At 60.3% G+C, this 55,531-nt stretch carries 56 protein-coding genes (1 of these 56 only partly in view); 33 read left to right on the top strand and 23 right to left on the bottom strand.

The features are described from left to right. Positions 1 to 55: 55 nt before the first annotated feature. The gene (locus CFE47_RS21740; RefSeq protein WP_502695495.1) at positions 56 to 970 is read left to right on the top strand and encodes a FecR family protein; all 915 of its coding nucleotides are present in this window, start codon (positions 56 to 58) and stop codon (positions 968 to 970) included. A gap of 3 nt (positions 971 to 973) precedes the next feature. Continuing rightward, the gene (locus tag CFE47_RS21735) at positions 974 to 3,253 is read left to right on the top strand and encodes a CHASE2 domain-containing protein (RefSeq protein WP_286840382.1); all 2,280 of its coding nucleotides are present in this window, start codon (positions 974 to 976) and stop codon (positions 3,251 to 3,253) included. 182 nt (positions 3,254 to 3,435) lie between these two features. Here CFE47_RS21735 and CFE47_RS21730 read toward each other — a convergent pair whose 3' ends face one another. From CFE47_RS21730 to glyQ, 4 genes are all read right to left on the bottom strand, one after another. Continuing rightward, entirely contained in the window at positions 3,436 to 4,206 is a 771-nt protein-coding gene (locus tag CFE47_RS21730) for a lysophospholipid acyltransferase family protein (RefSeq protein WP_286840381.1), read from the bottom strand. 82 nt (positions 4,207 to 4,288) lie between these two features. After that, positions 4,289 to 4,825, bottom strand: coding sequence for a D-glycero-beta-D-manno-heptose 1,7-bisphosphate 7-phosphatase (gmhB, locus tag CFE47_RS21725; protein ID WP_161548523.1), 537 nt, complete (start codon positions 4,823 to 4,825; stop codon positions 4,289 to 4,291). 2 nt (positions 4,826 to 4,827) lie between these two features. Next, a complete protein-coding gene (glyS, locus tag CFE47_RS21720) occupies positions 4,828 to 6,882 on the bottom strand; it encodes a glycine--tRNA ligase subunit beta (protein ID WP_286840379.1) in 2,055 nt (684 codons plus the stop codon). Further along, positions 6,879 to 7,832 carry a glycine--tRNA ligase subunit alpha gene (gene glyQ / locus CFE47_RS21715; protein WP_003213601.1) on the bottom strand — a complete coding sequence of 318 codons (954 nt, stop codon included), beginning with the start codon at positions 7,830 to 7,832 and terminating at the stop codon, positions 6,879 to 6,881. Before glyQ ends, glyS begins: the two co-directional genes overlap by 4 nt. A gap of 81 nt (positions 7,833 to 7,913) precedes the next feature. Here glyQ and CFE47_RS21710 point away from each other — a divergent pair, with 81 nt between their 5' ends. Together CFE47_RS21710 and CFE47_RS21705 are read left to right on the top strand one after the other, a co-directional pair. Then, positions 7,914 to 8,471, top strand: a complete 558-nt coding sequence (locus CFE47_RS21710; RefSeq protein WP_286840378.1) for a DNA-3-methyladenine glycosylase I — start codon at positions 7,914 to 7,916, stop codon at positions 8,469 to 8,471. Between the two features lie 40 nt (positions 8,472 to 8,511). Next, the gene (locus tag CFE47_RS21705) at positions 8,512 to 9,399 is read left to right on the top strand and encodes a lysophospholipid acyltransferase (protein WP_177004954.1); all 888 of its coding nucleotides are present in this window, start codon (positions 8,512 to 8,514) and stop codon (positions 9,397 to 9,399) included. Positions 9,400 to 9,530: 131 nt separating this feature from the next. Here the strand turns inward: CFE47_RS21705 and CFE47_RS21700 are convergent, their stop codons facing one another. From CFE47_RS21700 to def, 5 genes are all read right to left on the bottom strand, one after another. Beyond that, a complete protein-coding gene (locus CFE47_RS21700; protein WP_286840377.1) occupies positions 9,531 to 9,842 on the bottom strand; it encodes a hypothetical protein in 312 nt (103 codons plus the stop codon). An 18-nt stretch (positions 9,843 to 9,860) separates the two neighbouring features. Beyond that, complete coding sequence (gene trkA / locus CFE47_RS21695) at positions 9,861 to 11,234, bottom strand: Trk system potassium transporter TrkA (RefSeq protein WP_286840376.1); 1,374 nt, start codon at positions 11,232 to 11,234, stop codon at positions 9,861 to 9,863. A gap of 22 nt (positions 11,235 to 11,256) precedes the next feature. Further along, on the bottom strand, positions 11,257 to 12,567 hold the full coding sequence (rsmB, locus tag CFE47_RS21690) for a 16S rRNA (cytosine(967)-C(5))-methyltransferase RsmB (protein ID WP_286840375.1): 1,311 nt from the start codon (positions 12,565 to 12,567) through the stop codon (positions 11,257 to 11,259). Continuing rightward, positions 12,564 to 13,517, bottom strand: a complete 954-nt coding sequence (fmt, locus tag CFE47_RS21685) for a methionyl-tRNA formyltransferase (RefSeq protein WP_286840373.1) — start codon at positions 13,515 to 13,517, stop codon at positions 12,564 to 12,566. Before fmt ends, rsmB begins: the two co-directional genes overlap by 4 nt. Before the next feature lie 69 nt (positions 13,518 to 13,586). Beyond that, positions 13,587 to 14,093, bottom strand: a complete 507-nt coding sequence (gene def / locus CFE47_RS21680) for a peptide deformylase (RefSeq protein ID WP_185709629.1) — start codon at positions 14,091 to 14,093, stop codon at positions 13,587 to 13,589. Between the two features lie 135 nt (positions 14,094 to 14,228). Between def and CFE47_RS21675 the strand changes: the two genes are divergently transcribed. From CFE47_RS21675 to tsaC, 3 genes are all read left to right on the top strand, one after another. After that, the gene (locus CFE47_RS21675) at positions 14,229 to 15,005 is read left to right on the top strand and encodes a peptidoglycan-binding protein (protein ID WP_286840371.1); all 777 of its coding nucleotides are present in this window, start codon (positions 14,229 to 14,231) and stop codon (positions 15,003 to 15,005) included. Positions 15,006 to 15,068: 63 nt separating this feature from the next. Next, positions 15,069 to 16,172: a DNA-processing protein DprA gene (gene dprA, locus CFE47_RS21670; RefSeq protein WP_286840369.1), complete on the top strand. Its 1,104-nt coding sequence runs from the start codon at positions 15,069 to 15,071 to the stop codon at positions 16,170 to 16,172. A 58-nt stretch (positions 16,173 to 16,230) separates the two neighbouring features. Beyond that, positions 16,231 to 16,788 (top strand): L-threonylcarbamoyladenylate synthase type 1 TsaC, encoded by a 558-nt coding sequence (tsaC, locus tag CFE47_RS21665; protein ID WP_286840367.1) that lies wholly within the window; start codon positions 16,231 to 16,233, stop codon positions 16,786 to 16,788. Between the two features lie 129 nt (positions 16,789 to 16,917). Here tsaC and CFE47_RS21660 read toward each other — a convergent pair whose 3' ends face one another. Next, a complete protein-coding gene (locus CFE47_RS21660; protein ID WP_185709632.1) occupies positions 16,918 to 17,895 on the bottom strand; it encodes an NADPH:quinone reductase in 978 nt (325 codons plus the stop codon). Between the two features lie 160 nt (positions 17,896 to 18,055). On the opposite strand from CFE47_RS21660, the gene hemF reads away from it, so the two are divergent. Together hemF and aroE are read left to right on the top strand one after the other, a co-directional pair. Next, the gene (gene hemF, locus CFE47_RS21655) at positions 18,056 to 18,988 is read left to right on the top strand and encodes an oxygen-dependent coproporphyrinogen oxidase (RefSeq protein ID WP_286840365.1); all 933 of its coding nucleotides are present in this window, start codon (positions 18,056 to 18,058) and stop codon (positions 18,986 to 18,988) included. Further along, a complete protein-coding gene (gene aroE, locus CFE47_RS21650; protein WP_286840363.1) occupies positions 18,988 to 19,806 on the top strand; it encodes a shikimate dehydrogenase in 819 nt (272 codons plus the stop codon). The genes hemF and aroE overlap by 1 nt, the downstream gene beginning before the upstream one ends. 128 nt (positions 19,807 to 19,934) lie before the next feature. Here aroE and CFE47_RS21645 read toward each other — a convergent pair whose 3' ends face one another. The 3 genes from CFE47_RS21645 to betC all read right to left on the bottom strand — a co-directional run bounded on the left by CFE47_RS21645 (position 19,935) and on the right by betC (position 24,104). Beyond that, positions 19,935 to 21,503, bottom strand: coding sequence for a SulP family inorganic anion transporter (locus CFE47_RS21645; protein ID WP_286840361.1), 1,569 nt, complete (start codon positions 21,501 to 21,503; stop codon positions 19,935 to 19,937). Positions 21,504 to 21,659: 156 nt separating this feature from the next. Beyond that, positions 21,660 to 22,574 (bottom strand): choline ABC transporter substrate-binding protein, encoded by a 915-nt coding sequence (choX, locus tag CFE47_RS21640; protein WP_286840359.1) that lies wholly within the window; start codon positions 22,572 to 22,574, stop codon positions 21,660 to 21,662. Positions 22,575 to 22,589: 15 nt separating this feature from the next. After that, on the bottom strand, positions 22,590 to 24,104 hold the full coding sequence (gene betC / locus CFE47_RS21635; protein ID WP_286840357.1) for a choline-sulfatase: 1,515 nt from the start codon (positions 24,102 to 24,104) through the stop codon (positions 22,590 to 22,592). Positions 24,105 to 24,207: 103 nt separating this feature from the next. On the opposite strand from betC, the gene CFE47_RS21630 reads away from it, so the two are divergent. The 6 genes from CFE47_RS21630 (at position 24,208) to CFE47_RS21605 (ending at position 29,885) form a co-directional block, all read left to right on the top strand. After that, positions 24,208 to 25,158, top strand: coding sequence for a choline sulfate utilization transcriptional regulator (locus CFE47_RS21630; RefSeq protein ID WP_286840355.1), 951 nt, complete (start codon positions 24,208 to 24,210; stop codon positions 25,156 to 25,158). A gap of 31 nt (positions 25,159 to 25,189) precedes the next feature. Next, the gene (locus CFE47_RS21625; protein WP_286840354.1) at positions 25,190 to 25,519 is read left to right on the top strand and encodes a DOPA 4,5-dioxygenase family protein; all 330 of its coding nucleotides are present in this window, start codon (positions 25,190 to 25,192) and stop codon (positions 25,517 to 25,519) included. A gap of 96 nt (positions 25,520 to 25,615) precedes the next feature. Next, positions 25,616 to 26,575: a 2-dehydro-3-deoxygalactonokinase gene (locus CFE47_RS21620; protein ID WP_286840352.1), complete on the top strand. Its 960-nt coding sequence runs from the start codon at positions 25,616 to 25,618 to the stop codon at positions 26,573 to 26,575. A 1-nt stretch (position 26,576) separates the two neighbouring features. Then, complete coding sequence (locus CFE47_RS21615) at positions 26,577 to 27,197, top strand: 2-dehydro-3-deoxy-6-phosphogalactonate aldolase (protein WP_286840350.1); 621 nt, start codon at positions 26,577 to 26,579, stop codon at positions 27,195 to 27,197. 48 nt (positions 27,198 to 27,245) lie between these two features. Then, positions 27,246 to 28,394 carry a galactonate dehydratase gene (gene dgoD / locus CFE47_RS21610; protein ID WP_017734735.1) on the top strand — a complete coding sequence of 383 codons (1,149 nt, stop codon included), beginning with the start codon at positions 27,246 to 27,248 and terminating at the stop codon, positions 28,392 to 28,394. A gap of 183 nt (positions 28,395 to 28,577) precedes the next feature. Beyond that, entirely contained in the window at positions 28,578 to 29,885 is a 1,308-nt protein-coding gene (locus CFE47_RS21605) for an MFS transporter (RefSeq protein WP_286840347.1), read from the top strand. Between the two features lie 56 nt (positions 29,886 to 29,941). On the opposite strand, the gene CFE47_RS21600 is transcribed toward CFE47_RS21605, so the two are convergent. From CFE47_RS21600 to trpB, 3 genes are all read right to left on the bottom strand, one after another. Then, positions 29,942 to 30,385: an anti-virulence regulator CigR family protein gene (locus CFE47_RS21600; protein WP_185709642.1), complete on the bottom strand. Its 444-nt coding sequence runs from the start codon at positions 30,383 to 30,385 to the stop codon at positions 29,942 to 29,944. Positions 30,386 to 30,523: 138 nt separating this feature from the next. After that, a complete protein-coding gene (trpA, locus tag CFE47_RS21595; RefSeq protein WP_286840344.1) occupies positions 30,524 to 31,333 on the bottom strand; it encodes a tryptophan synthase subunit alpha in 810 nt (269 codons plus the stop codon). Then, complete coding sequence (trpB, locus tag CFE47_RS21590) at positions 31,333 to 32,559, bottom strand: tryptophan synthase subunit beta (RefSeq protein ID WP_286840342.1); 1,227 nt, start codon at positions 32,557 to 32,559, stop codon at positions 31,333 to 31,335. The genes trpA and trpB overlap by 1 nt, the downstream gene beginning before the upstream one ends. Before the next feature lie 110 nt (positions 32,560 to 32,669). Here trpB and CFE47_RS21585 point away from each other — a divergent pair, with 110 nt between their 5' ends. Further along, positions 32,670 to 33,566, top strand: coding sequence for a LysR family transcriptional regulator (locus CFE47_RS21585; protein WP_185709645.1), 897 nt, complete (start codon positions 32,670 to 32,672; stop codon positions 33,564 to 33,566). On the opposite strand, the gene CFE47_RS21580 is transcribed toward CFE47_RS21585, so the two are convergent. Further along, positions 33,563 to 33,889 carry an ElaB/YgaM/YqjD family protein gene (locus CFE47_RS21580; RefSeq protein WP_003170746.1) on the bottom strand — a complete coding sequence of 109 codons (327 nt, stop codon included), beginning with the start codon at positions 33,887 to 33,889 and terminating at the stop codon, positions 33,563 to 33,565. The genes CFE47_RS21585 and CFE47_RS21580 overlap by 4 nt on opposite strands. Before the next feature lie 156 nt (positions 33,890 to 34,045). Here CFE47_RS21580 and CFE47_RS21575 point away from each other — a divergent pair, with 156 nt between their 5' ends. Both CFE47_RS21575 and CFE47_RS21570 read left to right on the top strand, forming a co-directional pair. Beyond that, the gene (locus tag CFE47_RS21575) at positions 34,046 to 34,261 is read left to right on the top strand and encodes a dodecin (RefSeq protein ID WP_185709646.1); all 216 of its coding nucleotides are present in this window, start codon (positions 34,046 to 34,048) and stop codon (positions 34,259 to 34,261) included. A 116-nt stretch (positions 34,262 to 34,377) separates the two neighbouring features. After that, positions 34,378 to 34,605, top strand: a complete 228-nt coding sequence (locus CFE47_RS21570; protein WP_286840335.1) for a DUF1161 domain-containing protein — start codon at positions 34,378 to 34,380, stop codon at positions 34,603 to 34,605. Between the two features lie 60 nt (positions 34,606 to 34,665). Here CFE47_RS21570 and CFE47_RS21565 read toward each other — a convergent pair whose 3' ends face one another. After that, on the bottom strand, positions 34,666 to 35,667 hold the full coding sequence (locus CFE47_RS21565; RefSeq protein WP_021491416.1) for an LLM class flavin-dependent oxidoreductase: 1,002 nt from the start codon (positions 35,665 to 35,667) through the stop codon (positions 34,666 to 34,668). 218 nt (positions 35,668 to 35,885) lie between these two features. On the opposite strand from CFE47_RS21565, the gene CFE47_RS21560 reads away from it, so the two are divergent. Beyond that, a complete protein-coding gene (locus CFE47_RS21560) occupies positions 35,886 to 36,317 on the top strand; it encodes an OsmC family protein (protein WP_064450019.1) in 432 nt (143 codons plus the stop codon). Positions 36,318 to 36,523: 206 nt separating this feature from the next. After that, positions 36,524 to 36,763 (top strand): DUF1161 domain-containing protein, encoded by a 240-nt coding sequence (locus CFE47_RS21555; protein WP_185709649.1) that lies wholly within the window; start codon positions 36,524 to 36,526, stop codon positions 36,761 to 36,763. On the opposite strand, the gene CFE47_RS21550 is transcribed toward CFE47_RS21555, so the two are convergent. Continuing rightward, positions 36,764 to 37,186, bottom strand: a complete 423-nt coding sequence (locus tag CFE47_RS21550) for a PA0061/PA0062 family lipoprotein (protein WP_286840331.1) — start codon at positions 37,184 to 37,186, stop codon at positions 36,764 to 36,766. 141 nt (positions 37,187 to 37,327) lie between these two features. Between CFE47_RS21550 and CFE47_RS21545 the strand changes: the two genes are divergently transcribed. After that, on the top strand, positions 37,328 to 38,407 hold the full coding sequence (locus CFE47_RS21545; protein WP_286840329.1) for an aminopeptidase: 1,080 nt from the start codon (positions 37,328 to 37,330) through the stop codon (positions 38,405 to 38,407). A 49-nt stretch (positions 38,408 to 38,456) separates the two neighbouring features. Here the strand turns inward: CFE47_RS21545 and CFE47_RS21540 are convergent, their stop codons facing one another. After that, positions 38,457 to 39,116 carry an HAD family hydrolase gene (locus tag CFE47_RS21540; protein WP_286840327.1) on the bottom strand — a complete coding sequence of 220 codons (660 nt, stop codon included), beginning with the start codon at positions 39,114 to 39,116 and terminating at the stop codon, positions 38,457 to 38,459. After that, positions 39,113 to 39,655 carry a gamma carbonic anhydrase family protein gene (locus CFE47_RS21535; protein ID WP_286840324.1) on the bottom strand — a complete coding sequence of 181 codons (543 nt, stop codon included), beginning with the start codon at positions 39,653 to 39,655 and terminating at the stop codon, positions 39,113 to 39,115. Before CFE47_RS21535 ends, CFE47_RS21540 begins: the two co-directional genes overlap by 4 nt. Positions 39,656 to 39,757: 102 nt before the next feature. Between CFE47_RS21535 and prlC the strand changes: the two genes are divergently transcribed. Together prlC and CFE47_RS21525 are read left to right on the top strand one after the other, a co-directional pair. Further along, complete coding sequence (gene prlC, locus CFE47_RS21530) at positions 39,758 to 41,809, top strand: oligopeptidase A (protein WP_286840321.1); 2,052 nt, start codon at positions 39,758 to 39,760, stop codon at positions 41,807 to 41,809. After that, positions 41,806 to 42,078, top strand: coding sequence for a YheV family putative zinc ribbon protein (locus CFE47_RS21525; protein ID WP_185709655.1), 273 nt, complete (start codon positions 41,806 to 41,808; stop codon positions 42,076 to 42,078). Before prlC ends, CFE47_RS21525 begins: the two co-directional genes overlap by 4 nt. 25 nt (positions 42,079 to 42,103) lie before the next feature. On the opposite strand, the gene CFE47_RS21520 is transcribed toward CFE47_RS21525, so the two are convergent. Further along, a complete protein-coding gene (locus CFE47_RS21520) occupies positions 42,104 to 42,784 on the bottom strand; it encodes a dual specificity protein phosphatase family protein (RefSeq protein ID WP_185709656.1) in 681 nt (226 codons plus the stop codon). Between the two features lie 265 nt (positions 42,785 to 43,049). Here CFE47_RS21520 and CFE47_RS21515 point away from each other — a divergent pair, with 265 nt between their 5' ends. The 6 genes from CFE47_RS21515 (at position 43,050) to CFE47_RS21490 (ending at position 50,603) form a co-directional block, all read left to right on the top strand. Next, on the top strand, positions 43,050 to 43,802 hold the full coding sequence (locus tag CFE47_RS21515; RefSeq protein ID WP_286840317.1) for a gluconate 2-dehydrogenase subunit 3 family protein: 753 nt from the start codon (positions 43,050 to 43,052) through the stop codon (positions 43,800 to 43,802). A gap of 2 nt (positions 43,803 to 43,804) precedes the next feature. Then, positions 43,805 to 45,589 carry a GMC family oxidoreductase gene (locus tag CFE47_RS21510; protein ID WP_286840315.1) on the top strand — a complete coding sequence of 595 codons (1,785 nt, stop codon included), beginning with the start codon at positions 43,805 to 43,807 and terminating at the stop codon, positions 45,587 to 45,589. A gap of 12 nt (positions 45,590 to 45,601) precedes the next feature. Continuing rightward, positions 45,602 to 46,900, top strand: coding sequence for a cytochrome c (locus CFE47_RS21505; RefSeq protein WP_286840313.1), 1,299 nt, complete (start codon positions 45,602 to 45,604; stop codon positions 46,898 to 46,900). 81 nt (positions 46,901 to 46,981) lie between these two features. Further along, positions 46,982 to 48,040, top strand: coding sequence for a PA0069 family radical SAM protein (locus CFE47_RS21500; RefSeq protein WP_286840310.1), 1,059 nt, complete (start codon positions 46,982 to 46,984; stop codon positions 48,038 to 48,040). A 216-nt stretch (positions 48,041 to 48,256) separates the two neighbouring features. Continuing rightward, on the top strand, positions 48,257 to 48,988 hold the full coding sequence (locus tag CFE47_RS21495) for a carbonic anhydrase (protein ID WP_185709661.1): 732 nt from the start codon (positions 48,257 to 48,259) through the stop codon (positions 48,986 to 48,988). 85 nt (positions 48,989 to 49,073) lie between these two features. Beyond that, positions 49,074 to 50,603 (top strand): SulP family inorganic anion transporter, encoded by a 1,530-nt coding sequence (locus tag CFE47_RS21490; protein WP_286840306.1) that lies wholly within the window; start codon positions 49,074 to 49,076, stop codon positions 50,601 to 50,603. Positions 50,604 to 50,732: 129 nt separating this feature from the next. Here CFE47_RS21490 and CFE47_RS21485 read toward each other — a convergent pair whose 3' ends face one another. Beyond that, entirely contained in the window at positions 50,733 to 51,380 is a 648-nt protein-coding gene (locus tag CFE47_RS21485; protein WP_286840303.1) for a hypothetical protein, read from the bottom strand. A 367-nt stretch (positions 51,381 to 51,747) separates the two neighbouring features. On the opposite strand from CFE47_RS21485, the gene coxB reads away from it, so the two are divergent. The 4 genes in view from coxB to CFE47_RS21465 are tightly spaced (at most 58 nt apart) and all read left to right on the top strand, a layout consistent with a single transcriptional unit that may run on beyond the window. After that, positions 51,748 to 52,875, top strand: coding sequence for a cytochrome c oxidase subunit II (gene coxB, locus CFE47_RS21480; protein ID WP_286840300.1), 1,128 nt, complete (start codon positions 51,748 to 51,750; stop codon positions 52,873 to 52,875). A 58-nt stretch (positions 52,876 to 52,933) separates the two neighbouring features. Further along, positions 52,934 to 54,520: a cytochrome c oxidase subunit I gene (gene ctaD, locus CFE47_RS21475; protein ID WP_016969522.1), complete on the top strand. Its 1,587-nt coding sequence runs from the start codon at positions 52,934 to 52,936 to the stop codon at positions 54,518 to 54,520. Between the two features lie 42 nt (positions 54,521 to 54,562). Continuing rightward, the gene (locus tag CFE47_RS21470) at positions 54,563 to 55,114 is read left to right on the top strand and encodes a cytochrome c oxidase assembly protein (protein WP_185709665.1); all 552 of its coding nucleotides are present in this window, start codon (positions 54,563 to 54,565) and stop codon (positions 55,112 to 55,114) included. A gap of 35 nt (positions 55,115 to 55,149) precedes the next feature. Beyond that, positions 55,150 to 55,531 carry the 5' end (the start) of a cytochrome c oxidase subunit 3 gene (locus CFE47_RS21465; protein WP_286840297.1) on the top strand. Its footprint extends 506 nt past the window's final position, so the window shows 382 of its 888 coding nt (coding positions 1–382); it begins with the start codon at positions 55,150 to 55,152; its stop codon lies beyond the right edge, outside the window.

Genomic DNA, 55,531 nt, shown 5'->3' with positions numbered 1-55,531 from the left:
ATCTCCTGCACACTGATGTCAGATGCCCTCTGGAACCCCAACCTTGATGAGCACCATGATCCTTTCCCCCAATCGATTGCGCTGCGCCCTCCCCTCGTTGTTGATGCTGGCAGCCGGCGTTTCTGCCAAGGCTCGACCGCCTTACATCGATGATCATTTATTGTGCCGCCCGCAGCCATTGCCTGCGGTGGTCCAGCATCTGACCGGGGAAGCGTGGAAACTTGATGTCCGAGGCAAGACCAGCCCTTTGGTGGAAGGTATGACCATTGATGAGCAGGAAGGTGTGAAAACATCGGCATCTGCATTTGTTAGCCTGCTGCTGCGGGATGGCTCGCGGGTCGTGCTGCCCTCTGAGTCACAGGTGCGATTGCACTTGGAAACGAAGTTATCTATCCCTCAGGTCGTGCTCGAACAAGGCCAAGCCGAGGCTTATGTGATCAAGCGCGCCACGGGTGTGGACCGTTTTCAGATCGTGACGCCGGTGGGTGTGCTGGGCGTGCGCGGCACGCATTTCCGCGTACGTAATGACGATGAGCAATCGGTACTTGAAGTACTGGATGGTGAGGTGGCGGCGAACCGCGAACCTGGAAAACCCACGACGGAAGGTGAAGTTAAAGTCGATGCCAGGCATGGCTTATTGCTCAAGAAACAGGGTGACCTGAAACCCGTGGAGCTTCTCGCCGCGCCCCAGCTTATCGGTCAGGACGGTCAGAAAGGCGATGCGCCGGTCTGGAGTCTGTACGTACGGCCTGTGCCTGGCGCCCAGCGTTATCGCGCCCAGGTCGCCACCGACAAGGCCTTTATGAACATCAAGCAGCAAAACTTTTCCAGTGCGCCAAAAATGAGCTTCACTGGGCTCAAAGCATCGTTCTATCACGTGCGTTTATCGGCCTACGACGAACAGGGCCTTGAAGGAGAAACCGGGGTTTATGACATCTTCTACTACCCGCCCACCACGCAGGTGCGTTGATCGATGATGCTTTGGGGCAAGGCCGAGAAACGTCAACCCACCCATGCCCAGCGCCTGTTTCACGGCTTGGTGCGCGAGTGGTTGTGGATCGGTTTATTGCTGTTGCCCATTACGGCGTACCTGTCCCTAAGCCCTGGCCTGGCATTGAATAACCCGCTGTACGACAGCCTTCGCCGGCTGACACCACTGCCGGTCGACCCGCGAATCCTGCTGGTGACCATCGACGATCCCAGCCTTAAAAAACTTGGCCAGTGGCCCTGGCCCCGCAGCCTGCATGCTGACCTGATTGATCGCCTGAGCGCTGCGCAGCCGGCCGGTATTCTGTTTGACGTCATCTTCAGTGAGCCGGGCAACCCTGCGAACGACAAGCGCCTGGCCGACGCGGTGTGCAACGCTGGTAACGTTTTGCTGCCTCTGGTACGTGAAGGCCTGGCGAGCTACAGCCAACCCGGTGCACAAATGCAGCCTTTGCTTAAATGTGCCAAGGGGGTTGGCCATATCAATGTAGAAGCGGACAACGATGGCGTTGTGCGCAGTCTGTATTTACGCGAAGGACCACCCGATAGCACTGCGCCGCAACTGGCATGGTTGGCCTACGAGATGAGTGGTGAGCAGCTACAGATGCCTGGGGAGCCATTGGAACCGATGACTCAACACTGGCACCGGGAACATGCGATTCGTATCCCGTTCATTTCAGCGCATGCCCATTTTCCCAGTGTGTCCTACGCCAGCGTTCTGCATGGCGAAGTACCGCCCCAGTTGCTGCGTGACCGCCTGATTCTGGTCGGCGCAACGGCTTCGGGAATGGGCGACCGTTATGTCACGCCGCTTTCCTCTACCGTTGGCAACACGGCGGGTGTAGAGATCCAGGCCAATGTGCTCAATGGCTTGCTGCAAGGCCGCAGTATTGTTGATCTGCCGCAATGGCTCGCTGCCGTGATGGCAACGTCCTTGGTGGCGTTACTGTTGGGATCGCTGCTCTATCGCCCGCGCTATGCGCTGTGGATGACCCTAGGCTGTATGGGGGTGGCATTGCTCGTCTCATTGACCCTGTTGCGGTTGGGTCACTGGTGGTCGCCTGCGGCGTGCTTGATTGGTTTGCTGCTCAGCTACCTGATCTGGAACTGGCGTCGCCTCAGTGTGATCCTGGCCTACTTCGGCTGGGAACTGGCACGCCTGGATAACGAACCGAAAGTGTTGCCCGAGCGCCGCCGTGCACCTGCTAACAAAGGCGATGTGCTGCAGGCTCGTATCTTTGCGTTGGAGCAGGCGGTCAGCCGCACCCGCGATACCCGGCGCTTTATGGCTGATGGCCTGGAGTGCCTGCCGGTTGCCACGTTGATCACCGACCCCAAGGGCAATATCCTGCTGGCCAATCGCATTGCCCGCGAAGTGTTCGTCAATGACCTGGTCAGTGAAAACCTGTTGGAACAACTTGCGGACCTGGGTTATCCGCCGCTGCACAACGGCGTGCGCCCTGCCCTCTCGGCGCTGGAGTTGATTGAGTTTCGAGATATCCACCAGCGCAGCCTGCGTATGGAGTTGGCGCCCTTGCTGCCCGCGGAAGGTGACGTTGCGCTTGGCTGGCTGCTTAGCCTGACGGACCTGAGCAAAGAGCGCGATGCCCAGCAGCACCGAGAGACGATGTTGCGCTTCCTGTCTCATGACCTGCGGGCGCCGCACTCGGCGATCCTCGCGCTGTTGGATGTGCACAACGGCGAGTCCCCCGTTTTTGCTCAGATAGAGCAACAAGTACGTCGCGCCCTGAGCCTCACCGAATCCTTTGTGCAGTTGGCAAAAGCCGAGGCCGACGGTTATCAATTCCAACCCACCTTGTTCGCCATGTTGGTGATGGATGCTTTTGATCAAGTGGCGGTGATCGCTCAGCTCAAGGGTATTCATTTGGTCCACGACCTGGATGAGGCCGACGAGGGCATGGTGTCGGCCGATCAGTCACTGCTTACCCGCGCACTGTTTAACGTGCTCGAGAACGCCATCAAGTATTCACCTTCTGGTACCACCGTCAGGCTTAGTCATGACACTGCGCAAGGTCTGTTGGTCTGCCGTATCAGCGACCAAGGACCGGGGATTGCTGAGCAGGATCTGCCGGAACTGTTTAGCCAATACCGGCGCTTTGATTCGGCCCAAGGCAGTGATGGGCTGGGATTGGGTCTGACGATGGTCAAAGCAGTGATAGAACGTCACGGTGGCGAAATCCGTTGCGAAAGCGTAGTGGGCAAAGGCACCACGTTCAGCATGCACTTACCGTTGTTGGAGGACTGAACACAGCCGCTTTTATGCTGTGCATAAAAAACCGGCCGCGAGGGCCGGTTTTTTAATGCGGGAAAAACTTATGCACCTTTTCCGCAATTTTATGAGCTTGAGAAATATGTAAGAAAATCAGCTTCTTATGAATCAAAAAAGGCGATTCGCCAACAAACCGTACACAGGTTATCCACAGAAGCTCAGACCGCCGGTGTCTCGACTACAACCGGCTCCGGCGGCAGCGATCCCATGGCCCGTTGTTGCGCTTCGTTCCATGCGGCAGCGCGGTCATTCAGCGCGGCAATGGCACGCGGCCCTTCACCTTCGGCGTACATCGGTTCGCCTATGACGACGGTGATGGTGCCCTCGCGTTTTGCCCAACCGGTCTTCGGCCAGAACTTGCCAGCGTTGTGGGCAATCGGCAGTACCGGCAGGTTGGCATTGACTGCCAATGCAGTACCACCGCGAGAGAACTTGCCTACGGTGCCGTAGGGCACGCGAGTACCTTCCGGGAAGATCAGCACCCAAACGCCATCCTTGAGCAGCTCATCGCCCTTCTTGGCCACGTGTTTGAGGGCGGCCTTGGGGTTGTCACGGTCGATGGCGATCGGACGCAGCATGGCCATGGCCCAGCCGAAGAACGGCACGTACAGCAACTCACGCTTGAGCACTTGGCTCAACGGCGAGAAATACGCCGACAGGAAGAACGTCTCCCAGGTGCTTTGGTGGTTCGACAGAATCACGCAGGGCTGGTCTGGGACATTTTCAGCGCCTTTGATCTCGAAGCGGATGCCAAGGAATACCTTGGTCAGCCACAACGCGCAGCGGCACCAATAGACGTTGATAAAGCGATAGCGCGCCTTGAACGGCAGGAAGGGCGCGATAAAAAAGCTCAGGGTGCACCAGAGAAACGAACTGGTGCCCAACAGCAGGTAAAAGAAGAAGGTTCTGATGGCCTGCAAAATCGACATGGCGGCATTTACCGTTGCGGGACAACGCCCGCCTGTTAAAAGCGCACTCCCGAACAGTCCTTGGTCAGGAAGTCGAGGGCGGCTAGTTGTTGATAAGTTCTGCGGCGACTGCCGCCAGATCGTCAAAAATCAAGGTGCCTACCGGCAGGTTTTTCGCCTGGGTCTTTTCGCCTTTCCCGGTCTTAACCAAAACTGGCTGAGAGTCGACGGCTTTGGCCGCTTCCAGGTCACCGAGGCTGTCCCCGACGAACCATAGCCCAGCTAATGGCACCTTGTAATGTTCTGCAATAGTTTTCAACATGCCCGGCTTGGGTTTGCGGCAATCGCAGCCCTCGTCCGGTCCATGCGGGCAGTACACCACCAGGCCCACCTCACCGCCCTGCTCGGCCACTAGCGTGCGCAAGCGCGCGTGCATGGCGTCCAGGGTAGCGATGTCGTAGTAACCACGGGCGATGCCGGACTGGTTGGTGGCGATGGCTACCGTCCAGCCGGCTTTGCTCAACTGCGCGATGGCCTCGATCGAACCGGGCAGTGGAACCCACTCCTCCACCGACTTGATGTAAGCGTCGGAGTCGTAATTGATCACCCCGTCCCGATCGAGAATCAGCAGTTTCAACATGGTCAGCTCAGCGTCGAGATGTCGGCGATGTTGACGAACAGGCCACGCAACCGCGCCAGCATGGCGTAGCGGTTTTTACGCACGCCGGCATCTTCGGCATTGATCATCACCGCTTCGAAGAACGCATCCACCGGCTCACGCAAGGTGGCAAGGCGCGCAAGGGCTTCGGCGTAGTTACGTTCGGCGATCAGCGGTTTCACCGCGTTTTCTGCCTTGGCGATGGCCGAGTTCAACGAGAACTCCTTGGCATCGGCAAACAGGCCAGGGTCGACTTCCGCGTTGCCCAGGCCTTCGGCCTTGCTCAGCAGGTTCGATACTCGCTTGTTCACGGCGGCCAAGGCATCGGCTTCCGGCAGCTTGCGGAACGCCTGTACAGCTTGTACGCGCTGGTCGAAGTCCAGTGCCGAGCCCGGTTGCAGGGCACGTACCGACAGGTACACCGACACGTCCACGCCTTCGTCTTCGTAACGCGCACGCAGGCGGTCGAACACGAACTCCAGCACTTGCTCGGCCAGGCCGGCTTGCTTGACCTTGGCACCGAACTGGCCAACGGCGAACACCACGGCCTGGGTCAGGTCGAGATCGAGCTTCTTGTCGATCAGGATACGCAGCACACCCAAGGCCGCACGGCGCAGGGCATACGGGTCTTTGCTACCGGTAGGCAGCATGCCGATACCGAAGATACCCACCAGCGTGTCCAGCTTGTCGGCGATGGCCACGGCCGCACCGGTCAAGGTAGTTGGCAGCTCAGCGCCAGCACCGCGCGGCATGTACTGCTCGTTCAGGGCCAGGGCTACGTCGTCCGGTTCGCCGTCGTTGAGGGCATAGTAGTAGCCGGCAACGCCTTGCATTTCGGGGAATTCGCCGACCATCTCGGTGGCCAGGTCGCACTTGGACAGCAGCCCTGCACGCGCAGCCCAGGCAGCATCACCGCCGATGCGCGGCGCGATGTAGGCGGCCAGCTTGGAAACCCGTACGGCCTTGTCGTAGACACTGCCGAGTTTTTCCTGGAACACCACGTTTTGCAGGCGCAGGTTGAAGTCTTCCAGCTTCTGCTTCTTGTCTTGCTTGAAGAAGAACTCGGCGTCGGTCAGGCGCGGGCGGACGACTTTCTCGTTACCGGCGATGATCTGTTGCGGGTCCTTGCTTTCGATGTTGGCCACGGTAATGAAGCGCGGCAGCAACTTGCCGTCCACGTCCAGCAGGCAGAAGTACTTCTGGTTGTCCTGCATAGTGGTGATCAGGGCTTCTTGCGGCACGTCGAGGAAACGCTCTTCGAACGAGCACACCAGCGGCACCGGCCATTCAACCAGCGCGGTCACTTCGTCCAACAGGCTTGGCGGCACGATGGCGGTGCCTTCCTGCAGGCGGGCCAGCTCTTCGGTGCGCTTGCTAATCAGCTCGCGACGCTCGTTGGCGTCGGCCAGCACGTAGGCAGCACGCAGGTCGGCGGCGTAGTTGGCCGGCGAGGTGATGCGAACGGCTTCCGGGTGATGGAAGCGGTGGCCACGGGAATCACGGCCAGCCTTCTGGGCCAGGATGGTGCAGTCAATGACGTGGTCACCGAGCAGCATCACCAGCCATTGGGTTGGACGGACGAATTCTTCCTTGCGCGCACCCCAGCGCATGCGCTTGGGGATCGGCAGGTCGTTCAGCGAGTCTTCGACGATGGTCGGCAGCAGGCTGGCGGTTGGCTTGCCGGTGATGACTTGGCTGAAGCGCAGTTTCGGGCCGCTCTGGTCGATTTCGCTGAGCTCGACGCCACACTTCTTGGCAAAACCAAGGGCGGCTTGAGTCGGGTTGCCTTCGGCGTCGAAAGCCGCCTGGCGTGGCGGGCCGTCGAGGTTGATGCTGCGGTCCGGCTGCTGGGTTTCCAGCGCAGTCAGCAGTACAGCCAGGCGACGTGGCGCGGCGTAGACTTTTTTAGCGGCGAATTTCAGGCCAGCGCTTTGCAGGCCTTTTTCGATACCGGCCAGGAACGCATCGGCCAGGGTGTTCAGTGCCTTGGGTGGCAGCTCTTCGGTGCCCAGTTCAACCAGGAAATCTTGAGCACTCATTGTGCAGCCTCCAGCTTAGCCAACACTTCATCACGCAAGTCCGGGGTTGCCATCGGGAAGCCCAGCTTGGCGCGAGCCAGCAGGTAGGCTTGGGCGACGGAACGCGCCAGGGTGCGTACACGCAGGATGTATTGCTGGCGCGCAGTTACCGAGATAGCCCGGCGTGCGTCCAGCAGGTTGAAGGTATGGGAAGCCTTCAACACCATTTCATAGCTTGGCAACGGCAGCGGCTGGTCGAGTTCGATCAGGCGCTTGGCTTCGCTTTCATAGAAGTCGAACAGTTCGAACAGCTTCTCGACGTTGGCGTGTTCGAAGTTGTAGGTGGACTGCTCCACTTCGTTCTGGTGGAACACATCGCCGTAGGTCACTTTGCCGAACGGGCCGTCAGCCCACACCAGGTCGTAGACCGAGTCCACGCCTTGCAGGTACATGGCCAGGCGCTCAAGGCCGTAGGTGATTTCGCCGGTCACCGGGTAGCACTCGATGCCACCCGCTTGTTGGAAGTAAGTGAATTGCGTCACTTCCATGCCGTTGAGCCAGACTTCCCAGCCCAGGCCCCAGGCGCCCAGGGTTGGCGACTCCCAGTTGTCTTCAACGAAACGGATGTCGTGGACCAGCGGGTCCAGGCCGACATGTTTCAGCGAGCCCAGGTACAGTTCCTGGAAATTGTCCGGGTTCGGCTTCAATACCACCTGGAACTGGTAGTAGTGCTGCAGACGGTTCGGGTTTTCACCGTAGCGGCCGTCAGTCGGGCGACGACTGGGCTGCACATAAGCGGCGTTCCAGGTTTCCGGGCCGATGGCCCGCAGGAATGTTGCGGTGTGGAAAGTGCCGGCGCCTACTTCCATATCGTAGGGCTGAAGTACCACACAACCTTGCTCGGCCCAGTATTGCTGGAGGGCGAGGATCAAGTCTTGGAAGGTACGCACGGCTGGCGTAGGCTGGCTCACGAAATTCACCTGTTACTTGGGCTGCGATTTAAAGAGCGGGAGTATACCCGATTCGGCCGCGCCACCATCCCCTGGAGCCTTATGCCACGCTGCTTTTGGTGTTCTGAAGATCCGCTGTACATGGCTTATCACGATCAGGAGTGGGGAACGCCGCTGCGCGATGCGCAGGGCTTGTTCGAGTTGCTTTTACTCGAAGGGTTCCAGGCGGGCCTTTCCTGGATCACCGTTTTACGCAAACGCGAGCATTATCGAAAGGTCTTGTTTGGCTTTGATGCCCAACGCTTGGCGCAACTGACCGATGCCGAGATCGAAGCGCTGATGCTCGACCCAGGCATCGTGCGCAACCGTCTCAAGCTCAACGCCACCCGACGCAATGCCGCGGCCTGGTTGGCATTGGAAGATCCGGTGGGCTTGCTCTGGTCGTTTGTCGGCGGCGTGCCCAAGGTCAATCACTTCAAGGATCGCAGCGAGGTTCCGGCGATTACGCCCGAGGCTGAGGCCATGAGCAAGGCGTTGAAAAAAGCCGGGTTCACCTTCGTGGGACCGACCATTTGCTATGCGTTCATGCAGGCCTCGGGCATGGTCATGGACCACACTCAGGACTGCGACCGTTACGCGGACCTGGCCAACGCCGGTTAGAATGCCCGCTTTGCGCACCACACACGAACAGGAGTGACCTGTGGAAAAGTTTAAAGGCGCCTTGCTGGTAGGCGCTCTTCGGTTGTTCGCCCTGCTGCCCTGGCGCGCTGTCCAGGCCGTTGGCACCGCGATTGGCTGGATCATGTGGAAAACCCCCAACCGCTCCCGCGACACGGTGCGGATCAACCTCTCCAAATGCTTCCCGGACATGGACCCAGCCGAGCGCGAAGCGCTGGTCGGCCGAAGCCTGATGGACATTGGTAAGTCCTTGACTGAAAGCGCCTGCGCGTGGATCTGGCCGGCCCAGCGCTCCATCGACCTGGTGCGTGAAGTCGAAGGCCTGGAAGTGCTGCACGAAGCCTTGGCTTCGGGCAAAGGCGTGGTTGGGATCACCAGTCACCTGGGCAACTGGGAAGTGTTGAACCACTTCTATTGCAGCCAATGTAAACCGATCATTTTCTACCGCCCGCCCAAGCTCAAGGCGGTGGATGAGCTGCTGCGCAAACAACGGGTGCAACTGGGCAACCGCGTGGCAGCGTCCACCAAGGAAGGCATCCTCAGTGTGATCAAGGAAGTGCGTAAAGGTGGCCAGGTGGGTATTCCCGCCGACCCGGAACCGGCCGAATCGGCTGGGATCTTCGTACCGTTCTTCGCTACCCAGGCGCTGACCAGCAAGTTCGTGCCGAACATGCTCGCAGGCCACAAGGCCGTGGGCGTGTTCCTGCATGCGCTGCGGTTGCCGGACGGTTCGGGCTACAAGGTGATTCTGGAAGCGGCGCCGGAAGACATGTACAGCACCGACACCGCCACGTCCTGTGCGGCGATGAGCAAGGTGGTGGAGCGGTATGTGGGTGCCTACCCGAGTCAGTACATGTGGAGCATGAAGCGCTTCAAGAAACGCCCGCCGGGTGAAGAGCGGTGGTATTGATTCCCCACTGACCTCCCTGCCAATGGAGATCAAATGTGGGAGCTGGCTTGCCTGCGATAGCATCACCTCGGTGTAACTGACCAACCGAGGTGATGCTATCGCAGGCAAGCCAGCTCCCACAGGGGATCACCTCAAGCCTGGCGATCGAGTTTTTTCAGGAACACTGTCATTTCTTTTTCGGCCTGTTTGTCGCCATGGGCCTGGGCCGCTTCAATCCCCTGCTCCCATGCCAACCGCGCCGCCGCACGATCTTCCAATCCCAGTTGGGCTTTGCCTAGCAGCTTCCACGCCGCCGAATACTTCGGATCGAACTCGACGCATTTCTGCAAATGCTCCGCCGCCTTGGCGTTGTCCTTCAAGTCCAGATACCCCTTGCCCAAGCCAAAGCGCAGCAGCGAGTTATCCACACCCTTGGCGAGCATTTTTTCCAGGGATTCGAGCATGTCGGTCACTCCGTCAAATCAGAAAAAGCTCAGGCCCACGTGGAACAATTTCTCCACATCGCGGATGTGTTTTTTATCCACAAGGAACAGGATCACATGGTCACCCGTGGTGATTACCGTGTCGTCGTGGGCGATGATCACCTCTTCGTCACGGATGATCGCGCCGATGGTGGTGCCCGGCGGCAAGCCGATATCGCGGATGGCCTTGCCGATCACTTTGCTCGACTTTGCGTCGCCGTGGGCAATCGCCTCGATGGCTTCCGCCGCGCCACGGCGCAGGGAGTGCACGCTGACGATATCGCCACGTCGCACGTGGGCGAGCAAGGTGCCGATGGTCGCCAGCTGTGGGCTGATTGCGATGTCGATGTCGCCGCCCTGGATCAGGTCGACATAGGCCGGGTTGTTGATGATGGTCATCACCTTCTTCGCCCCCAGCCGCTTGGCCAGCAGCGACGACATGATGTTGGCCTCGTCATCGTTGGTCAGTGCCAGGAAGATATCCGCGTCGGCGATGTTTTCTTCCAGCAGCAAGTCGCGGTCTGAGGCGCTGCCTTGCAGTACGACGGTGCTGTCGAGGGTGTCGGACAAATGCCGGCAGCGCGCCGGGTTCATCTCGATGATTTTCACCTGGTAGCGGCTTTCGATAGCTTCGGCCAAACGCTCGCCGATCTGCCCACCGCCGGCGATGACGATGCGTTTGTAGGTCTCATCGAGGCGGCGCATTTCGCTCATGACTGCGCGAATATTCGCTTTCGCTGCGATGAAAAACACTTCGTCGTCGGCTTCGATCACCGTGTCGCCCTGCGGCAAAATCGGCCGGTCGCGTCGGAAAATCGCCGCTACGCGGGTTTCCACATTCGGCATGTGTTCACGCAACTGGCGCAGTTGCTGGCCCACCAATGGGCCGCCGTAGTAAGCCTTGACCGCCACCAGTTGCGCCTTGCCTTCGGCGAAGTCGATCACCTGCAAGGCCCCGGGAATTTCGATCAGGCGCTTGATGTAGTGGGTCACCACTTGTTCGGGGCTGATCAACACATCGACCGGAATCGCATCGTTGTCGAACAGGCCGGCACGGGTCAGGTAGGCCGCTTCACGCACGCGGGCGATCTTGGTCGGGGTGTGGAACAGGGTGTGGGCGACCTGGCAGGCGACCATGTTGGTCTCGTCGCTGTTGGTCACGGCTACCAACATGTCGGCATCGTCGGCACCGGCCTGGCGCAGCACCGTTGGGAACGACGCGCGGCCTTGCACGGTGCGGATGTCCAGGCGGTCACCGAGGTCGCGCAGGCGTTCGCCGTCGGTGTCGACCACGGTGATGTCGTTGGCTTCGCTGGCCAAATGTTCGGCCAGCGTGCCACCTACCTGCCCTGCCCCAAGGATGATGATTTTCATCCGGTCACTCCCTTTAACCCGTTCAGCCGCGTGCGGCGGCGATCTTGATCAGTTTGGCGTAGTAGAAGCCATCGTGTCCGCCTTCCTGTGCGAGCAGTTGGCGGCCGTGGGGCTGCTTGATGCCGGCGGCGGTGGCAAGGTCCAGCTCCCGTGCGCCGCTGGTGCGGGCGAGGAAGGCCTCGATGACTTCGGTGTTTTCGGTGGGCAAGGTGGAGCAGGTGGCGTAGAGCAGGATGCCGCCGACTTCCAGGGTCGGCCACATCGCGTCGAGCAGATCGCCCTGCAGCACGGCCAGGGCGGCGATGTCATCGGGTTGGCGGGTGAGCTTGATGTCCGGGTGACGACGGATCACGCCGGTGGCGGAGCATGGCGCGTCCAGCAAGATGCGCTGGAAAGGCTTGCCGTCCCACCAGGTGGCAGTGTCGCGGCCATCGGCGGCAATCAGCTCGGCGCTCAAGCCCAGGCGTGCAAGGTTCTCGCGCACACGCACCAGGCGCTTGGCTTCCAGGTCGACGGCGACGACACCGGCCAAGTCTTTTTCGACTTCCAGAATGTGACACGTCTTACCGCCAGGGGCGCAGCAGGCATCGAGCACGCGTTGGCCGGGCGCCAGGTCGAGCAGGTCGGCGGCGAGTTGCGCGGCTTCGTCCTGCACACTGATCCAACCTTCGGCAAAGCCCGGCAGGCTGCGCACATCGGTGGCGGCTTCGAGCACAATGCCGTCGACGCTGTACACGCACGGCGTGGCGTTGATACCGGCATCGGTGAGCAGCTGTAGGTACGCGTCACGGCTGTGATGGCGACGGTTGACCCGCAGGATCATCGGCGGGTGCGCATTGTTGGCTGCGCAAATCGCCTCCCATTGCTCAGGCCAAAAGGCTTTCAGGGATTTCTGCAGCCAACGCGGGTGGGCAGTGCGCACCACTGGGTCGTGTTCCAGCTCGGCCAACAGCGCTTCGCTTTCACGTTGGGCGCGGCGCAGTACGGCGTTGAGCAGGGCCTTGGCCCAAGGCTTTTTCAGCTTGTCGGCGCAACCGACTGTCTCGCCGATGGCGGCGTGAGCCGGTACGCGGGTGTAGAGCAACTGATAGAGGCCGACCAACAGCAGCGCTTCTACATCCGCGTCCGCTGCTTTGAAGGGTTTTTGCAGCAGCTTGGCCGCCAGGGCCGACAAGCGCGGCTGCCAGCGGGCGGTGCCGAAGGCCAGGTCCTGGGTGAAGCCACGATCACGGTCTTCGACCTTATCCAACTGCGTGGGCAGCGAACTGTTCAGCGACGCCTTGCCGTTGAGGACGGCGGCGAGAGCCTTGGCGGCGGCCAGACGCGGGTTCATTGGGCTGCTACCCCAAGCACGGTGCCCAAGGCAAATTTCTCACGACGGCTGTTGAACAAATCGCTGAAGTTCAGCGCCTTGCCGCCGGGCAATTGCAGACGGGTCAGGCACAGCGCCTGTTCACCGCACGCCACTAGCAGACCGTCCTTGCTGGCGCCGATGATTTCACCGGGGGCGCCTTTGCCGTCGGCCAGGGTGGCGGCCAACACTTTCAAGGCTTCGCCGTTGAGGGTGCTGTGGCAGATTGGCCACGGGTTGAAGGCGCGTACCAGGCGCTCCAGTTCTACCGCTGGGCGGTTCCAGTCAATGCGCGCTTCGTCTTTGTTCAGCTTATGGGCGTAGGTGGCCAGGCTGTCGTCCTGCACTTCGCCTTCCAGGGTGCCTGCAGCCAGGCCAGCGATGGCCTGGATCACGGCGGGTGGGCCCAGCTCGGCGAGGCGGTCGTGCAGGCTGCCGCCGGTGTCTTGCGCGGTAATCGGGGTGGTGACTTTGAGCAGCATCGGGCCGGTGTCCAAACCCGCCTCCATGCGCATTACGGTCACACCGCTTTCGCTGTCGCCGGCTTCCACGGCGCGCTGGATCGGCGCCGCACCGCGCCAGCGTGGCAGCAGCGAGGCATGGCTGTTGATGCAGCCCAGGCGTGGGATATCCAACACCACCTGGGGCAGGATCAAACCGTATGCCACGACCACCAGCAGGTCCGGTTTCAGCGCCGCCAGTTCGGCCTGGGCCTCGGCATTGCGCAGGGTCGGCGGCTGCAGCACCGGGATGTTGTGTTCCAGCGCCAGCTGTTTGACCGGGCTCGGCATCAGTTTTTGCCCGCGACCGGCCGGACGATCCGGCTGGGTGTACACCGCGACGATGTCATAAGGGCTGGAGAGCAGCGCCTTGAGGTGTTCGGCAGCAAATTCAGGAGTGCCGGCAAAAACAATGCGCAATGGCTCGGTCATGGGAGGTCTCGGTTAAAAGCAGTCACAAAAGAAAAAGGCTTGCCGCAGCAAGCCTTTGGAAGACGGGCATCAAGCTTGCTGGCGATGCTTCTTTTCCAGCTTCTTCTTGATCCGGTCACGCTTGAGCGTGGACAGGTAATCGACAAACAGCTTGCCGTTGAGGTGGTCGCATTCGTGCTGGATGCACACCGCCAGCAGGCCCTCGGCAATCAGCTCAAACGGCTTGCCGTCACGGTCCAGGGCCTTGATTTTCACGCGCAGCGGGCGCTCGACGTTCTCGTAGAACTCCGGCACCGACAGGCAGCCTTCCTGGTATTCACCCATCTCGTCGGTCAGCGGTTCGAACTCAGGGTTGATGTACACCATCGGTGCGCTGCGATCTTCCGACAGGTCCATGACCACGACGCGCTGATGCACGTTGACCTGGGTGGCGGCGAGGCCGATGCCCGGGGCTTCATACATTGTTTCAAACATGTCATCGACCAACTGACGAACCTTGTCGTCCACTACGGCCACCGGTTTGGCGATCGTGCGCAGGCGCGAGTCGGGGAATTCGAGGATGTTCAAAATAGCCATAAGCGTAATTGCTGCACATGTGAGGTAGAGGCAAATCGGCGGTGGGATGGACCCAGCCAGCCGGTGTGAAACGTCCGAAAGCCACGAAGGCTCCGGCATTTCACGCGAACGCACATAATAAAGGAGATTCACCCCATGAGGAAATCGCTACTCGTCTTGCTGCTGTGGGCCCCGTTCGCGCTGGCGCTCGTCCCCCCGCCCGTCCAGCGCCTGGATCTGCCGACGCAACAGGCCATCCAACGGTTTTTACTGCATAACCGCATTCTTGATATCCCCCGGGACCTGGACACCGCGCCGTACATTGTGGCGGCAGATGCGGGACGGGTACTCGGCGCCAATGGCGAGCGGGTACACGCTAGAGGCAGCCTGGACCCTTCCCAGCTAAGTTACGGAATATTCCGACGAGGCAAGGTCTATGCCGACCCCCAAACCCAGGAGTTGCTGGGGGTCAACGCCGACGACATCGGTACCGCGCGCTTCATCACCGCCGGCGACCTCTCCACCCTGGCTGTGCAACGCGTGACGCAGGAGATTCGTCCCGGTGACCGTCTGCTCCGCGCGCAGCCCCCCATTGATCCGGCAACCCTGCAGATCTCGCCGGCCACCGTCAGGGTTCAAGGGCACATTATCGATATCCCCAAGGGCGTTACCCAGATTGGCGTGCTGGACGCTGTGACCCTCAACAAAGGCCGGCGCGACGGTCTAGTTGAAGGTCAGCTGCTCACCGTGATCAAAACCGGTGCCACCGTGCGCGATTCCCTCGCCGGCATTCCGGTGCAGCTTCCCGATGAGCGCGCTGGCACCCTGCTGGTGTTTCGTACCTATGAAAAGCTCAGCTACGGGCTGGTCCTTAGCGCCTCACGGTCACTGGCGGTGATGGACCGTTTCGAGACTGCCCATCAAACGCAATAAATAGCCTGCTAAATAAGTTACCAACAGAGTTATCCACAGCTTGCTCAGGTCAAGGATGATCAGATGTATCCGATAAACAGTCATGAAATATCCCCGTCAGAACTGGAAGCCCGACTACGCTTGCACAGGCTGCCGGAACTGGGTTCGAAGCGTTTTCGCTTGCTGATCGAAGCTTTCGGCTCTGCTTCAAAGGCCATCAGTGCCCCCGCGAGTGCCTGGCGTTCCCTGGGGCTGCCCGCCATCAGTGCCGATGCGCGGCGCAGTCATGAAGTGCGCGATGGCGCCAGTCAAGCATTGGCTTGGTTGGCGTGCCCGGCCCAGCATTTGCTGATGTGGGACCAACCTGAGTACCCCGCATTGCTTGCGCAGATCGACGATGCGCCGCCGTTGTTGTATGTCGCTGGCGACCCTTCGATCCTGGAAAAACCGCAGCTGGCGATGGTCGGTAGCCGCCGCGCTTCGCGCCCTGGCATGGACACCGCCGCAGCATTTTCTCGAAGCCTTGCGAGCGCCGGTTTTGTCATCACCAGTGGCCTGGCATTGGGAATTGATGGTGCGGCGCACCAAGCTGCATTGGATGTTGGTGGCCATACAATCGGTGTACTCGGCACCGGCCTGGAAAATTTTTATCCACAGCGCCATCGGCGGCTGGCGGAGGCGATGATTGCCCAAGGCAGCGCGGTGGTTTCTGAGTTTCCTTTGGACGCCCCGCCCCAGGCCGGCAACTTTCCACGTCGCAACCGGATCATCAGCGGGCTGTCCCTCGGCGTACTGGTGGTGGAAGCCAGCATGGCCAGCGGTTCGCTGATCACCGCGAAGCTGGCGGCCGAGCAAGGGCGCGAGGTGTATGCGATCCCCGGCTCCATCCACCACCCCGGTGCCAAGGGTTGCCACCAGTTGATCCGCGAGGGCGCGACGTTGGTGGAGAGCATCGAGCACATCCTGGAAGGCTTGCGCGGCTGGCAAGCGCTGTCCCGCCCGGCGCCGATACCGGTGATCCACCCACTGGTGGCGCTGCTGCACGCCGCGCCCCACACCAGTGAAGGCCTGGCGATTGCCTGCGGGCGGCCGTTGTCCCACGTGCTGGCGACCCTCACGGAGTTGGAGCTTGAAGGCCAGGTGATCTGCGAAAGCGGACGCTGGGTTGCACGCGGCCAGCTTTTGTAACTGGGTTTTGTAAAGAACATCGGTAAACTGCGCAGAGCTTTAGTCTGGAGAGTGAGCAATGGTCAACAGGTGGCGTGTGCTGGAAACCGCACGGGAAATTCGTGCAGGCGCGGTGATTGCTTACCCAACCGAAGCAGTCTGGGGCCTGGGCTGCGACCCGTGGAATGAAGAAGCAGTGGACCGTTTGCTCGCCATCAAAAACCGGTCGGTGGACAAGGGGTTGATCCTGGTGGCGGACAACATTCGCCAGTTCGACTTTCTGTTCGAAGACTTCCCGCAAGACTGGATTGATCGCATGGCCAGCACCTGGCCTGGGCCGAATACCTGGCTGGTACCCCACCAGGACCTGCTGCCGGAATGGGTGAGCGGCATGCATGACACGGTTGCGTTGCGGGTTACCGATCACCCATTGGTGCGGGATTTGTGCTCGCTGGTGGGGCCGTTGATTTCCACGTCAGCCAACCCTCAAGGCCGCCCGGCCGCGCGTACGCGGATTCGCGTCGAGCAGTATTTCCGGGGTCAGGTGGACCTGGTATTGGGTGGCGCCTTGGGTGGGCGCAAGAACCCGAGTTTGATTCGGGATTTGGTGACGGGTGAAGTGGTGCGGCCTTCCTGAGACCGTGGCGCGGCCTTCGCGAGCAAGCCCGCTCCCACATCTGACCGCGTTCCAACATGAGAACGCGGTCAAATGTGGGAGCGGGCTTGCTCGCGAAGAGGCCCTTAAAGCCAACGCAACCCAGTCGCCTTACGGCAACAAAATGGTCGACCCAGTCGTCCGCCGCCCCGACAACTCTGTCTGCGCTTTCGCCGCATCCGCCAGCGCATACCGTTGGTTGATATCAATGCGCACCTTGCCGCTCTTGATCATCGAGAACAGATCGTCCGCCATCGCCTGCAGGTTCTGCGGGTTGTTGGCGTAGGTCGCCAAGGTCGGCCGGGTCACGTACAGCGAGCCCTTGGCCGCCAGAATCCCCAGGTTCACCCCATCCACCGCGCCCGACGCGTTACCGAAGCTCACCACCAGACCCCGGGGTGCAACGCTATCGAGCGACGTCAGCCAGGTGTCTTTGCCCACACCGTCATACACCACCGGTACTTTTTTACCGTCGGTCAATTCCAGTACGCGCTGTGCGACGTTTTCCTTGCTGTAGTCGATGGTTTCCCAGGCGCCGAGGGATTTGGCCAGGGCGGCCTTTTCCGGCGAACTCACGGTACCGATCAGCTTCACACCCAGAGCCTTGGCCCATTGGCAGGCCAGGGAGCCCACGCCGCCGGCAGCGGCGTGGAACAGGATGGTTTCGCCGCCCTTCAACTCGTAGGTCTGGCGCAGCAGGTACTGCACGGTCAGGCCCTTGAGCATCGCGCCTGCGGCTTGTTCGAAGCTGATCTCGTCCGGCAGGTGCACCAGGTTGGCGGCAGGCAACACATGCAGTTGGCTGTAGGCCCCAAGCGGGCCGCTGCCGTAGGCAACACGATCGCCGACCTTGAACTGGGTAACTTCGCTGCCCACCGCGTCGACTACGCCGGCGCCTTCCGCGCCCAAACCTGAGGGCAACGCAGGTGGCGCGTACAAACCACTGCGGAAATAAGTGTCGATGAAGTTCAGGCCGATCGCCTCGTTACGTACACGAACCTGCTGTGGGCCAGGCTCCGCTGGCGTGTAGTCCACATACTGGAGCACTTCGGGGCCGCCATGGGCGCTGAACTGGATACGTTTGGCCATCTGCACTTCTCCTGGGTTCGAATTCGCGTAGCCGCCTATCGAACTCCTAAGCTTGATCTTCGTCAACTGCGGTGAAACGGGGTGCGGTGGTATCCTGTGCGCCCATTTGCCGCCGACGCCCAATGGCCTCGCGTAGCTTTGCCCGATTCAAGGTGATGCCATGACTACCCGCACCGAGGCTGTAAAGGCCTACCTGCTTGACCTGCAAGACCGCATTTGCAGCGCCCTGGAAACCTTCGAGACGGACACTCGCTTTATCGAAGACGCCTGGACCCGGCCTGCCGGCGGTGGCGGTCGCACCCGTGTGATTGCAGACGGTGCAGTGATCGAAAAAGGCGGCGTTAACTTTTCCCACGTGTTTGGCAGCGGCCTCCCACCGTCCGCCAGTGCCCATCGTCCGGAACTGGCAGGTCGTGGCTTCGAAGCGCTGGGTGTGTCGCTGGTGATTCACCCGCACAACCCGCATGTGCCGACCTCCCACGCCAACGTGCGCTTTTTCATCGCCGAAAAAGAAGGAGAAGAGGCAGTGTGGTGGTTCGGCGGTGGCTTCGACCTCACGCCTTACTACGGCAACGAAGAAGACTGCATTCATTGGCACCGCGTGGCCGAGCAGGCCTGTGCACCCTTCGGCGCGGATGTTTACTCGCGCTATAAAGCCTGGTGCGACACCTATTTCCACATCAAGCATCGCAACGAGCCGCGCGGCATCGGCGGCCTGTTCTTCGATGACTTGAACGAATGGGACTTCGACACCTGCTTCGCCTTCATCCGCGCCATCGGCGACGCCTACATCGACGCTTATTTGCCGATCGTGCAACGCCGCAAAGCCATCGCCTACACCGAGCAACAGCGTGAATTCCAGGAATTCCGCCGTGGCCGCTACGTTGAATTCAACCTGGTCTACGACCGTGGCACCTTGTTCGGCCTGCAATCGGGCGGACGCACCGAGTCGATCCTGATGTCGCTGCCCCCGCAAGTGCGCTGGAGCTACGACTGGAAAGCCGAGGCCGGCAGCGAAGAAGCGCGCCTCACCGACTACTTCCTGCAAGACCGCGACTGGCTGGGCGTTGCTGCGCCCAAGGCGGCTGTCTGATGGACCGTTATGTGGTGTTCGGCAACCCTATCGGCCACAGCAAATCGCCGTTGATTCACCGGATGTTCGCCGAACAGACCGGTGAACAGCTGGACTACAGCACCTTGCTCGCGCCCCTGGAGGATTTCACCGGCTGTGCCCGTGAGTTTTTCCTTCAAGGCCGTGGCGCCAATGTCACTGTGCCGTTCAAGGAAGAGGCCTACCGTTTGGCCAACAGCCTTACCCAGCGTGCCGAACGCGCCGGTGCGGTGAATACCTTGAGCAAGCTGGCCGATGGCAGCCTGCTGGGCGATAACACCGACGGTGCCGGGCTGGTGCGTGACCTCACGGTCAACGCCGGGGTGAGCCTGCAAGGCAAGCGCATTCTGTTACTGGGTGCCGGCGGCGCGGTACGTGGCGCATTGGAGCCATTGCTGGCCGAGCGTCCCGCCTCGCTGATCATCGCCAACCGCACGGTGGAAAAAGCCGAACTGCTCGCCGAGCTGTTCGACGACCTGGGTCCGGTGTCGGCCAGCGGTTTTGATTGGTTGCGAGAGCCAGTGGACGTGATCATCAATGCCACGTCCGCGAGTTTGTCAGGCGATGTACCGCCGATTGCCGGCAGCCTCATCGAACCGGGCAAGACCTTTTGCTACGACATGATGTACGCCAAGGAGCCGACCGCGTTTTGCCGTTGGGCGACTGAGCAAGGCGCAGCGGTGGCGATGGACGGGTTGGGCATGCTGGTGGAGCAGGCGGCGGAAGCGTTTTTCCTGTGGCGCGGCGTGCGCCCGCAGTCGTCGCCGGTGTTGGCCGAACTGCGTCGCCAGTTGGCTTGACCCGTACCCCATGTGGGCACGGTTAATGTGGGAGCTGGCTTGCCTGCGATAGCGGTGTATCAGCCAGCTCATTGGGTACTGAAACACCGCCATCGCAGGCAAGCCAGCTCCCACAGTTTTAACCGCGTTCAGTCTTCGAAGTGGAGGGGGCATTTGTCGGCCCCTTCCAGTTTCTTAAGTTCCTCCACGACTTGAGGGCGCGCCCGCCGCAACGTCAAACTCCGCCCCAACCCCCGCAACCGCCGCGCCTCCTGGTGCAGCATCTCCACCCCGGAATAGTCGATAAAGTTGATCTGCTGCGCTTCGATCACCACCCGCTCGCCTTGCAAACTTTGCAGCCGAACTTGCAGGTAGTGGCTGGCACCAAAAAAGATCGAGCCGCCCACCCGCAACACATCTTCATCCCCGTCGCGCCACTGCTGGACGCGCGGCTGCGAGGTGCGTTTCAAATAGAAAAACAGCGACGCCAGCACCCCCGCATAAATCGCCGTTTGCAGCTCCAGCAGCAAGGTGGCGATGCAGGTCAGGCCCATCACCACAAACTCGGCGCGACTCACCCGGAACAACGCGCGAATACCGCGATGATCCACCAGCCCCCAGCAAATCAGCAGGATGCTCGCCGCCATGCTCGGGATCGGGATATGGGCGATCAACGCGGCGCCAAACAATGCAAACAGTGCCACCCACAGCGCCGAAAACACCCCGGCCAAGGGTGAGCAGGCGCCCGCCTCATAGCTCAGACCGGAACGGGTAAACGAACCGGCTGACAGGTACCCGGAGAAAAATCCGCCGACGATATTGGATAAACCCTGCGCACGAACTTCCTGATTGGCATCAAGTAACTGCTGCGAGCGGGCCGACAGCGAGCGCGCAATCGACAGGCTGGTCACCAGCCCCAGCATGCCCACCGCCACGGCGCTGGGCAGCAGGCGCAGAATCATGTCCAGGTCCATCGGCAGCGGGCTGAACGGCGGCAGTTTGCCGACAAACGAACTGACCAACGCCACATGCCCGAACATCGCCGGCCACAGCCACGCCACCAGGCTGCCCAGCGCAAGGGCGATCAGCAGCGTCGGCCAGCGTGGCACCCGGTACTTGAGCAATGCACCCACCAGCAACGTGCCAAGCCCAAGGGCCAGCGAGGCGTGGTCCCATTCACCGCCATGATCCACCAGCGCCAGTAAACTCTTGATTGCTGTGGCCTGGCTCGGCAAATCCAGCCCCAGCAGGTTGGGCAATTGGCCTAGAGCGATAACGACGGCGGCACCGAGGGTGAAGCCGAGCACCACCGAATGGGAGACGAAATTCACCAGTGCGCCGAAGCGCAGCATGCCCAGCAACCACTGGAAAACCCCGGCGAGGAATGTGAGCAGCAGGATCAGTGTGATGTAGTCCTGGGACCCCGGCACGGCCAGCGGGCTGACGCTGGCGTACAGCACGATGGAGATTGCCGCCGTGGGGCCGCAGATCAGGTGCCACGACGAGCCCCACAGGCAAGCGATCAGCACCGGAATGATCGCGGCATACAACCCGTACTCCGGTGGGAGACCGGCGATCAGTGCGTAGGCAATTGATTGCGGCAATGCCAGCACCGCACCGCTGAGGCCGACGATTGCATCCCGGCCGACGCTGGCGCGGGTTTGGCGCGGGAGCCAGCTGAGGAAGGGGAAGAGTGTGTGGCGGTTGGGCCGGGGCATCGCAGACTCGGTTTGAAAGTTTGGCTCAGGGTATCAGCAGGTACGGGCTTCTGTGGGAGCTGGCTTGCCTGCGATAGCATCACCTGTGTGTACCTGAAGTACCGAGGTGTTTGCATCGCAGGCAAGCCAGCTCCCACAAGGGAGTGTTGTGAGGCGTTAGAGTTTGGCTTTGACCGCAGGCAGCGCATCCTTGCCATCCACGGTCTTCACCCCGTCCAGCCACTTATCCAGTACCACCGGATTGGCCTTGATCCAAGCCTTCGCCGCATCCGCGTTGCTGACCTTGTTATTGGCAACCTCGGCCATGATTGCGTTCTCCATTTCCTGGGTAAAGCTCAGGTTGGTCAGCAGTTTGCCTACGTTCGGGCAGGCCTGTGCATAACCCTTGCGGGTCAAGGTATACACGCTGCCTGTGTCACCAAAATATTTCTCGCCACCTTTGAGGTAGTGCATTTTCAACTGCACGTTCATCGGGTGCGGGGTCCAGCCGAGGAAGGTCACGAATTTCTGCTTCTTAACTGCCCGTGACACTTCGGCGAGCATCGCTTGTTCGCTGGACTCCACCAGCTTCCACTGGCCGAGGTCGAAGTCGTTCTTCTTGATGATTTCCTGCAGCGATATGTTCGCCGGTGCGCCGGAGCCGATGCCGTAGATCTTCTTGTCGAACTTGTCGGCGAATTTATTCAGGTCGGCAAAGTCATGCACCCCGGCGTCCCACACGTAGTCGGGCACGGCGAGGGTGAACTCGGTGCCGTCGAGGTTTTTCGCCAGTTGCACCACGTCGCCATTGGCCACGAACTTGTCATAGAAGCCCTGCTGCGCAGGCATCCAGTTGCCGAGGAATACATCCACCTGGCCATCCTTGAGTCCGCCAAAGGTGATCGGCACCGCCAGGGTGTCGACCTTGGCCTTGTAACCCATGCCCGTCAGCAAGAAACCGGTGATGGCGTTGGTAGCCGCGATATCGCTCCAGCCTGGATCGGCCATTTTCACCGTGTCACAACTGGTGTCTGCGTACACATTGGCGCTGCCTAGCGCCAGCATTCCAAGTACCACGGTTAACGTTTGCATGGCCTTCCCTCAGTTTTATTGGTTTTGGCAGGGTTGTGGATAACGTGCCTTGCGCTCCAGGTCGTCGAGGTCGATATGGTTGCGCATGTATTGCTGACTGGCGTCCACCAGTGGCTGGTGATCCCAGCTCTTCAGCTTGCCGTGGGTCAGTGCTTCAAACACCAGGCGACGGCGGCGTTGGCTGGCGAGCACCTGTTGGTGGATCGCCGGGATGTCCCATTTGGCCCGCGCCTCGTTCAAAAACGCCTCGAACAGTGGCCGGTGTTCCGGTGACTGGCTGAGGTTTTCCCGCTCGTGCGGGTCGTTGTGCACATCGAACAGTAGACAAGGGTCGTCTTCGCTGTAGATGAATTTGTAGGCGCCCCGCCGAATCATCATCAGCGGGCTGATGGTGCCTTCGGCCATGTATTCGCCGAATACTTCGTCATGCCCGCCCTGCCCCTGCAAGTGCGGGACCAGTGAACGGCCGTCCAGTGGCAGGCGTGGGTCCAGTTCGCCGCCGGCCAGTTCCACCAGGGTGGGCAGCAGGTCGGCGGTGGATACGGCCTGGCTGACGCGCCCTGCCGAAAATTGCCCTGGTGCACTGACCAGCAGCGGCACGCGGGCGGCCATTTCAAACCAGTGCATTTTGTACCAGAGGCCCCGTTCGCCAAGCATGTCGCCGTGGTCGCCGGAAAACACGATGATCGTGTCGTCGGCCAGGCCGGTGTCTTCCAGGGTTTGCAGCAGCTTGCCGACGTTGCTGTCGATGTAGCTGCACGCGCCGAAGTAGGCGCGGCGCGCATCGCGGATCTTGTTCAGCGGCAGCGGCTTGTCCCACAGGTCGTAGACCTTGAGCAGGCGCTGGGAATGCGGGTCGAGATCGCCTTGCGCTGGCGTTGTAGGCAAAGGGATGTCGGCGTCGTCGTACAGGTCCCAGAACGGCTTGGGAATGGTGTACGGGTCGTGAGGATGGGTCATCGACACGGTCAGGCAGAACGGCTGGTCGCCGTCTTCGCGAATATGGTCGAACAGATACTGCTGGGCCTTGAACACCACTTCTTCGTCGAAATCCAGCTGGTTGGTGCGCACGCACGGGCCGGCTTGTAGCACCGAGGACATGTTGTGATACCAGCTGGGGCGTACGTCCGGTTCATCCCAGTTCACCGCCCAGCCATAGTCGGCGGGGTAGATATCACTCGTTAGGCGTTCTTCGTAGCCGTGCAGTTGGTCGGGCCCGCAGAAGTGCATCTTGCCCGACAGCGCAGTGCGATAACCGAGGCGACGCAGGTAGTGGGCATAAGTCGGCACGTCGGCGGGAAAGTCAGCCGCGTTGTCGTAGGCGCCAATCTTGCTCGGTAATTGGCCACTTACCAGGGTGAAGCGTGAGGGAGCGCAGAGCGGGCTGTTGCAATACGCGGCGTCGAACACCACGCCCTGCGCGGCGAGGCGGCTCAGATTAGGCAACTTGATGGGCGAAGAACCGTAGAACGGAAGCAACGGTGCGGCCATTTGGTCGGCCATGATGAAAAGAATATTCTTGCGCTTCATGGGTTCTCGGCATTCCATAGGCGGTGTTTATGCGAATGAGCATGCAGCCCATGGAAAATGGGGTAAAGCCCATGAAAAGCAATGTCTAGGATAAGCACAGCTTATGTATGAAGCCCTTGGTGATGTGTCCCTCGATTTGCTGCGCGCGTTTGAAGCAGCGGCACGTCATCGCAGCTTTACGGCGGCTGCGAATGAGCTGGGCACCACCCAGCCGGCCATCAGCCAGCAGATCAAGCGTTTGGAAGAACAGTTGGCGATCCGCCTGTTCGACCGCATCTACCGTGGTATCGAACTGACCGACGCTGGCGCCCTGTTGTTCGAGCATGTGCAAAGCGGCTTGCAGGGCATCAACCACGGCCTGAGCCTCATTACCCAGCAGGACCAACACGAAGTGCTGCAAGTGGCCACCGACTTTGCCTTCGCCGCCTATTGGCTGATGCCGCGCCTGCACCGCTTCCACCAGGCCAACCCACAAGTGGACGTAAGCCTGGTGACCAGCGAACGCAACCACGCCACCTTGCGCAGCGATATCGACGTGGCGGTGCTGTTTGGCGACGGTCGTTTCAAGCAGGGCGACAGCCTGTGGCTGTTCAATGAAGAAGTGTTCCCGGTGTGTAGCCCGCAGTGGCTCAAGGACCAGGCCACGCCACTGACTGTACAAAATTTGCACGATTTCCCTTTGCTGCACTTGCGCCAGGAGAACAACAGCCAGTGGTTCGACTGGGGCGGGGTGTTCCGCGAACTGGGTATCAGCGCTGCGCCCACCCCTGGCCAACTGCGCTTCGACAACTACACCTTGCTGATCCAGGCGGCGATTGCTGGCCAGGGCGTGGCCATCGGTTGGCGTCACCTAGTGGATAACCTGCTGGAGCAGAACTGGCTGTGCCGGCCGGTCAGCGACACGGTGATCTCGCGTTTTGGCTATTACGTGGTGCAGCCCCAGCGCAAACGCCGAGGGCAGTTGGTGGAGCGTTTTATTGATTGGCTAGTGGCCGAGCAGGCCAGCAGCGCGCAGTCATTGACCGGGCTGGCCCTGCCATCGATTGCGGTCTAGGATTTGGCCCACATTGGATCTGGAGTCCGTCATGCAACGTATCAAGGGCTACCACGCCCATATCTACTTCGACGCGAGCACTATCGAGCAGGCCCGTACCCTGTGCGAAGACGCCGCCAAACTCTTCCCCCTGCGCATGGGCCGCGTGCACGAACGGCCTGTAGGGCCGCACCCGGACTGGAGCTGCCAGCTGGCGTTCGATGCCGAGTACATCGGCGTGATACTGACGTGGTTGGTGATCCATCGCGATGGACTCGTAGTGTTCCTGCACCCCAATACTGGCGATGACCTGAAGGATCACACCGACTATGCGGTGTGGATGGGAGCGATGCGCGAGCTGAATTTGTCAGCCTTTTCTTAAATAAAATCCCTAAATATGGGATTGATATTTATATATTGAGACTTACGCGCCCGTAGGTTTATATTCGCTGCATCCGCTCAGAACTCAGGTGAAGCGATGCAGGCGCAATTGATCGCGCTCGATTGGGGGACCAGCTCCCTTCGTGCTTATAAACTCGGCCCCGCAGGCGTGGTGCTTGAACAGCGCTCGCTGGCATCAGGGATCATGCACCTGCCCACTGAGCCTCGGGATATTGCCGGTGTGCGCTGCAGCAATGGCTTTGAGTTGGCCTTCGATGCGGCCTGCGGCGACTGGCTCGACGCGCAGCCAAGCCTGCCGGTGATTGCCTGCGGCATGGTCGGCAGTGCCCAGGGTTGGAGCGAAGCGGCCTATCGCACGACCCCCGTTGATGTCGCCAGCCTCGGCCAGGCGCTGCACCCAGTGCGCAGCGTGCGAGGTGTGCAGGTGCATATCGTGCCCGGTGTGATCGAGCAGGCCGGTTTGCCCAATGTGATGCGCGGCGAAGAAACCCAGGTGCTGGGTGTGCTGCAGGGGCTTGGCGCCGAGGTGTTGATCGGCCTGCCCGGCAGCCATTCCAAATGGGTCGAGGTGGTTGATGGCTGCATCACGCACTTCGATACGTTCATGACCGGCGAGGTGTTTGCGGTGTTGAGCAAATACAGCATCCTCGGACGCACCCAGCAGCAATCCGACCTATTCCAGGCCGAAGCCTTTGACCGTGGCGTGCACGTGGCGCTGTCGAAGGATGGCCAGCGTGGTGTGCTGTCGACCCTGTTCAGCGCCCGAACCCTGGGACTTACCGCCGAGCTTTCGCCCGAGCAGCAGCCTGATTACTTGTCTGGCCTGCTGATTGGTCATGAACTCGCCGGCTTACCGGCCCGCGCGCGAAAGACCCCCATCATCCTGGTGGGCGCCGCCCCTCTCTGCACGCGCTACCAACGTGCCCTCGCTCTCAGCGGCTTTGCCCACGTCAGCCTGGCGCAAGAAGCCACCGAGCGCGGCCTGTGGCAATTGGCGGTGGCGGCTGGGCTTACTCAACCTGTATTGGAGGCCTGACATGCTCAAGCAAGCACTCGCACAAAACGGCTTGATCGCCATCTTGCGCGGCATTCGCCCGGACGAAGCCCAAGCTATTGGCCAGGTGCTGTATCAGGCGGGGTTCCGTGTGATCGAAGTCCCGCTGAATTCGCCGGACCCCTACACCAGCATCCGCAGCCTGCGTGACAGCCTGCCCGCCGATTGCCTGATCGGTGCCGGCACGGTGTTGACGCCTGAGCAGGTCGCACAGGTGAAGGCTGCCGGAGGCCAGGTGATTGTCATGCCCCACAGCGACGCCAAGGTGTTGCGCGCTGCCAAAGCCGCCGGTCTGTTCCTGTCACCAGGTGTGGCCACGCCCACCGAAGCCTTTGCCGCATTGGCCGAAGGCGCCGACGTATTGAAGCTATTCCCCGCCGAGCAAATGGGCCCGGCGGTGATCAAGGCGTGGCTGGCAGTGCTGCCAGTAGGCACCTTACTGCTGCCGGTGGGCGGCATTACCCCGGACAACATGCAGGTGTTCATCGACGCTGGCGCCAAAGGGTTCGGGCTGGGTTCCGGGTTGTTCAAACCGGGTATGACAGTGGATCAGGTAGCGAGCCGTGCCCAGGCTTATGTCGCCGCCTGGAAAGCCCTGAGCTGACTTAACGTCTTGCGCCCACAGGCGCCGCATCTATAAGAGAGATAACAGATGAAAATCACCAAACTGACGACCTTTATCGTCCCGCCGCGCTGGTGCTTCCTGAAAGTCGAAACCGACCAGGGCGTGACCGGCTGGGGGGAGCCCGTGGTTGAAGGCCGTGCCCACACCGTGGCGGCTGCAGTCGAAGAACTGTCCGACTACTTGATCGGCAAGGACCCACGGAACATCGAAGACATCTGGACCGTGCTCTATCGCGGCGGCTTCTACCGTGGCGGCGCCGTGCACATGAGCGCCCTCGCCGGCATCGACCAGGCGTTGTGGGACATCAAGGGCAAGGCCCTCGGCGTGTCTGTCAGCGATCTGCTCGGCGGCCAGGTGCGCGACAAGATCCGTGTGTATTCGTGGATCGGTGGCGACCGCCCCGCCGACACCGCCCGCGCCGCCAAAGAGGCCGTAGCCCGTGGTTTTACGGCGGTAAAAATGAACGGCACCGAAGAGTTGCAGTTCGTCGACAGCTTCGAAAAAGTCGACCTTGCCCTGGCCAACGTGGCTGCCGTGCGTGACGCGGTGGGCCCCAACGTCGGTATCGGCGTCGACTTCCATGGCCGGGTGCACAAGCCCATGGCCAAGGTGCTGATGAAGGAGTTGGACCCGTACAAGCTGATGTTTATCGAGGAGCCGGTGCTCAGCGAAAACTACGAGGCGCTCAAGGAGCTGGCGCCACTGACCAGCACGCCGATTGCCTTGGGCGAGCGGCTGTTCTCGCGCTGGGACTTCAAGCGTGTGCTCAGCGAAGGTTATGTCGACATCATCCAGCCGGACGCCTCCCATGCCGGCGGCATCACCGAAACCCGCAAGATCGCCAACATGGCCGAAGCCTACGACGTGGCCTTGGCCCTGCACTGCCCGCTGGGCCCGATTGCCCTGGCGGCGTGCCTGCAACTGGACGCGGTTTGCTACAACGCGTTTATCCAGGAGCAAAGCCTGGGCATTCACTACAACGAGAGCAACGACCTGCTCGACTATGTGAAAGACCCGGGCGTGTTCGACTATGACCAGGGCTTTGTGAAGATCCCCAATGGGCCGGGCCTGGGCATCGAGATCAATGAGGAATACGTGATCGAACGCGCAGCCATCGGTCACCGCTGGCGCAACCCGATCTGGCGGCATGCCGACGGCAGCTTTGCCGAGTGGTGATTCCTGACTGAAGGAACACGGTCAAAAATGTGGGAGCTGGCTTGCCTGCGATAACGGTGTGTCAGCTTGCACATCTGGCACTGATACACCGCTATCGCAGGCAAGCCAGCTCCCACACTGACCGTGTTGCTTCAGTGAGTTGTGTACTCCGACCTCAATAAGCATAAGAAGAGGCAACCCCCCATGCATCCTGAATCCTTCACCGGCCAGGCTTCTTTAGTCACGCCTACCAGAAAGCGTTTTTTCATCATGGTGCTGCTGTTTATCACTGTGGTGATCAACTACCTCGACCGCAGCAACCTGTCGATTGCCGCCCCGGCCCTGACCAGCGAGTTGGGCATCGACCCGGTGCATGTCGGGCTGATCTTTTCCGCCTTCGGTTGGACCTACGCCGCCATGCAGATCCCCGGTGGCTGGCTGGTGGACCGCGTGCCGCCGCGCATTCTCTACACCGCTGCCCTGCTGTTGTGGTCTATCGCCACCGTGATGCTGGGCTTCGCCGCCAGCTTTATCGCGCTGTTCGTGTTGCGCATGGCAGTGGGCGCGTTGGAAGCACCGGCTTATCCGATCAACAGCCGCGTGGTCACCACGTGGTTTCCCGAGCGTGAGCGTGCCACGGCGATTGGTTTCTATACCTCTGGGCAGTTTGTCGGGCTGGCGTTCCTGACGCCGGTACTGGCCTGGCTGCAGCACGCATTCGGCTGGCACATGGTGTTTGTGGTGACCGGTGGCGTGGGCATCCTGTGGGCGGCGATCTGGTACGCGGTGTACCGCGAGCCGAAGGATTTCAAAGGCGCCAACGCGGCAGAAATCGAGCTGATCCGTGAAGGTGGCGGTTTGGTGGATATGCAGGAAAAGGCCGCCAAGGCGCCGTTCAGTTGGGTCGACTTAGGGATAGTGCTGAGCAAGCGCAAGCTCTGGGGCATCTACCTGGGGCAGTTCTGCCTGAACTCCACGCTGTGGTTTTTCCTGACGTGGTTCCCGACCTATTTGGTGAAATATCGCGGCATGGACTTCATCAAGTCCGGCCTGCTGGCGTCGCTTCCGTTCCTGGCGGCGTTTGTTGGCGTGTTGTGTTCGGGGATCTTTTCCGACTGGTTGATCCGTCGCGGCGCGTCGGTGGGGTTTGCGCGCAAATTGCCGATCATTGGCGGGCTGCTGATTTCCACGGCGATCATCGGCGCCAACTACGTGGACTCGACGGCGTGGGTGATTGCGTTTCTGGCGGTGGCGTTCTTTGGCAATGGCTTGGCGTCGATCACCTGGTCGCTCGTTTCAACCTTGGCGCCTGCGCGATTGCTGGGACTGACGGGAGGCGTGTTCAACTTCATCGGCAATTTGTCGGCGATCGCCACACCGATTGTGATTGGCTTTCTGGCGAGCGGTGATTCGTTTGCGCCAGCGATTACCTACATCGCGGTGCTGGCGCTGCTTGGGGCGCTTTCCTACGTGTTGTTGGTAGGCAAAGTCGAACGCATCGAACTGAAATAAACACTTGTAGTGAGCGGGCTCGCCCCGCGCTGGGGGGCGAGCCCGCTCACTACAGGTCAGTTGAGCACGCCGTCGAGGATCTCGTAGACGATGCCCGTGCCCACGGCGATCAACACCACGTCCGGCCCGGAGCGGCGCCATTCGTAACCTGGGTATTGCGGCAGGCGCGACAGGGCGCGGTTATCCAGGCGCTCGCCATAGTAGCCGTGTGGCAACGGCTGGCCACGCACCAGGCGCACATTCGGCGGTGGCGGTGCGCCACGGGAGAACTGGCCGTGGTTGTCATGGATGATCTGCCGCACCGGACCAAAGTCCTGAGGCGGGCCACCACGGCGATTGTCCTGCGGGCCTCGATGGTCGTCGCCCCGCTGCTGCTCGTGCTGGCCTTGCGGGCCACCACGGTCAGGGCCGCCCTGATCATAAGGGGCAGCTTGCACCAGGGCGCTGGCGCCCAGGACCAGCACGCCAATACTGGCAATCACGGTTTTAGGCATTTTCATCGGGGAGTTCCTCAACTGCACAAACAACAAAAAGGGATTTCGAACGAGGTTCGAAATCCCTTGGTCTTGTCAGTTTAGGTACTGAATCGGCAGGATGATTCCTCTGTATCAGGAACTTTACCTACCGCTACACGGCGTTTACTTACGGGCGCCGCGGACACCTTCCGACAACGCTGCGCAAAGGCCCAGTACGCCATCAATGGCTTGCTGATCATTTTTCGCATTGGCGATGTGATCGATCAGTGCCGAACCCACCACCACGCCGTCTGCCAGGCGTGCGATGGCGGCCGCTTGTTCCGGAGTGCGGATACCAAAACCGATGCTGATCGGCAGGTCGGTATGGCGACGCAGGCGTGCCACGGCTTCTTCGACGTGTTCCAGGGTAGCGGCACCGGCACCGGTTACACCGGCGACCGACACGTAGTACACAAAGCCGGAACTGCCGTTGAGCACAGTCGGCAGACGCGCATCGTCGGTGGTCGGCGTGGTCAGGCGGATAAAATCGATGCCGGCGGCCTGGGCCGGGTCGCACAGCTCGCCGTTGTGCTCTGGCGGCATGTCGACCACGATCAGGCCGTCGACACCGGCTTGCTTGGCGTCGGCGATGAACTTCGGCACGCCATATTTATGGATCGGGTTGAAGTAGCCCATTAGCACCAGCGGCGTGTCGTGGTTGTCCTTGCGGAACTCACGAACCATTTGCAGGGTTTTCAGCAGGTTCTGCTTGGCTTCCAAGGCGCGAATGTTGGCCAGTTGGATCGCCGGGCCGTCGGCCATCGGATCGGTGAAGGGCATGCCCAACTCGATCACGTCGGCGCCAGCGGCAGGCAAGCCTTTAAGGATCGCCAGCGAGGTGTCATAGCCCGGGTCGCCAGCAGTGACGAAGGTCACCAGGGCGGCGCGGTTTTGTTCTTTGAGTTGGTCGAAGCGGGTTTGCAGGCGGCTCATTAGTGTTTCTCCTGCTGAGAGGTTTCCATGTGGTGCATGACGGTCTGCATGTCTTTGTCGCCACGGCCGGAAAGGTTAACCACCATCAGGTGATCTTTCGGCAGGGTTGGTGCGCGTTTGAACACTTCGGCGAGGGCGTGGGCGCTTTCCAGTGCAGGAATAATCCCTTCCAGGCGGCAGCATTTGTGGAACGCGTCGAGGGCTTCGTCGTCGGTCACCGAGGTGTACTGGACGCGGCCGATGTCATGCAACCAGGCGTGTTCCGGGCCGATGCCGGGGTAGTCCAGGCCGGCGGAAATCGAGTGGGCGTCAATGATCTGGCCATCGTCGTCCTGCAGCAGGAAGGTACGGTTGCCGTGCAGTACGCCGGGTACGCCACCGTTGAGGCTAGCGGCGTGTTTGCCGGTCTCGATGCCGTGGCCGGCCGCTTCAACGCCGATGATTTCAACGCTTTTGTCATCGAGGAACGGGTGGAACAGGCCCATGGCGTTGGAGCCACCGCCGATGCACGCTACCAGGCTGTCCGGCAGACGACCTTCCTGGGCTTGCAACTGGTCACGGGTTTCCTTGCCGATCACGGCCTGGAAGTCACGCACCATGGCAGGGTAAGGGTGTGGACCCGCCACGGTGCCGATCAGGTAGAAGGTGCTGTCGACGTTGGTTACCCAGTCACGCAGGGCTTCGTTCATCGCGTCTTTCAGGGTGCCGGTGCCGGCGACCACTGGGATTACCTCGGCACCCAACAGCTTCATGCGGAACACGTTGGCTTGCTGGCGCTCGATGTCGGTGGTGCCCATGTAGATCACGCATTGCAGGCCAAAGCGCGCCGCTACGGTGGCCGTAGCCACACCGTGCATGCCGGCGCCGGTCTCGGCGATGATGCGTTTTTTGCCCATGCGCCGTGCCAGCAGGATCTGGCCGATGCAGTTGTTGATCTTGTGCGCGCCGGTGTGGTTCAGCTCTTCACGCTTGAGGTAGATCTTGGCGCCGCCGCAGAACTCGGTCAGGCGCTCGGCGAAGTACAGCGGGCTTGGACGGCCCACGTAGTCGCGCTGGAAGTAGGCCAATTCTTCCTTGAACGCAGGATCTTCCTTGGCCACTTCGTATTCGCGGGCCAGGTCGAGGATCAACGGCATCAGGGTTTCAGCGACGTAACGGCCGCCGAACGCGCCAAACAGGCCGTTGGCGTCTGGGCCGTTGCGTAGATCGGTCTGGGACTGAGTCATGGGACGCTCCAGGAAGGAATAGGGGTGAGAAACAATGAGGGCCACTCTACCCCTGACGGTCTACGCTGAAAACCGATAAGATCGCCGTAACCTGTTAGGAAAACTCACAGATGAGCCGAGACCTCCCTCCCCTCAATGCCCTGCGTGCATTTGAGGCTACTGCCCGTTTGAACAGCGTGAGTCAGGCGGCTGAACAACTACACGTGACTCACGGTGCGGTCAGTCGGCAATTGAAGGTGCTGGAGGAGCATTTGGGTATCAGCTTGTTCGTCAAGGATGGGCGCGGCCTTAAACTCACAGATGCAGGTGCCCGGTTACGCGATGCCAGCACCGATGCGTTTGAGCGGTTAAGGGACGTGTGTGCCGAACTGACCCAGGCCAGCGCCGATGCGCCATTCGTACTCGGGTGCTCGGGCAGCTTGCTGGCGCGCTGGTTGATCCCACGTTTGGGTCGCTTGAATGCCGACCTGCCAGACCTGCGCCTGCACCTGTCGGCGGGTGACGGCGATCTTGACCCGAGACGCCCTGGCCTCGACGCCCTGCTGGTGTTCGCCGAGCCGCCATGGCCGGCGGATATGCAGGTGTACGAACTGGCCAGTGAACGAATCGGCCCGGTGATGAGCCCGCGTTTCGCCGGTTACGAGAGGCTGCGTCAGGCGCCGGCCCAGGCCTTGTGCGGTGAAGCGTTGTTGCACACCACCTCACGTCCCCAGGCCTGGCCTAGTTGGGCGCAGCAACACGGCATCGAGCCCGACGCGTTGAAACACGGCCAGGGGTTTGAGCATTTGTATTATTTACTGGAAGCAGCAGTGGCAGGTTTGGGCGTGGCGATTGCGCCTGAACCGTTGGTGGCAGAAGACCTGCGTGCAGGTCGCCTGGTGGCGCCATGGGGTTTCAGCGAAACCCCGGCGCACTTGGCATTGTGGCTACCCAAGCGCGCCGCAGACGGGCGCGCTCAGCAGCTGGCGCAATGGCTCAAGGCAGAGCTTTTGCGCGAGCCGGTTTAGTCACCGCGCTTGCACAGCAGGTAAGCGGCCAACAGGCCCAGCGCGCCTACGGCAACACCGGCTGTAGTCCAAGGGTGTTCTTGTGCGTAGTCCCGGGTTGCAACACCGGTTTCGCGGATTTTGACTTTGCTTTCTTCGTAGGCATCGCTGATCAAGTGGCGGGAATGCTTGAGGGCATTCTCGGCATTGCTTTTCAGGGCCTTCAATGTTTTGCGCGACTCGTCAGACGCATCGTCCTTGAGGCTTTCCAGAGATTTGAGCAGGCTCGAAATCTCGGCTTCCATGCTTTCCAGTGACGCTTTGCGTAAAGAAGTGTTGGCCATGTGGACTCTCCTGAAGTGATTGAGTGGCGTGTGTAGATACCGACTACGGCCGTTTCAGAAAGTGCAGTAAATCTGAACTTTCACGTAGGAACTGTCGCCAGAAGCAGTACGAACATTGACTGCTACGCTTGCTTAACGACCCTTAGGAGAACTGCCATGAGTGATCATCACACCTACAAGAAAGTCGAACTGGTTGGCTCGTCGACCTCCAGCATCGAAGACGCCATCAACAATGCCCTGGCCGAAGCCCACAAGAGCATCAAGCACCTGGAGTGGTTTGAGGTGGTCGATACCCGTGGCCACATCAAGGACGGTAAGGCCGCGCATTTCCAAGTCACCCTCAAAGTGGGATTCCGAATTGCCAGTAGTTGATCGCACCGGTTGAACTTTGCCGACTGGCCGATTGCCATAACCTGCGCTACAAACAATGGGTGCCGACGCGATAGGCGTCGGCACGCTCTTTTCGATCAGCGCAAGGAACGTAACGGATGAAGAAGCTCCTGTTAGCGGTAGGTTTGTTGAGCATCGCGGGCACAGCCCTGGCGGCGGGCAAGCCTTGTGAAGAGCTGAAAGGCGAGATTGCAGCGAAAATCGACGCCAAGGGCGCCACGCATTATTCGCTGGAAGTGGTGGATAAGGGCGCTGCAGCTGAAGGTTACAAAGTAGTCGGTAGCTGCGAGGCCGGTACCAAGGAAATTGCTTACAAGCGCGGTTAATCCCGTGTTGCAGACATAAAAAACCGACTCGGGTGAGTCGGTTTTTTATGCCCGATGCTTTTACCCTTTCATCAACTGCGCCAGCAGCTCGTAGGAATGAATCCGGTCGGCGTGCTCATACAGGTCGCAGGTGAAGATCAGCTCATCGGCACCGGTTTGCTCGATCAACACTTCGAGTTTGGCGCGGATTTTCGCTGGGCTGCCCACCATTGCCAGGCCGAGGAAGCTGCCCACGGCGTCTTTTTCGTGGGGTAGCCACAGGCCGTCCATGGTTTTCACCGGTGGGCGCTGCACCAGGCTTTGCCCGCGCATCAGCGCAAGGATGCGTTGGTAGACCGAGGTGGCCAGGTAATCGGCTTGCTCGTCGGTGTCCGCCGCCACCAGAGGAATACCGAGCATTACGTAGGGCTTATCCAATACGGCCGAAGGCTTGAAGTGGTTGCGGTACACGCGAATCGCTTCATGCATCAGGCGCGGTGCGAAATGCGAGGCGAAGGCGTAGGGCAAGCCGCGTTCGCCGGCCAACTGTGCGCTGAACAGGCTGGAACCGAGCAGCCACACGGGCACGTTGGTGCCGGTGCCGGGGACTGCGATCACTCGTTGGTCGGGCGTGCGTGGACCCAGGTAGGCCATTAGTTCGGCCACGTCTTCGGGGAAGTCGTCGGCGCTGCCAGAGCGTTCACGGCGCAGGGCGCGGGCGGTCATCTGGTCGGAACCAGGGGCTCGGCCCAGGCCCAGGTCAATACGGCCTGGGTAGAGGCTTTCCAGGGTGCCGAACTGTTCGGCGATCACCAACGGCGCGTGATTGGGCAACATCACGCCGCCGGAACCGACGCGAATCGTCGAGGTGCCGCCGGCCAGGTAGCCGAGCAATACTGAGGTGGCCGAGCTGGCGATGCCATCCATATTGTGGTGTTCAGCTACCCAAAAGCGGTTGTAGCCAAACTTTTCTACGTGCTGGGCCAGGTCCAGGGAATTGCGCAGCGACTGCGCCGGACTGCCGTTGGCGCGCACGGGCACCAGGTCGAGGGTCGAGAACTTTACGTCGGACAGCGATTTCATAAGCCTGCTTCTCCAAGGGGGCCGCAGGCTTTTTAGGCGAACCAAAACCTGCCGCTTCATGTGCATGGTCTATGAGATGTGGGCATATACCCGAGATTCAATAGCGGGTCGGGATATTTCCTACTTGATTGGTAGGTTTCTCTCACAAGATGAACTTTGCCAGTCCGACTATCCTCAGAACCCTTACTGACGCAAAACCACCGTTCGAGGAGACCGCTATGAGTATCGTGAAAAAAGCATCCGCGCATTGGGAAGGTGACCTGAAGACCGGCCTGGGTTCCATCTCCACGGAAACCGGCGTATTGCGCGAAGCGCCCTACGGCTTCAAAGCCCGTTTCGAGGGTGGCAAGGGCACCAACCCTGAGGAATTGATTGGCGCGGCCCATGCCGGCTGCTTCTCCATGGCGTTTTCGATGATCCTTGGCGACGCCGGGCTCAAGGCTGACAGCATCGACACCCAGGCCGAAGTGACCCTGGACCAGGTTGAGGGTGGCTTTGCTATTACGGCCGTGCACCTGATTCTCAAGGCCAAGATCCCCGGCGCAAGCCAGGCGCAGTTCGATGAGCTGAGCAAGAAGGCCAAGGAAGGGTGCCCGGTTTCCAAGGTGCTGAATGCGAAAATCAGCTTGGATGCCACCCTAGTCAGCTAACGCAGCAAAACCCCTGTGGGAGCGGGCTTGCTCGCGAATGCGGTGTAACAGTCACAGATTTATTGACTGACGCACCGCATTCGCGAGCAAGCCCGCTCCCGCATTTGGTTTGTGTTAAATCAGAACTCGCGTTTACAAACTGTGGTCGAATAGCCATTACTGCCTAGGCGCACACCCGTGCGCAGTGCATTCAGGGAGCTTCACACATGAAACGTTTTGCCTTGGCGATCATCTGCGGTGTATTGGCCACGACGGCTGTGGCCGCGCCGAAAGATTGTGAAGAGCTCAGGAAAGAGATCGAGGTGAAGATCCAGGCTAACGCGGTGCCGTCCTACACCTTGGAAGTCGTCAGCAAGGAAGAAGCTGACAAACACGACGTAGCCATGGTCGTCGGCAGCTGTGAGAACGGTACCAAAGCCATCATCTATCAGAAGAACAACGACTGATCAGAGACAGTTGACGCTGCGCTCTTCGGCCAGCAATTGGCGGGCAGCGTTGTACAAGCGAATGTTTGGTGTGTAGGCCAGCGAGCGTCCTTCCAGGCTATAGCGTTGGCCTGCCTCGAAATGGTCGTACTGCAGCGTTATGAAGCACGTACGGTCGGTCGTTTGCCCGAAACCGCCGAGGCTACCGCCGGTGGGCACCTCAAAGTCAAAGCGCACCATCAATTCGTGACTGCCCGGCGGGACTTGGAAAAAGCGCCCGTCGTTGAGGTTTTTGCCGTCCAGTCGCTGCGCCATCACCAGTTTTGCGCCGGGTGTCGGGGTGGCGAAGTCAATCCAGGCCTGCTGCGGGTCCACTGGCGGTAGGGGTGTCATTGCACAGGCGCTGAGGAAAATGGCAGTGATGGGAAGCAAGAGCTGGCGCATGGCAGGCACTCAAGGTTGGAAAAAGTTGAGCCTTGCGGCCAATGCAGCAAGCTCTTCATCAGTATAAACACGCAAAGCCATGGAAAAATTCCGTACGGGCAGGATAGTCTGGCGAGCAAATTACCCAGGAGCAGTCGTGGCATGGTCAGGCGTTTTCTTCCAGGGTTGATGGTTGTGCTGCTCAGCGGCTGTTCCAGTGTCAGTTATTACGGCCAATTGGCCAGCGGCCAGTGGCAATTGCTGCGGGCGCGGGAGCCGGTTTCCGAGGTCATCGCCGACCCTTCCCGCCCTCAACTGCTGCGTGATCATCTGGTGCAATCACAGAAGGCGCGCACCTTTGCCAGTGAACACCTGCACTTGCCCGACAACCAGAGTTACCGACTGTACGCCGATATTGGACGGCCCTATGTGGTCTGGAATGTGTTCGCCACGTCGGAGTTTTCTCTATCTCCCGAAACCCATTGCTTCCCCATCGCCGGCTGCGTGGCCTATCGCGGCTACTACAACCAGGGCGCCGCACGCGGCGAGGCGGCATTGTTGAAGCAACAGGGCATGGACGTGTCGATCGGTGGCGTCGAGGCCTATTCCACCCTGGGCTGGTTCAACGACCCGATCATGAACTCGATGATGAACTGGGGTGATGAGCGCCTGGCCACGCTGATCTTTCATGAGTTGGCGCACCAGCGTTTCTATGTGAAGGATGACACTGAGTTCAACGAGTCCTACGCCAACTTCGTCGAGCAGGAAGGCACGCGCCAATGGCGTGCCGCGCGGGGGTTGGCACCGGCCAGTCTGTCGGCGGTAAAGCAACGTGACGAGTTTACCCAACTGGTCCTCGACACCCGCCAGCGCCTGGAAAAATTGTATGCCCAGCCCCTTGCCACCGATGTGATGCGGCGTGCCAAAGCGGCTGAGTTCGAGCGCTTGCGCAGCGATTATCGAGTGTTACGGGATAGCCGATGGGGTGGTGATAAGCGTTATGACGTGTGGATCAACCAGCCGATGAACAATGCACGGTTATTGCCATTTGGGCTGTATGACCAATGGGTGCCGGCGTTTGCGGCGTTGTTTGCGCAGGTAGGTGGGGATTGGGTGAAGTTTTACGCAGCAGTGGAGAAAATGGGTGGGTTGCCGGTGGAAGAGCGCAAGGCGGCGTTGAGGCAGTTGATCAGTGGTGGCCTCGCGGGCCCCATCGCAGGCAAGCCAGCTCCCACATTTTGACCGTGTACGCCGATCAATTGTGGGAGCTGGCTTGCCTGCGATAGCGGTCTCAAGCGCGCTGCAAAAACGCCTGATGCATCTCAGCCAACGTCTCGAAATGCCAAGTCGGCGCCTCGGCATTCAATTCCTCAAAGCTGCCAAACCCATACCCCACCGCCGCCGAATCCAGCCCATTGCTGCGCGCGCCGATCAGGTCGTGCTTGCGGTCGCCAATCATCAAGGTGGTGGTCGGGTCCAAGCCTTCTTCGCTCATCAAATGCGCGATCAGCTCGACTTTGTTGGTGCGCGTGCCGTCCAGCTCACTGCCGTAGATCACCTTGAAGTGCTTGGCAAAATCAAAATGCCGGGCGATCTCGCGAGCGAATACCCACGGCTTCGAAGTGGCGACGTAGAGCTGGCGGCCTTGGCTGCTCAAGTCTTCCAGCAGCGGCATCACACCCTCGAACACGTGGTTTTCATACAGCCCGGTGACCTTGAAGCGTTCGCGATAGAAATTCACCGCCTCCCAGGCCTTGGCTTCATCAAATCCGTAGAACTGCATGAACGCTTGCAGCAACGGCGGGCCGATAAAGTGTTCGAGTTTGGTCAGGTCCGGCTCGTCGATGCCCAATTTGCCAAGGGCATATTGGATCGAGCGGGTGATGCCCTCGCGCGGGTCGGTGAGGGTGCCATCCAAGTCGAACAGAACGGTTTGGTAGTGCAGGGTCATCTGTCGAATCCTTCAGCCAGGTGCAGGTCTTTGAGCTTCACGTAGTTCGCGGCGCTGTAAGTGAAAAAGGCACGTTCTTTGTCAGTCAGTGGGCGAATCTGTTTAACCGGGCTGCCCACATACAAAAAGCCGCTCTCGAGTTTCTTGCCCGGCGGAACCAGGCTGCCGGCGCCGATGATCACGTCGTCCTCCACCACGGCACCGTCCATCACGATGCTGCCCATGCCGATCAGGATGCGATTGCCCACCGTGCAGCCATGCAGCATGACCTTATGGGCGATGGTCACGTCGTCGCCGATCAGCAGAGGAAAACCGTCCGGGTTGAAGGGCCCGGCGTGGGTGATGTGCAGCACGCAGCCGTCTTGTACGCTGGTGCGTGCACCGATGCGGATGCGGTGCATGTCGCCGCGAATGACCGTCAGCGGCCAGACCGAGCTGTCGGGGCCGATTTCGACATCGCCGATCACCACCGCCGAAATATCGACAAAAGCCCCGGCGCTCAGGGTTGGCGTGTGGTTCTGATAGGTGCGAAGGGTCACGATAGCCTCTCTCTCTTCTGCTGATAGCTGCGGTGGGCGTTGATTGTAATTAAGATGGCCCCATCTTTGTTCTTACATGTTTCTTCAGCCAAGGTGCCCACCGTGAGCGCGAACAACCCTCTTCTGCAGTCCTACGACCTGCCGCCGTTCTCGGCGATCCGTGCCGAGCACGTCCAGCCGGCCATTGAACAGATCCTCGCCGACAACCGCGTTGCCATCGAAGGCATCCTGCAAAGCCAAGGGAAAAATCCGACGTGGGCTGGTCTGGTGCTGGCCATGGATGAACTGAATGACCGACTGGGCGCCGCCTGGAGCCCGGTCAGCCACCTGAACGCCGTGTGCAACAGCGCCGAACTGCGCGAAGCCTACGAAGGCTGCCTGCCAGCATTGAGCGCCTACTCCACCGAGATGGGCCAGAACCGTGAGCTGTTCCAGGCCTTCGAAGCCCTGGCCAACAGCCCGGAAGCCGCCGGTTTCGACGTGGCACAAAAAACCATCCTGGAACATTCCCTGCGCGACTTCCGCCTGTCGGGTATCGATTTGCCGCCCGAGCAGCAAAAACGCTACGCCGAGGTACAGAGCAAACTGTCCGAGCTGGGTAGCAAGTTCTCCAACCAGTTGCTGGACGCCACCCAGGCCTGGACCAAGCACGTTACCGATGAAGCCACCCTCGCCGGCCTGACCGACTCGGCCAAGGCGCAAATGGCTGCCGCTGCCCAGGCCAAGGGCCTCGACGGCTGGCTGATCACCCTCGAATTCCCTAGTTACTACGCGGTGATGACCTACGCCCACGACCGTGCCCTGCGCGAAGAAGTCTACGCGGCCTACTGCACCCGGGCGTCGGACCAAGGCCCGAATGCCGGTCAGAACGACAACGGGCCGGTGATGGAACAGATCCTCGACCTGCGTCAGGAACTGGCCAAGCTGTTGGGCTACGCCTCGTTCTCCGAGCTGAGCCTGGCTACAAAGATGGCCGAGTCCAGCGACCAGGTGCTGAGCTTCCTGCGTGACTTGGCCAAGCGCAGCAAGCCGTTTGCCGCCCAGGACCTGCAGCAGCTCAAGGCTTACGCTGCCGAGCAAGGCTGTGCCGATCTGCAAAGCTGGGACAGCGGCTTCTACGGCGAAAAACTCCGTGAGCAGCGCTACAGCGTGTCCCAGGAAGCCCTGCGCGCCTACTTCCCGATCGACAAGGTACTGGGCGGCCTGTTCGCTATCGTGCAGCGCCTGTACGGCATCGAAATCGCTGAGCAAAAAGGCTTCGACACCTGGCACCCGGATGTCCGCCTGTTCGAAATCAAGGAAAACGGCCAGCACGTCGGCCGCTTCTTCTTCGACCTGTACGCCCGCGCCAACAAACGTGGTGGCGCCTGGATGGACGGCGCGCGCGACCGTCGCCGTAAGGTTGACGGCGTATTGCAAAGCCCGGTGGCCAATCTGGTGTGCAACTTCACCCCGGCCGACAGCGGCAAGCCTGCCCTGCTGACCCACGATGAAGTCACCACACTGTTCCACGAATTCGGCCACGGCCTGCATCACCTGCTGACCCGCGTTGAACACGCGGGCGTATCCGGCATCAACGGTGTGGCATGGGACGCGGTGGAATTGCCGAGCCAGTTCATGGAGAACTGGTGCTGGGAGCCTGAAGGCCTGGCGTTGATCTCCGGTCACTATGAAAGTGGCGAGCCGTTGCCTCAGGACTTGCTGCAAAAGATGCTCGCGGCGAAAAACTTCCAGTCCGGGCTGATGATGGTGCGTCAGCTGGAATTCTCGCTGTTCGACTTCGAACTGCATGCCACTCACGGTGATGGCCGCAGTGTGGCTCAGGTGTTGGAAGGCGTTCGCGATGAAGTCTCGGTGATGCGCCCGCCGGCCTACAACCGCTTCCCCAACAGCTTTGCACACATCTTCGCCGGCGGTTATGCGGCGGGCTACTACAGCTACAAGTGGGCCGAAGTGCTCTCGGCAGATGCCTTCTCCAAGTTCGAAGAAGATGGCGTGCTCAATGCCGAGACCGGCCGCGCATTCCGCGAGGCGATCCTGGCGCGCGGCGGTTCCCAGGAGCCGATGGTGTTGTTCGTCGATTTCCGCGGACGTGCGCCGTCGATTGACGCACTCTTGCGCCACAGCGGCCTGAGTGAGGACGCGGCAGCATGAGTGAAGGGCCTGTGATGACCAAAAAGCAATTTATCGCCGGGGCGGTCTGCCCGGCGTGCAGCGAGCCGGACAAGTTGAAGATGTGGACCGAAGACAGCGTGCCGCATCGCGAATGCGTGGCCTGCGGTTATACCGACACGCTCAATGACCAAGGTCTGTCGGTGCCCAAGGAGTTGGGCACGCGGGTCAATACGTCGGCGTTGAAAGCGCCGGACCCGAAGGTGCAGGCCGTGCAATTCTTTCCTAATCCAAAGCTGAAGAAAGACTGAATCTGTTACCCCCTGGGATCAATTCTCAGGGGGTAATCACCAACGCGGTTTTTTCTTCTGCTGTCTCATCCTTCGCCGGGTTCAACCAGCTTTTCATCGAGCACAGCGCAAACGCACTGGTGCTGCAATCGCCGTTCGCCAAGGCAGTACGCAATTTGTCGATATCGGCCTTCATCATGTAGCGAACCCCGTCCTTGAAGCCGTTGCTGGTGCCGAAGCCGCCAAGGGTCATCTCGTTCAGCGCATCTTCCTTGCTCCATCCCTGCACCACTACGCGATACATCGCCGCCATCAGGCCGGTACGGTCAGAGCCGTGTTTGCAATGCATCAGCACCGGGCCGTCGGCCTGTGCGTCCTGGATTGCGCGCAATGCCGCCAGCACGTCGGAATCGTCGACATGATTGGTGCGATAGGACAACTGCACTTGTTTGATATTGGAAGATTTCAGCCAGTTGGCGTCCGATTCAGGCAGGAAGTTGATCACGGTGCCGATCTTGAGCTTTTCCAGGGCTGGCACTGCGTTGCTGTCTGGCAGCGCGCTGCGATACAGCGTGGGGGTCATTTGGTGCAGGTTAAATTGATTGCCGACAGGCTGGGCCCATTCGGGTGAGCGCAGGGATGTTGTGTCGTCGGCTTGCGCGTGGACGGTAGTAAACATTGCCATGAGCGCCAGGCCGAAGGCAGGCAGCAATCGAATCGAGGACATGCGCGTTGTGACCGAATAGGGAAAGGGCTGATGGGCCTCAGGTTCGTCTAACGGGGGTCAATGCCTTGTGAGGTACTCGTCAAAGAATCGTTAATCATCTGAGCTGATCCGGTGTTTTTGCCGCTGAACCGATTCATCTCGATTATTAGGCTGCTATCATTTGTAACTATTGTTTGCCGGTGTGTTCTATCCCATTGGCTAGCCACATTCACGCTGCTCCCAGAAGCGGCTGAAAAATCCCGTGACCACATGATGAGGTGCACCCATGTCTGATCAAGATCAAGACAACCCCCGGCGTGACTTTTTGCGCAAATCCTTGACCTTGATCCCGGTGGTCACGGTCGCCAGCACCGGCCTTGGCGGCTCGATGCTGATGGCTGCGCCTGAGCCGGCCCAGGCGGCAACCGCCAAGCCGGCGGCCAGTGATAAGGCTTATGAGCCGACTTACTTCACCGCCGAAGAATGGGCGTTCATCAACGCTGCCGTCGCGCAACTGATCCCTGCCGATGCTCAAGGGCCAGGCGCTCTGGAAGCCGGTGCGCCGGAATACATCGACCGCCAGATGAACACCCCCTATGCCAGCGGTGCCCTATGGTTCATGCAAGGCCCATTCAATGCTGACGCGCCGCCGGAGATGGGTTGGCAGAGCAAATTGGTGCCCAAGGAGATCTATCGCCTGGGCATTGCTGCGACGGACGCTTGGTCGAAAGCCTTCAACGGCAAAGCTTTTGCTGCGCAAGACAGCGCTACCCGAGACGATATGCTGCGGCGTCTGGAGGCTGGCGGCAGTGAAGTGTCGGCGCATTTCGAGGCGGTGCCACCGAAAGTCTTTTTCAACTTGCTGCTGCAAAACACCAAGGAAGGCTTCTTCTGCGACCCGATCCACGGCGGCAACAAAGGCATGGTCGGTTGGACCATGATCGGTTTTCCCGGCGCGCGCGCCGATTTCATGGACTGGGTTGAACGCAACGAGCAATACCCCTTCCCGGCTGTTTCCATCCGCGGCGAGAGGGCATAAACGTGGCGACCATCATGAAGAAAGTAGACGCGGTGATCGTAGGCTTCGGCTGGACCGGCGCGATCATGGCCAAGGAGCTGACGGAAGCAGGCCTGAACGTGGTAGCGCTGGAGCGCGGCCCGATGCAGGACACTTACCCGGACGGCAACTATCCGCAGGTCATCGACGAACTGACCTACAGCGTGCGTAAAAAACTCTTCCAGGATATTTCCAAAGAGACGGTGACCATTCGCCACAGCGTGAATGACGTTGCCCTGCCCAACCGTCAGTTGGGTGCGTTCCTACCGGGCAATGGCGTGGGCGGTGCGGGCCTGCATTGGTCCGGCGTGCATTTTCGCGTCGACCCGATTGAGTTGCGCATGCGCAGCCATTACGAAGAGCGCTACGGCAAAAACTTCATCCCCAAAGACATGACCATCCAGGACTTCGGCGTCAGTTACGAAGAGCTGGAGCCGTTTTTCGACTACGCCGAAAAAGTCTTCGGCACCTCCGGCCAGGCGTGGACCGTCAAGGGCCAATTGGTAGGCGAAGGCCGTGGCGGTAACCCGTATGCGCCGGATCGCTCAAACCCGTTTCCGTTGGAATCGCAGAAAAACACCGTCTCTGCACAGCTGTTTCAGAAAGCGGCTGCCAGCGTCGGTTACAAGCCCTACAACTTGCCATCGGCCAATACCTCGGGGCCTTACACCAATCCCTACGGCGCGCAGATGGGCCCGTGCAACTTCTGCGGGTTCTGCAGCGGCTACGTTTGCTACATGTATTCCAAGGCATCGCCGAACGTAAACATCCTGCCGGCACTGCGCCAGGTGCCGAACTTCGAGCTGCGCCCAAATTCCCACGTGCTCAAGGTCAACCTCGACAGCACCAAGAGCAAGGCTACCGGCGTGACTTACGTCGACGCCCAGGGCCGCGAGTGCGAGCAGCCGGCGGACCTGGTGATCCTCGGTGCGTTCCAGTTCCATAACGTGCGCCTGATGCTGCTCTCGGGTATCGGCAAGCCTTACGACCCGATTACCAACGAGGGCGTGGTAGGCCGCAACTTTGCCTACCAGAACATGGCCACCATCAAGGCGTTCTTCGACAAGGACACCCACACCAATAACTTTATTGGTGCCGGCGGCAATGGCGTGGCCATCGATGACTTCAACGCGGATAACTTCGACCACGGCCCTCATGGTTTTGTGGGCGGCTCGCCGATGTGGGTCAACCAGGCCGGAAGCCGGCCGATTGCCGGTACGTCCAACCCGCCGGGCACGCCGGCGTGGGGCAGCGCGTGGAAGCGCGCCACCGCCGATTACTACACCCACCAGGTATCGATGGACGCCCACGGTGCACATCAATCCTACCGGGGCAACTACCTTGATCTGGACCCGGTGTACCGCGATGCCTACGGCCTGCCGCTGCTACGGATGACATTCGACTGGCAGGAAAACGACATCAAGATGAACCGCTTCATGGTCGAGAAAATGAGCAAGGTCGCCGAAGCGATGAGCCCCAAGGCCATTGCCTTGCTCGGCAAAAAGGTCGGTGAGCATTTCAATACTGCGTCGTACCAGACCACCCACCTAAACGGGGGCGCGATCATGGGTACCGACCCGAAGACCAGCGCATTGAACCGCTACTTGCAATGCTGGGATGTACACAACGTATTTGTGCCGGGCGCATCCGCTTTCCCACAAGGCCTGGGCTACAACCCTACGGGCTTGGTGGCGGCATTGACCTACTGGTCGGCGCGGGCGATCCGCGAGCAATACCTGAAAAACCCCGGCCCACTGGTTCAGGCATAAGGAGCGATGACCATGAAAGCATTCGTTATCGCCTCCCTGGCGTTGTTCAGCAGCTGCTCGGTCAGCGCCGCCGACACCGACCTGATCAAACAGGGCGAATACCTGGCCCGCGCCGGTGACTGCGTGGCTTGCCACACTGCCAAAGGCGGCAAGCCCTTTGCGGGCGGCCTGCCGATGGAAACCCCGATTGGCGTGATCTATTCCACCAACATCACCCCGGACAAGACGGGCCTGGGCGACTACAGCTTTGAAGACTTCGACAAGGCTGTGCGCCATGGCGTCGCCAAAAGCGGTAGTACGCTTTACCCAGCGATGCCCTATCCGTCCTATGCACGCGTCAGCGACAGCGATATGCAGGCCTTGTACGCGTACTTTATGAAAGGGGTGGAGCCCGTCGCGCAAGCGAACAAGGACAGCGATATTCCCTGGCCCTTGAGCATGCGTTGGCCGCTGGCGGCATGGCGTTGGATGTTTGCGCCAGCGGTCGAGGAGCACCAGGCCCAAGCGGCTACTGATCCGGTCGTAAGCCGGGGCGCCTATCTGGTCGAAGGCCTTGGCCATTGCGGCGCGTGCCATACGCCACGGGCCCTTACCATGCAGGAAAAAGCCCTGAGCGCGACCGACGGCAGCGCTTTCCTGTCTGGCAGCGCACCGCTGGAGGGTTGGATCGCGAAGAGCTTGCGTGGCGATCACAAGGACGGTCTCGGCAGTTGGAGCGAAGAGCAACTGGTGCAATTCCTCAAGACCGGTCGCAGTGACCGCAGCGCGGTGTTTGGCGGCATGAGCGATGTGGTGGTGCATAGCATGCAGTACATGTCGCAAGACGACCTGACCGCCATCGCGCGCTACCTCAAGAGCCTGCCGGCAATCGATCCGAAGGATCAGCCGCATCAGTACGACAAACAGGTCGCTGAGGCGCTGTGGAAGGGTGATGACAGCAAGCCGGGTGCGTCGGTGTACATCGACAACTGCGCGGCCTGCCATCGTACCGATGGGCATGGTTACACGCGGGTGTTCCCGGCATTGGCGGGCAACCCGGTGCTGCAGACGGCGGATGCCACGTCGTTGATCAACATCGTGTTGAATGGCGGCACCTTGCCGGCAACCCACGCAGCACCGTCCACCTTCACCATGCCCGCGTTTGCATGGCGCCTGTCGGACCAGGAAGTGGCGGATGTGGTCAGTTTCGTCCGTGGCAGTTGGGGCAATAAGGGCGCCTCCGTGAAAGCCGGTGACGTGGCGGACCTGCGCAAGAACGATATGCGCACCACCTCGGGCGATGACCTTGGCCAGGTGACACAAAAGCACTGATGCTTGCCTGACTGCCAAACGGCACTGGTCAGAACGCATGCGCCTCGATACTGTATATAAAAACAGTATCGAGGCGTTTTCATGTCTACTCCGCTGCCGCCCCGTGGCCGGGGCACGGCCACCAACCTGTATAACCGCTTTGCGCCTACCGTCAGCGTGGCCGAAGACGACGGCTGGTATCAGGAAGTCCCGCCTACCCAGGGCACTGAGGTGCGCATCGAAACGGCCAAGACCATCATCACCCGCAACAACTCTCCGGACTTGCCGTTCGACCGTTCGATCAATCCCTATCGTGGGTGCGAGCATGGCTGTATCTACTGCTATGCGCGGCCCAGCCATGCGTATTGGGACATGTCGCCGGGGCTCGACTTCGAAACCAAGCTGATCGCCAAGAGCAATGCCGCCGACGTGCTGGAGCAGCAACTGTCGAAGCCTGGCTACGTGTGTGCGCCGATCAACCTGGGCTCTAATACCGACCCGTACCAGCCTATCGAGCGTGAGTACACGATCACCCGACAAACCCTCGAAGTGCTGCTGCGCTACCGGCACCCGGTGACTATCATCACCAAGGGCTCGCTGATACTGCGCGATCTCGACCTGCTGACCGAGTTGGCCAAGCAGCGCCTGGTGGCGGTGATGATCAGCCTCACCAGCCTGGACGACGAGCTCAAGCGCATCCTGGAGCCACGTGCCGCAGCACCCAAGGCGCGGCTGCGGGCAATCAGGGTAATGCGCGAGGCGGGTATCCCGGTGGGCGTGCTGTGTTCGCCGATGATCCCGATGATCAACGACAGTGAGCTGGAGAGCCTGCTCACAGAAGCCCATGCAGCCGGCGCGCAAAGTGCGGCGTACATGATGCTGCGCCTGCCGCTGGAGGTGGCGCCGCTGTTCGAGGAGTGGCTGGCGGCGCATTACCCTCAGCGCGCGGCCCACGTGATGAGTTTGGTGCGCCAGGTGCGCGGCGGCGAGGTGTACGACAGTCGCTTCGGCGTGCGCATGCGTGGCGAGGGGCCATTTGCCGATTTGCTGGCCCAGCGCTTCAGCAAGGCGATCAAGCGGTTGGGGCTCAATCGTCGGGAGGGTTTCAATCTGGACTGCACGGCGTTCTGCCCTCCGGGCAGGCAGATGGCATTGTTGTAGACTGATAGGGAAGAATGCACCGTTCCTGTAGGAATAGTCGCGTTATGACATCACTGAAAGCCGCGTTCTAGAGCGGTTCATTCAGTTTGAGTTAAGTTTCGGCGGTTACCTTGTTCATCGAGTGACTGACGAGTCGGCGTCGTCGTTGTAGGAAATTTTTCTGCTTGGCGCCGGACTAACCTGAACACTCCCCTGCATTAATCAAGAGGATGAATCATGAGTGACAAGGATAAACAGCCGTTGGCTGCGTCGGCTTCAGCCCCTCAGGTGGCGGAATCCGCCGATGCAGCGCTGCAGCATATCGTTGACGGCTTTTTGCATTTCCATCACGACGTCTTCCCCCAGCAGGAAGAACTCTTCAAGAAACTCGCCACGGCCCAGAGCCCGCGGGCGATGTTCATTACCTGTGCCGACTCGCGCATCGTGCCCGAGCTGATCACCCAAAGCTCCCCGGGTGATCTGTTCGTGACCCGTAACGTCGGCAACGTGGTGCCGCCTTATGGGCAGATGAACGGCGGTGTGTCGACGGCCATCGAGTACGCCGTATTGGCGTTGGGCGTGCAGCACATCATTGTCTGCGGGCATTCCGATTGCGGCGCCATGCGCGCGGTGCTCAACCCCGACAGCCTGGAGAAGATGCCGACGGTCAAGGCTTGGCTGCGGCATGCCGAGGTCGCCAAGACCATGGTTCACGACAACTGCGACTGCGCCAATGAAGGCGAGAGCATGAAGGTGCTGACCGAAGAAAACGTCATCGCCCAGCTGCAACATCTGCGCACCCACCCTTCCGTGGCTTCGCGCATGGCCAATGGTCATTTGTTTATCCATGGTTGGATCTACAACATCGAGACCAGCGAGATCCGGGCCTACGATGCGGATCAATCGGCGTTCCGACCGTTGAGCGGCGAAGGCCCGATTCCTTCCGCGACGCCTAAAGCGCGCTTCTAAAACACTTCCCTGCCGGGTAACGCGATGGCTGCCATTAGAGCAGCCAGGCGTTGCCACGCCCGGCGAATGCCTCGGGAGAGTCATCATGCGTGCTGCTCAATTGAAAGCTGTACTGCCACGGGAGCTGCTCGCCTCCGTGGTTGTGTTTCTGGTCGCCCTGCCCTTGTGCATGGGGATCGCGATTGCGTCCGGGATGCCGCCGGCCAAGGGCCTGATTACCGGCATCATCGGGGGCTTGGTGGTGGGTTGGCTGGCGGGGTCGCCGTTGCAGGTCAGTGGTCCGGCGGCAGGCTTGGCGGTGTTGGTGTTCGAGTTGGTGCGCCAACACGGCATGTTGATGCTCGGGCCGATTCTGCTGCTGGCGGGCTTTTTGCAACTGGTGGCGGGGCGCTTGCGCCTCGGCTGCTGGTTTCGTGTTACGGCGCCGGCGGTGGTGTACGGCATGCTGGCGGGGATCGGTGTGCTGATTGTGCTGTCGCAGATCCACGTGATGCTCGATGGCGCGCCCAAGCCTTCCGGGCTGGATAACCTGGCTGGCTTTCCGGCGGCAGTGGCACAGGCCATTCCAAGCCTGGGTTGGCAGGCAGGTTTGCTTGGGTTGTCGACCATGCTGGTGATGTACCTGTGGGACAAATTGCGCCCGGCACGCCTGCGTTTTGTGCCCGGTGCCCTGTTGGGCGTGGGCCTGACCACTGCGGTCAGCCTGCTGCTGGCATTGCAGGTCAAGCGTGTGGAAGTCCCGGAAAACCTCGCCGATGCTATCGACTGGCTGCGCCCCAGCGACCTGCTGAACCTGGCTGATCCGCAACTGCTGATCGCGGCATTTGCCGTGGCGTTTATCGCCAGTGCGGAAACCCTGCTTTCCGCCGCAGCGGTTGACCGCATGCACAGCGGCCAGCGTTCTGATTTCGACAAGGAATTGTCCGCCCAAGGTGTCGGCAACATGCTCTGCGGACTGGTCGGTGCGTTGCCGATGACCGGCGTGATCGTACGCAGTTCGGCCAACGTACAGGCGGGCGCCACCACGCGGCTGTCGGCGATGTTCCATGGCCTGTGGCTGCTGGCGTTCGTGTTGTTGCTGTCGAGCGTGCTGCAAAGCATTCCGGTGGCGAGCCTGGCGGGTGTGTTGGTGTACACCGGGATCAAGCTGGTGGACCTCAAAGCGTTCAAGGCCTTGGGACGATATGGACGGATGCCGATGTTCACTTATGCCGCCACTGCGCTGGCGATCATCTTCACCGACCTGCTGACCGGTGTGCTGGTGGGCTTCGGGCTGACGTTGGTGAAGTTGGCGTTCAAGGCATCACGGTTGAAAGTCAGCCTGATTGATTTGCCCCAGGACGGCGAGATGGAGCTGCGATTGACCGGTGCGGCGACCTTTTTGAAAGTGCCGGCACTGACCCAGGTGCTGTCGACGGTACCGGCGGGGACCACAGTGCATGTGCCGCTGAATAACCTGAGTTACATCGACCATTCCTGCCTGGAGCTGCTGGAGGAATGGGGGCGAGCCAACGCGGCGAAAGGCTCGAAGCTGGTGATTGAAGCGCGGGGGTTGAAGCGTCGGTTGGAAGGTCGGGTGCGGATGACTACAGGGATAGGTTCGGCGATAGTCTGAGCACCCCAAAACACTGTGGGAGCCGGGCTTGCCCGCGATGGCGGTGGGTCAGTCAAAAAATAGCTGACTGGTCCACCGCCATCGCGGGCAAGCCCGGCTCCCACATTTGATCGCTATCGACTTCGAAATTTAAGCCGGCTGATCCAGTGCCAACTCAACCCCCAACTGCCGCGACAGGCACGGCCAACGCTTCCACGCCGCTTCCGTATTCGGGCTCTTGAGCGTCTCGCGGTAGGCCTCCACCGACTCCAGCGCAAAGCTGTCTTCGTTGAGCATCTCATCCACTGCCAAATGCACCGCTTCATCCAACTGGTTGGCGAATTCTTCGCCGATTAGTTGGTGGGCGATCAAGTTGGCCACAGTAGTGTCCGCTGGAATCAACGGCTGGCCGAAGTGCTTGATATACAGATCGTTGACCTCTTCCACCAAACGGTGAGCCAGGTAGGCTTCGTCCAGCAGGCCATCGAGCCCTACATGGCCGGCCAAGATCGCGGGCGGTTGCAGGAAGAAATGCTCGGCAATTTTCAGCACCGGCTTGATCTGGCTTTCAATACCGGCCTCGCGGGCCACGTCGTTGGCGGCGTCAAGCAAATCCGGGACGAGGTCGATGTAGGCGGTGACGAAGCGGGTCATAACGATGTTGCGATCACCGTCAGCCAGGGAGATGGCCGAATGCAGGTGCGGCAATTGGGTTTCCAGTTGCTGGGCAAGCTGGCCCGTGCTGGCTTCGTGTTGATGGGCACGGGAAATCTGCTCGCGCAATGCGGCGGTGTTCATGAAGGCTCCAGTGATGCAGGCGTAGGAAAAGGGAGAGGATAAGGTAGCTCGTTTATACGAGCGCCTAAGACGCATTTGTCATAATTATTTCATGGTTATGCGCCCCTGTTATATCGAATTGCCATCGTTCGTCGGATAAACGATTCCGCCCCCGGTTTTATTGGCTCCGCCCGTCTGTTTTTACTCATTTGTCCCTACACATTGCGGGGTTGCAGAGCCTGTCTATACTCGGGTTTGTACGCAATTAGCTGATGACGCCAGACTGCATAAGCAGGTGAGGCTAAGCGGTTGTAAGCAGTATGGAAGCCGCTCCCTTCGACGCAGGTGCAAACCGGCGGGATAACAAGAACGATAAGGGGAACCCGCAATGACGCGACATCCACACGTTTGGATGGGCCTCCTGTTGTGGTCGGTATTCGGCCAGGCGCACGCCGCCTGGACAACGAATATGGCGCCAGGGGCTACAGAGGTTAGTCACGCCGTGTTTGACCTGCACATGACCATTTTCTGGATTTGTGTGGTGATCGGCATCGTCGTGTTTGGCGCGATGTTCTGGTCGATGATCCTGCACCGCCGGTCCACGGGCCAGGTGGCGGCGAAGTTCCACGAGAGCACGACCGTGGAAATCCTCTGGACCGTGGTGCCCTTGCTGATCCTGGTGGCCATGGCCATTCCGGCAACCAAGACCCTGATCAACATCTACGACAGCAGTGAATCGGATATCGATATCCAGGTCACCGGCTATCAGTGGAAGTGGCATTACAAATACCTGGGCCAGGACGTGGAGTTCTTCAGCAACCTGGCCACACCCGCCGAGCAAATCCATAACCAGGCCGTGAAAGGCGAACATTACCTGTTGGAAGTCGACCAGCCGCTGGTGTTGCCGGTAGGGGCCAAAGTGCGTTTCCTGGTGACGGCTGCCGACGTGATCCACTCCTGGTGGGTGCCGGCCTTTGCGGTCAAGCGCGATGCGATCCCCGGCTTCGTCAACGAGGCCTGGACCCGCGTCGAGAAACCCGGCATCTACCGTGGCCAGTGCGCCGAACTGTGCGGCAAGGACCACGGGTTCATGCCCATCGTGGTCGAGGTCAAGTCCAAGGCGGACTACGACACCTGGCTCGGCGAGCGTAAGGAAGAAGCCGCCAAGCTCAAAGAGTTGACCTCCAAAGAGTGGACGCTGGAAGAATTGGTGGCCCGTGGCGACAAGGTCTACCACACCACCTGCGTGGCCTGTCACCAGGCTGAAGGCCAAGGCCTGCCGCCGATGTTCCCGGCGCTGAAAGGCTCGCCAATCGCAACCGGGCCTAAGGAAGACCACCTGCACCGCGTCTACTTCGGCAAACCCGGCACCGCCATGGCGGCCTTCGGCAAGCAGTTGTCGGAAGTGGATATCGCCGCCGTGGTGACCTACGAACGCAACGCCTGGGGCAACAACAAAGGCGACATGGTCACGCCAAAGGATGTGTTGGCTCTGAAACAGGCAGAAAGCAAATGACCGCGCTCAGAGCCTTTGCCCCGAACCGCCCCGCCCACTCGCTTGCAGGAGAACGGCCATGAGCACTGTGATCGATGACCATGGTCACGCCGACCATGCCCACGGCCCCGCCAAAGGCCTGATGCGCTGGGTGCTGACCACCAACCACAAAGATATCGGCACGATGTACCTGTGGTTCGCCTTCACCATGTTCTTGCTCGGCGGTTCGTTCGCCATGGTGATCCGCGCCGAACTGTTCCAGCCCGGCTTGCAGATCGTGGAGCCGGCGTTTTTCAACCAGATGACCACCATGCACGGCCTGATCATGGTGTTCGGCGCGGTGATGCCGGCGTTCGTCGGCCTGGCTAACTGGATGATCCCGCTAATGATCGGCGCGCCGGACATGGCCCTGCCGCGCATGAACAACTTCAGCTTCTGGTTGCTGCCGGCGGCGTTCCTGCTGCTGGTCTCCACGCTGTTTACACCTGGCGGCGGGCCGAATTTCGGCTGGACCTTCTACGCCCCGCTCTCCACTACCTACGCGCCGGAAAGCGTGACGTTCTTCATTTTTGCGATTCACCTGATGGGCATCAGCTCGATTATGGGCGCGATCAACGTGGTCGCCACCATCCTCAACCTGCGCGCGCCCGGCATGACGTTGATGAAAATGCCGCTGTTCGTATGGACCTGGCTGATCACCGCGTTTCTGCTGATCGCGGTGATGCCGGTGCTGGCAGGCTGCGTGACCATGATGCTGATGGACATTCACTTCGGCACCAGCTTCTTCAGCGCGGCCGGTGGCGGTGACCCGGTGCTGTTCCAGCATGTGTTCTGGTTCTTCGGCCACCCCGAGGTGTACATCATGATCCTGCCGGCCTTTGGCGCCGTCAGCTCGATCATCCCGACCTTCTCGCGCAAACCATTGTTCGGCTACACCTCGATGGTCTACGCCACGGCGAGCATCGCGTTCCTGTCATTCATCGTATGGGCGCACCACATGTTCGTGGTGGGTATCCCGCTGGTGGGCGAGTTGTTCTTCATGTACGCCACGCTGCTGATCGCCGTGCCCACCGGGGTGAAGGTGTTCAACTGGGTCAGCACCATGTGGCAAGGCTCGCTGACGTTCGAGACGCCAATGCTGTTCGCGGTGGCCTTTGTGATTTTGTTCACCATCGGCGGCTTCTCCGGGCTGATGCTGGCGATCGCCCCGGCGGACTTCCAGTACCACGACACCTACTTCGTGGTGGCGCATTTCCATTACGTACTGGTGCCCGGTGCGATCTTCGGCATCTTCGCCTCGGCCTACTACTGGCTGCCGAAATGGACCGGCCACATGTACGACGAAACCCTGGGCAAGCTGCACTTCTGGCTGTCTTTCGTGGGCATGAACATGGCGTTCTTCCCGATGCACTTCGTGGGGCTGGCCGGCATGCCGCGCCGGGTGCCCGACTACAACCTGCAATTCGCCGACTTCAACATGGTGTCGTCGATTGGCGCGTTCATGTTTGGTGCCACGCAGATCTTCTTCCTGTTCATCGTGATCAAGTGCATCCGTGGCGGCCCACCTGCTCCGGCCAAGCCGTGGGATGGGGCTGAAGGGCTGGAGTGGAGCATTCCTTCGCCCGCGCCTTATCACACGTTTACTACGCCGCCGGAGGTCAAATGAACACCCTGGCCACTCAGCCCGCTCCCACAGTAGGTGAGTGTCATGGCTGACTCCGTGCCGCTCAAACGCCTGGTCACGCGCCTGCTGATTCTGGTGCTGGCCATGTTCGCCTTCGGCTTTGCCCTGGTGCCGATCTACGACGTGATGTGCAAGGCATTCGGCATCAACGGCAAGACCGCCGGGCAGTACGAAGGCGAGCAGGTTGTCGACCCTTCGCGGCAGGTGCGAGTGCAATTCCTGTCGACCAACGCTATCGACATGGTCTGGGAGTTTCATTCCAAGGCCGACGAAGTGGTGGTCAACCCAGGGGCCGTCACCGAGATGCTTTTTGTGGCCTACAACCCCACCGACAAGGCCATGACAGCCCAGGCCGTACCGAGCATTTCCCCGGCCGAAGCAGCGATGTACTTCCACAAGACCGAATGTTTTTGCTTCACCCAGCAAGTGTTGCAACCCGGCCAGCGTATCGAGATGCCTGTGCGCTTCATCGTCGACCGGGCGATGCCCAAGGATGTGAAGCATTTGACCCTGGCGTACACGCTGTTTGATATCACTGCGCGCCAACCGCCGGTGGCCGTCCACACCGGCGGCTAGCTACTGTTTGGCCCCTCAATCAGGAGAGCGAATACATGTCGTCTCATGATACGTACTACGTACCAGTGCAAAGCAAATGGCCAATAATTGCCACGTTTGGCATGTTGATCACGGTGTACGGCCTGGGCGTGTGGTTCAACGACCTCAAGGCGGCGCGCCCGGAATCCCACGGGCCGTGGATCTTTTTCGTCGGTGGCCTGCTGCTGGCCTACATGCTGTTCGGCTGGTTCGGCGCGGTGATCAAGGAAAGCCGTGCCGGTTTGTACAGCCCGCAGATGGACCGCTCGTTTCGCTGGGGCATGACCTGGTTCATCTTTTCCGAGGTGATGTTCTTTATCGCATTCTTTGGTGCACTTTTTTATGTCCGGCACATGTCCGGCCCGTGGCTGGGGGGTGAAGGTCATAAAGGCATCGCCC

Origin of the sequence: Pseudomonas sp. PGPPP1 (assembly GCF_002255865.1) — a bacterium.
GTDB classification, from domain to species: Bacteria; Pseudomonadota; Gammaproteobacteria; order Pseudomonadales; family Pseudomonadaceae; genus Aquipseudomonas; species Aquipseudomonas cremoris.
The sequence above is the reverse complement of the archived record's forward strand: the minus strand, read 5'-3'. Positions and strand labels throughout refer to the sequence as shown.

Coding starts and splice junctions, on each gene's coding strand:
- CFE47_RS21740 (WP_502695495.1), top strand. CDS start 56: ATGATCCTTTCCCCCAATCGATTGCGCTGCGCCCTCCCCTCGTTGTTG.
- CFE47_RS21735 (WP_286840382.1), top strand. CDS start 974: ATGATGCTTTGGGGCAAGGCCGAGAAACGTCAACCCACCCATGCCCAG.
- CFE47_RS21730 (WP_286840381.1), bottom strand. CDS start 4,206: ATGTCGATTTTGCAGGCCATCAGAACCTTCTTCTTTTACCTGCTGTTG.
- gmhB (WP_161548523.1), bottom strand. CDS start 4,825: ATGTTGAAACTGCTGATTCTCGATCGGGACGGGGTGATCAATTACGAC.
- glyS (WP_286840379.1), bottom strand. CDS start 6,882: ATGAGTGCTCAAGATTTCCTGGTTGAACTGGGCACCGAAGAGCTGCCA.
- CFE47_RS21710 (WP_286840378.1), top strand. CDS start 7,914: ATGCCACGCTGCTTTTGGTGTTCTGAAGATCCGCTGTACATGGCTTAT.
- CFE47_RS21700 (WP_286840377.1), bottom strand. CDS start 9,842: ATGCTCGAATCCCTGGAAAAAATGCTCGCCAAGGGTGTGGATAACTCG.
- trkA (WP_286840376.1), bottom strand. CDS start 11,234: ATGAAAATCATCATCCTTGGGGCAGGGCAGGTAGGTGGCACGCTGGCC.
- rsmB (WP_286840375.1), bottom strand. CDS start 12,567: ATGAACCCGCGTCTGGCCGCCGCCAAGGCTCTCGCCGCCGTCCTCAAC.
- fmt (WP_286840373.1), bottom strand. CDS start 13,517: ATGACCGAGCCATTGCGCATTGTTTTTGCCGGCACTCCTGAATTTGCT.
- def (WP_185709629.1), bottom strand. CDS start 14,093: ATGGCTATTTTGAACATCCTCGAATTCCCCGACTCGCGCCTGCGCACG.
- CFE47_RS21675 (WP_286840371.1), top strand. CDS start 14,229: ATGAGGAAATCGCTACTCGTCTTGCTGCTGTGGGCCCCGTTCGCGCTG.
- dprA (WP_286840369.1), top strand. CDS start 15,069: ATGTATCCGATAAACAGTCATGAAATATCCCCGTCAGAACTGGAAGCC.
- tsaC (WP_286840367.1), top strand. CDS start 16,231: ATGGTCAACAGGTGGCGTGTGCTGGAAACCGCACGGGAAATTCGTGCA.
- CFE47_RS21660 (WP_185709632.1), bottom strand. CDS start 17,895: ATGGCCAAACGTATCCAGTTCAGCGCCCATGGCGGCCCCGAAGTGCTC.
- hemF (WP_286840365.1), top strand. CDS start 18,056: ATGACTACCCGCACCGAGGCTGTAAAGGCCTACCTGCTTGACCTGCAA.
- aroE (WP_286840363.1), top strand. CDS start 18,988: ATGGACCGTTATGTGGTGTTCGGCAACCCTATCGGCCACAGCAAATCG.
- CFE47_RS21645 (WP_286840361.1), bottom strand. CDS start 21,503: ATGCCCCGGCCCAACCGCCACACACTCTTCCCCTTCCTCAGCTGGCTC.
- choX (WP_286840359.1), bottom strand. CDS start 22,574: ATGCAAACGTTAACCGTGGTACTTGGAATGCTGGCGCTAGGCAGCGCC.
- betC (WP_286840357.1), bottom strand. CDS start 24,104: ATGAAGCGCAAGAATATTCTTTTCATCATGGCCGACCAAATGGCCGCA.
- CFE47_RS21630 (WP_286840355.1), top strand. CDS start 24,208: ATGTATGAAGCCCTTGGTGATGTGTCCCTCGATTTGCTGCGCGCGTTT.
- CFE47_RS21625 (WP_286840354.1), top strand. CDS start 25,190: ATGCAACGTATCAAGGGCTACCACGCCCATATCTACTTCGACGCGAGC.
- CFE47_RS21620 (WP_286840352.1), top strand. CDS start 25,616: ATGCAGGCGCAATTGATCGCGCTCGATTGGGGGACCAGCTCCCTTCGT.
- CFE47_RS21615 (WP_286840350.1), top strand. CDS start 26,577: ATGCTCAAGCAAGCACTCGCACAAAACGGCTTGATCGCCATCTTGCGC.
- dgoD (WP_017734735.1), top strand. CDS start 27,246: ATGAAAATCACCAAACTGACGACCTTTATCGTCCCGCCGCGCTGGTGC.
- CFE47_RS21605 (WP_286840347.1), top strand. CDS start 28,578: ATGCATCCTGAATCCTTCACCGGCCAGGCTTCTTTAGTCACGCCTACC.
- CFE47_RS21600 (WP_185709642.1), bottom strand. CDS start 30,385: ATGAAAATGCCTAAAACCGTGATTGCCAGTATTGGCGTGCTGGTCCTG.
- trpA (WP_286840344.1), bottom strand. CDS start 31,333: ATGAGCCGCCTGCAAACCCGCTTCGACCAACTCAAAGAACAAAACCGC.
- trpB (WP_286840342.1), bottom strand. CDS start 32,559: ATGACTCAGTCCCAGACCGATCTACGCAACGGCCCAGACGCCAACGGC.
- CFE47_RS21585 (WP_185709645.1), top strand. CDS start 32,670: ATGAGCCGAGACCTCCCTCCCCTCAATGCCCTGCGTGCATTTGAGGCT.
- CFE47_RS21580 (WP_003170746.1), bottom strand. CDS start 33,889: ATGGCCAACACTTCTTTACGCAAAGCGTCACTGGAAAGCATGGAAGCC.
- CFE47_RS21575 (WP_185709646.1), top strand. CDS start 34,046: ATGAGTGATCATCACACCTACAAGAAAGTCGAACTGGTTGGCTCGTCG.
- CFE47_RS21570 (WP_286840335.1), top strand. CDS start 34,378: ATGAAGAAGCTCCTGTTAGCGGTAGGTTTGTTGAGCATCGCGGGCACA.
- CFE47_RS21565 (WP_021491416.1), bottom strand. CDS start 35,667: ATGAAATCGCTGTCCGACGTAAAGTTCTCGACCCTCGACCTGGTGCCC.
- CFE47_RS21560 (WP_064450019.1), top strand. CDS start 35,886: ATGAGTATCGTGAAAAAAGCATCCGCGCATTGGGAAGGTGACCTGAAG.
- CFE47_RS21555 (WP_185709649.1), top strand. CDS start 36,524: ATGAAACGTTTTGCCTTGGCGATCATCTGCGGTGTATTGGCCACGACG.
- CFE47_RS21550 (WP_286840331.1), bottom strand. CDS start 37,186: ATGCGCCAGCTCTTGCTTCCCATCACTGCCATTTTCCTCAGCGCCTGT.
- CFE47_RS21545 (WP_286840329.1), top strand. CDS start 37,328: ATGGTCAGGCGTTTTCTTCCAGGGTTGATGGTTGTGCTGCTCAGCGGC.
- CFE47_RS21540 (WP_286840327.1), bottom strand. CDS start 39,116: ATGACCCTGCACTACCAAACCGTTCTGTTCGACTTGGATGGCACCCTC.
- CFE47_RS21525 (WP_185709655.1), top strand. CDS start 41,806: ATGAGTGAAGGGCCTGTGATGACCAAAAAGCAATTTATCGCCGGGGCG.
- CFE47_RS21520 (WP_185709656.1), bottom strand. CDS start 42,784: ATGTCCTCGATTCGATTGCTGCCTGCCTTCGGCCTGGCGCTCATGGCA.
- CFE47_RS21515 (WP_286840317.1), top strand. CDS start 43,050: ATGTCTGATCAAGATCAAGACAACCCCCGGCGTGACTTTTTGCGCAAA.
- CFE47_RS21505 (WP_286840313.1), top strand. CDS start 45,602: ATGAAAGCATTCGTTATCGCCTCCCTGGCGTTGTTCAGCAGCTGCTCG.
- CFE47_RS21500 (WP_286840310.1), top strand. CDS start 46,982: ATGTCTACTCCGCTGCCGCCCCGTGGCCGGGGCACGGCCACCAACCTG.
- CFE47_RS21495 (WP_185709661.1), top strand. CDS start 48,257: ATGAGTGACAAGGATAAACAGCCGTTGGCTGCGTCGGCTTCAGCCCCT.
- CFE47_RS21490 (WP_286840306.1), top strand. CDS start 49,074: ATGCGTGCTGCTCAATTGAAAGCTGTACTGCCACGGGAGCTGCTCGCC.
- CFE47_RS21485 (WP_286840303.1), bottom strand. CDS start 51,380: ATGAACACCGCCGCATTGCGCGAGCAGATTTCCCGTGCCCATCAACAC.
- coxB (WP_286840300.1), top strand. CDS start 51,748: ATGACGCGACATCCACACGTTTGGATGGGCCTCCTGTTGTGGTCGGTA.
- ctaD (WP_016969522.1), top strand. CDS start 52,934: ATGAGCACTGTGATCGATGACCATGGTCACGCCGACCATGCCCACGGC.
- CFE47_RS21470 (WP_185709665.1), top strand. CDS start 54,563: ATGGCTGACTCCGTGCCGCTCAAACGCCTGGTCACGCGCCTGCTGATT.